We start from the raw sequence: 56,345 nt of genomic DNA on the forward strand, positions 1-56,345 counted from the left end.
TTATCGAGTAATCGATAACGGTCTTTTCCTATAGTCCAGCTCTTACATTTGTAAATAACAGACTATCCCGTGCTGGCTTGGGTGATACTATGCGACAGGCTGCTGTGATCCCATCCGAGGCGATCAGGGTAATGGCAGAGAAGGTCTAAACGTGGATAAGTCTCCATTTTATAGAAGAAAGTTAATGGTTTTGTCCACTATGGAGAGACAAGGCAACGCGCTGGATGGATACTTGTGACCTCCATAAAAAGGGCCAATTCAATCCTTGACAGCCTATGGGCCCTTTGCTAAGATGGCAATAATATATTTCTGAAAATACATTGAAAATGCCGTCCGGTCCCGCTCTGACAGTAGTTGTAGTCCGCAGGAAGACGACAAAAAGGAGGAATAACCCAGGTGTGGGAAGATAAGTTTAGCAAGGAAGGCTTCACTTTTGACGATGTATTGTTGGTTCCTAGAAAATCCGAGGTGCTTCCAAAAGAAGTGGATGTTAGCACAAAATTGAGCGAGCATGTGAGATTGAACATTCCCCTCATCAGTGCTGGAATGGATACCGTAACGGAAGCTCCTTTGGCAATTGCCATTGCTAGAGAAGGCGGAATCGGCATTATTCATAAAAATATGACCGTTGAACAACAGGCAGAAGAGGTAGATCGGGTTAAACGTTCGGAAAGCGGTGTTATCACGAATCCGTTCTCGCTTCATGCTGATCATCTTGTATCCGATGCAGAGAAACTCATGGGCAAATTCCGGATTTCCGGAGTGCCGATCGTGGATGAGAGCAATAAACTGATCGGGATTTTGACCAACCGTGATTTGCGTTTTGTGCATGACTACAGTACGGTAATCAGTGAAGTGATGACCAGTGAGAACCTGGTAACGGCTCCGGTAGGAACGACGCTTCAGGATGCCGAAATGATCCTGCAAAAGCATAAGATCGAGAAGCTGCCTCTAGTAGATGAAGATAATGTTCTTAAAGGGCTTATTACAATTAAAGACATTGAGAAAGCAATTCAGTTCCCTAGAGCGGCGAAGGATGCACAAGGACGTCTCCTGGTGGGTGCGGCAATCGGGATCTCCAAAGATACATTCGAAAGAGCAGAAGCGCTTGTAAAAGCCGGTGTAGACGTCATTACTGTTGACTCCGCTCACGGACATCACATTAACATCATTGATTCCGTTCGCAAGCTGCGTGAAATTTATCCGGATCTAACCATCATTGCGGGTAATGTAGCTACAGGTGAAGCTACAAGAGATCTTATCGAAGCCGGAGCATCTGTTGTTAAAGTCGGTATCGGACCGGGATCCATTTGTACGACCCGCGTCATTGCTGGTATTGGCGTACCGCAAATCACAGCAATTTATGACTGTGCGACCGTTGCTAAGGAGTACGGCGTGCCAATTATTGCCGATGGCGGTATTAAATACTCCGGAGAAATCACGAAAGCCATCGCAGCCGGAGCAAGTGCCGTCATGCTGGGCAGCATGTTTGCCGGTACGGAGGAAAGCCCGGGCGAAGCTGAGATCTACCAAGGACGTCGTTTCAAGGCGTATCGCGGGATGGGTTCCCTTGCTGCTATGAAACAAGGCAGTAAAGACCGTTACTTCCAGGATGACGACAAGAAATTGGTGCCGGAGGGCATCGAGGGTCGTGTTGCTTACAAAGGGCCTTTGGCCGATACCATTCATCAGTTGATTGGTGGGTTGCGTTCCGGCATGGGCTATTGCGGCACGCAAAACCTGGATGAGCTGCGTAATGACACTCAGTTTATCCGTATTTCAGGCGCAGGGCTTCGCGAGAGTCATCCGCATGATATCCAAATCACCAAAGAAGCACCTAACTATTCCTTGTAATACACTGAAGTGAAACAAGGATAGACAATATATGTCATTTATTTCCTGGACAAGCTGGATGAAATTCATCTAGCTTGTCTTTTTTTGATACCCCCCCTATGATAGAATAGAACAAGTTAATGACTTATTGAGAATTAGAGGGGAGTTATTCCATTGATAGACAAGTCTGTAAAGAAGAATAAACGACAACGAATTCAAAGAACGCTGGCATCCTTGATGCTGTTTAATATACTGTGTTTCTCCGCTGCACCGGCGGTTTCATTGGCAGCACCTCATATGCTGGCAACAGCGGATACGACCAATGCTACAGATGATAAAGCAGCAACCGACAAGGCTGCAACGGATAATGCCAAGCCGGATAAAGTTCCATCCATAGATCAGCTTGGATTGGACGTCAGCTCTGCCGTATTGATCGAGCCTTCTACAGGGCAGGTCCTGTTATCGGTTAATGCTGATGAAGCATTGCCGCCGGCCAGCATGACCAAGATGATGACGGAGTACATCGTTGCGGAGAAAGTTAAGCAAGGTGAGCTAGCTTGGGATGAAATGGTCTCGGTAAAAGAGAATGCAGAAAAAACGGTGGGCTCACGGATATTTTTGGCTGAGGGCGACCAACATACAGTCGAAGAGCTCTACATAGCTATGGCTGTAGGTTCAGCTAACGATGCTACGGTAGCACTGGCTGAGCATGTGGCTGGTTCCGAGGAAGAGTTTGTTACCCTGATGAACGACACGGCAAAAAAGATGGGGCTGAAAACGGCATTCTTCATTAACTCTACAGGTCTCAGCCGTGCGGACATGCCCGAGAAATATCGTCCTGCAGAGGACAAGGAAACGGTAATGTCAGCAATGGATACAGCGTTACTGGCCAAATTCATCGTTGAGGATCATCCTGATTTTGCAAGATTCACGGCCATTCAATCCCACAAATTTCGACCGCGCGACACGCATCCAATTATCAACTATAACTGGATGCTTGAAGCCAATAAAGATATCACCAACTTCAAGAAATATGCTTACGAAGGTCTGGACGGATTAAAGACAGGCCATACCAATGCAGCTAAGTATTGCTTCGCGGGTACCGCTGAGCGTGATGGCATGCGTCTGATTAGCGTGGTTATGGGCACAAAATCCGAAGGAGCTCGTTTTGTAGAATCCAAAAAAGTCCTGGATTACGGCTTTGACAACTTCGAAGTGAAGGAAGTTCAAGCTGCTGGGGCAACCGTTGAAGGCTTTGATAGCATTGAGGTGAAGAAGGGTAAAGGCAAGCAAACAGCAGTCGTAACCGATAAAGCAGTCACTTTTGTTGTACCCAAAGGATCGACTGGCAAGAATATTACGTTCGAAGCCAAGCTGGACTCCTCCAGCATGACAGCTCCTGTGGCTAAAGGTACGAAGGTGGGTACGGTGACCTACACCTATAAAATTGAAGGAATGAAGGATGCCCAGACCGAAACGGTGAACTTAATCACGGCGGATGAGGTTGAGAAGGCAGGCTGGTTCAGTTTGTTCCTGCGGGCAATCGGCGATTTTTTTGCGGATTTGTTTGATTCCATCAAAAATCTTTTTTAACAGCTATAAATTCCGAGTAAATGGGTTGTATATTTGATTTTGATGCGGTAAAATATCGAGTTAGATTCATTGCAAGTATGTACCTATATAGGCACAGACCATATCGCCAGGATTGCGTTATGGCGATGAGATACAACATATAATCGGGAGGCTAGGGGACATGGAAACAGGAACATCAACGGTAAAAAGAGGTATGGCGGAAATGCAAAAAGGCGGCGTCATTATGGACGTCATGAATGCGGAACAAGCGAAAATCGCTGAAGCTGCCGGTGCAACGGCAGTTATGGCGCTGGAGCGCGTTCCTTCCGATATTCGCGCTGCTGGGGGAGTGGCACGGATGGCTGACCCAACGATCGTTGAGGAAGTCATGAAGGTTGTATCCATTCCGGTTATGGCCAAAGCTCGTATCGGTCATTATGTCGAAGCGAAAGTGCTGGAGTCTCTTGGTGTGGATTACCTTGATGAGAGTGAAGTTCTGACACCGGCTGATGAAGTGTTCCATATCGATAAATGGGATTTCACGGTACCATTCGTATGCGGAGCGAAGGATCTTGGTGAAGCGCTGCGTCGTATTGGTGAAGGCGCGTCAATGCTTCGTACAAAGGGTGAGCCGGGAACAGGCAATATCGTGGAAGCTGTTCGCCATATGCGTTTGATCAACAGCCAAATCCGTAAAGTTCGTAACATGTCGAAGGACGAGCTTTATGCAGAAGCGAAAAACCTGGGTGTTTCCTATGACCTCCTGAAAGGCATCCATGAGACAGGCAAGCTTCCCGTGGTTAACTTTGCAGCTGGTGGTATAGCAACACCTGCAGATGCCGCATTGATGATGCATTTGGGCGCTGACGGGGTCTTCGTGGGATCCGGTATTTTCAAATCGGACAGCCCTGAGAAATTTGCACGGGCGATCGTAGAAGCGACTACACATTATGATGATTATAAATTGATTGCCGAAGTATCCAAGAATCTGGGTACTCCGATGAAAGGCATCGAGATATCCAAGCTTAGTCCAGCCGAGCGTATGCAGGATCGCGGCTGGTAAGAGAGAAGGGGTAACATGAAGGTCGGAGTACTGGCACTTCAGGGTGCCGTTGCAGAGCATATTCGAAGCATATCCCTTGCCGGTGCAGAGGGCGTTCCGATCAAGCGGAGAGAGCAGCTTCAGGACGTTGACGGTTTAATCATTCCTGGCGGAGAGAGCACCACCATTGGCAAGCTTATGCGTAAATACGGCTTTATGGATGCAATTACTCAATTCTCAACCCAAGGCAAACCGATATTCGGTACTTGTGCCGGACTGATTGTGCTTGCTGAGCGAATTCAAGGGGATGAAGAGGCGCATTTGAAGCTCATGGACATCACGGTAGCCCGTAACGCATTTGGACGTCAGCGCGAGAGCTTTGAGACTGATCTGGATGTCAAAGGAATCGATGAGAAGGTTCGCGCTGTCTTTATTCGAGCACCGCTGATTCTGGAAGTGGGCGCAGGCGTTGAGGTTCTGTCTACGTATAAGGATGAGATCGTTACAGCCAGACAGAGGCATCTGCTTGCGGCCTCGTATCATCCGGAGCTGACGGACGATTATCGTCTCCATCAATATTTTGTGGAGATGGTCCGCTCGCAGTCCGCAGCCGCACAGAAGTAATAGATACAGCAGAAGACATCTTGACTCTTAGGCAGTATACAGGAGTCAAGTTGTCTTTTTCGCTGAAATGCAATAAGATGTATCGTATGTAATAGAGGTCATGCAGCCTTGTCCCAAGGCTTTTTGTAGACATAGAGGGCAGCTGCTTCGATATACTGATGGATGTTTTACTTTAGGAGGGTTTCCCGTGTTAGACGTAAAAATATTGCGCAGCGAGTACAGTCGTGTAGAAGAAGCGCTGAAGAATCGTGGCAAATCGCTCGATTTAATTGCGGATTTTCCTAAGCTTGACGCCCGGCGCCGGGAGTTGCTGCAGGAAAGCGAAAGTTTGAAGAACCGCCGCAACACCGTGTCGGCTGAAGTAGCCAGGCTAAAGAAGAATCGTGAGAATGCAGATGAGCTGATTCTGGAGATGCGAGAAGTGTCAGACCGGATTAAAGCGATGGATGAGGAAGTGCGTGAGCTGGAAGCGAGTATTTCCGAGCTTACTTTGGCGATTCCGAATATTCCTCACGAGAGTGTGCCGGTAGGCGCCTCGGAGGAGGAGAACGTGGAGATCCGCCGGTGGGCGGAGCCTAATGCCTTCGATTTCGAGCCTAAGGCTCACTGGGAGCTTGCTCAGAATCTGGGCATACTGGATTTTGAAGCAGGTGCGAAGGTGACAGGTTCCCGCTTTACGTTCTATAAAGGTCTGGGTGCTCGCCTGGAGCGTGCCTTAATCAGTTTCATGATGGATCTGCACAGCGACAAACACGGCTATGAAGAAATGCTGCCTCCATATATCGTCAACCGGGACAGCCTGTACGGAACCGGACAGCTTCCTAAATTTGAAGAGGATTTATTCAAGATCAGCGATACGGATTACTATTTGATCCCAACGGCGGAGGTTCCCGTAACGAACTACCATCGTGAAGAAATCCTGAACATCGAGGATCTGCCAAAATACTATGTGGCCTACAGTTCCTGTTTCCGTTCCGAAGCCGGTGCGGCAGGGCGCGACACACGCGGACTCATTCGTCAGCATCAGTTCAATAAGGTGGAGATGGTGAAGATCGTAAATCCGGAAACATCCTTTGATGAGCTTGAGAAGATGACAACGGATGCAGAGCGTGTGCTTCAGCTGCTAAATCTTCCATATCGCGTGATGGCCCTTTGTACAGGGGACATGGGTTTTGGCTCCATGAAGACATATGATTTGGAAGTATGGCTCCCAGAGAGCGGCGTATACCGGGAAATTTCCTCCTGTTCGAATATAGGGGACTTCCAGGCTCGTCGTGCCAATATCCGCTTCCGTCCGGAGCCGAAGAGCAAACCGGAGTTTGTCCACACCTTAAACGGTTCCGGGCTCGCTGTGGGCCGTACAGTTGCTGCCATTCTGGAGAATTATCAACAGGCAGACGGTTCGGTGATCATTCCAGAAGTGCTTCGTCCTTATATGGGCAACGTCAGTATCATTGAGCAGAAAAAATAGTTGATAAATTATTTTGTCTTGTGGTATAATGATTTTTGCACGTGATTAATTTACGTGTAATCACTGCCACATGGAGAGGTACCGAAGCGGTCATAACGGGGCGGTCTTGAAAACCGTTAGGGGGCAACTCCACATGGGTTCGAATCCCATCCTCTCCGCCATACATAACAAGTACAAGCCGTTTCCTTAGGGAAACGGTTTTTTGTATCTTTTTTTAGCAAGGGCACATCGTTACGCGGCTTTTCCGTAAAGTTCGGCTATGTGGATGGACGCTGTATAAAACAAGGCCCATTATCGCAATTTATAGAGAAGGGGAGGTGTGAACATGAACTCAGAACTGAATGTAGATCAGGCAATGCTGGTCAATGCCTGGCAGGAAAGGCTATCAACGATTCTAAAGCCGGGGGATCGCGCCGAAGTGGCTGCGGACGAAGGGGATGCGAATGCCATCCGTATTCACATCGGTGCGGCAGGGCGCCAAGAGTATTCGTTTGATTTTCAATGCACCTATGTGGATTCAAGGGAAGTGAAGGTAGAGCTGGTCGATGTGGAGCGAGATGGCGCAACGACAGATGAGCGTAACGAGAATATTCAGGGTATGGTAGGCGACTATACACGCCATATTCATGAATGTGCTCAAGCGCTGCAGCAAATCACGCATCACTGATTATATGAATGACATATCCCAGTCCCTTCACTTTACGAAATCAGGACAGGATTGCCGAAACCATCGTTGTTATCCACGAAATGGAGGGCTATCAGATGAGCAAGCCAAAGTCGATTCCAGTACCTGAAGCACAAGAGCAGCCGAAAAAGCGCAAGGATCATGACCGTGGCGGTCAGGAGCCGCTGTCAGGCTCACACAGAGCGAAGATCCGTAAGCAGGACGGGCATTTCAACCCGGAAGGCTAAACGGCCCCAGGCGCTAATACAGAAGCGCTAGAAGCAAGAATCGTAAGAACTTCCTGTAATTCGACAGGAGGTTCTTTTTTTCGTTATGAAACCTTTTCATAAATCTTCCGTATTAGTGTGCAAGTGTAATATTCTGGGGCCCCACCTTATTCGCATGTTAAGAAGTTCAAATTTAAGACTCCTGGAAAAAGAAAGGAAATATAAATTTCAGCAAATATTCCAGAAAGTGTTTCTCATTTTAGGTAAATGGTTTATGATTAGAAGGTCTGTTATTTTTTTTGTATGTTAGAGGGGAGAGAAAATTTTAATGAACAAGAAGTTTGCAGCTATCATGCTGACACTGCTGCTCACAGTGACGGTTGTGCTATCCGGCTGCGCCAAAAAAGAAGAGCCTAAAGCGGCGATGACCAATGCTGCTACGAATGCCATGAAGATGACGTCGTACGAAATGAAGAGTAAATTTGTCATTGAAGACCTTCAAGTTAACATACCTGCAGTTGAAGGCGACCCAAGTGTAACCCAGGCGATGACAATGTTGAAAAATGCTGAAGTTACGCTGGATGGCATCTATCAAGCGGAGCCTATGCAAACCGAAATGAACATGGGGATCAATCTGAAGGGCGACATGGCCATGTCCATCAACATTGATATGGTAATGACCAATGAGAAGATCTACGTCAAGGTTCCAAGCATTCCGATGCTTCCGTTCCCAGAGGATGTTGTAGGTAAGTACCTCGTGATGGATATGAAAGAGCTTGCTGAGCAATCCGGCGAAACATTTAGTCCGGAGAGCCTGGATACCGAAAAGTCTCAGAAATTCGTGAATGAAATCCTTGAAGCGTTGCTTAGCGAATATGATCAAGCCAAATACTTCAAAGATATCAATGTAAAAGATGCTGCGCTTCCAGAGGGCGTGGATGCGAAACAAGTCGTTCAATTCTTTGTAACCAATGATACGCTTAATGAAGCATTAGACATCCTGGTAAACAAGGTTGCTCCGAAGGTAGTTGATATTGCAGCTAAAGACGAGTACCGTGAATTGCTGGGTCTGACGCAAGAAGATATTGACGCAGCTAAAGCGGAAGTATCTGCTGTGAACCAAGACGAATTCAAAGCGGGCTTGGACGAAATCCAGAAATACCTGAAGATCAATACTTTTAACATCAATACAGCGATCGATAAAAAAGATTTCCCTGCTTATCAAGATGTTGTGTTGAACGTGGATTTCAATGATCCAGAAACCAATGAGAACGTGAAGTTGGCTGTGAAGGGTAGTACCCAATACAACAACATCAACGGAAAACAAGAGTTCAAAATCGGTATTCCAAAAGACGCTGATGTCATCACGATGGAGCAATTTGAGGAATCGATGAGCCAAATGGGCACTTATTAATATCGATCATCATAGACAACAGAACCCGGCCGTCATGGCCGGGTTTTCTGTTTCTTTACATATGGTCATTTTCCACGCAAACGCCGGAAAAACTGAGTGAGCAGCGAAGCGCACTCTTCCTGGAGTACACCGTCTATGACAGTTGTGCGGTGATTGAAGCGCGGCTCCTGGAGCAAATTCATCAGAGTGCCTGCACAACCAGCTTTGGGGTCACCTGTGCCATAGATGAGCTGCGGAACCCGGGATTGCACGATGGCACCTGCGCACATGGGACAGGGCTCCAGCGTGACGTACAGACGACAGTCCAGCAGTCTCCACGCTCCAAGATGTTGACTTGCCTCACGGATGGCCACCATCTCTGCATGAGCCGTTCCATCATAAGTTGTTTCACGCAAATTGTATCCGCGACCAATAATCTCATCACCACGAACGATGACGGCGCCAATAGGAACTTCACCGAGCTCCTCGGCTTTACGTGCTTCTGCAATGGCTTCTCTCATCCAGTGTTCATGATTATGATTATCCACAGTCAGTGGGTCTATTGAATTCGGTATCAAACGAAAGTCTCCTTTCACATCCAGTCAAAACCCTGTATTTATACCCATTGTTCAACGAACATTTATTCGTTTGTTAACATGATGTGGACAGAATTGTGGATAAGTTAAATTTTATGCACAAAGTTATGCACATTGTCCACAGATGAGTTGTGTATTTGTGCGCAATCTGTGGATACGTTATTTTTTTCGCCTGGAATGACCTCTTTATTGTAAGGATTCCCTATTTCAATAGCAATGTGATTGTGTAAAAAAGCGTTGTTATGCCTGTCTTTTCAAACGTTCGTGATCAAGGTATCATGAGAATATAGATTCGCAAGTCGTCTATGTGATAGCAGAAAGGTGAAGATGCCACTTGTCGATCAAGACGAAATTATCGATGATCATGTCCATATCGGTATTATTTATTCTTCTGCTCAACATTACGCTGAACTATTACACAACCCAGGAAAATTTGCAGCAGGATAGTGAAACCAAGATGGTAATGGCAGCTACTCAGATTGCCATAACGGTCCAGCAAACCGGGTTTAGTTCTGGATATGTGGATGACATATTCGGCGATATGCTGAAGGTGGCCTCGGTCAATGCGGCCAGAGCATTGGATCCGGATATTAAAAATATAACCAATCGGCAGCTGGAAGAGCTCAGCAAGGAGATCGGCGTCACGCATATTTCATTGCTGGTCCGCACTCAAGATGATATCGTGGTTGCCCGTTCCTCCGCGGAAGAGGAAATCGGTCTTTCGACTAAGAAATGGGGCTATTGGTATACCGCGTTTCAGGAGCTGTTTCAGTATGGTAAAGTCGTATTCGGTTACGGAGGGGCAGCACGCCGAACACTTCTCGGTCGGGACCGTTTGAGTTCTCCACATCCAATCCGGAATTTATTGATAAATGGGGGTACTATTACGACGGCAAACGCAATTATATCATTGATCCCTACATACGGAATTCGAACATCAAGGATTTTGTGAAAATTACGAGTCCGGATACGGTCGTGGAAGAGACGCTGAAATCCAATCCGCGAATATTGGAAGTGACAGGCATCAACCCTGAAACGTTTGGCAATGAATATATGAGGGAGGATGGAACGGACGACGTACATTATAAGCTTCGCAATCGACCGATAACGTTCGGTACCTATGATTACGGCAGCCTGGATCAGGATATGGAGGCCGTACAGCAGGCTGTTGCTACCCGTGATAATGTCGTATTTGTCAGCACTATTCATGGTAAAAAGGTATTGAAAAGCTTTATCCCCATCGTATCTGAGGATAAACCGACAAGTATTATCAGTGTGGTCATGGATTATGAGGCCATCTCCTCTGTCATGAGGGAGCAGATGATCAGTCTTGTGGCCATCTCGCTGGTTTTACTGGAAATCGTGATTTTTGGAAGTTATATTGTAGCGGGTTATTTTACAAAGCCGATTCAAGCCATATTGGGGACGGTCAACGACGTATCCGACGGTCACTTTGATAGAAGGCTGGAGGTAAGCAGTCGGGATGAGCTGGGCCAGCTTGCAGGCCGAATCAATGCGATGACCCGCAATTTGGGTAACTATACGAGTCAATTGAAGCAGATGGTTGATGAGAATCAGTCCGTTAAGGAATATTTGGAATCCGTCATTAATCAAACGGCGGATGCGATTCATACCACAGATACCTATGAACGTGTGATTAGCGTGAACAAAGCGTTTGAACAATTATATGGTTGGAAGGCGCATGAGGTGGTCGGGCGGAAGCTTGCGTTAGTGCCTCCGGCCAAAGAGGAAGAAGAAAAGGAACGCATCCGGCGGCTGCGGGCCGGGGAACGGCTTTCCCCGGTTGAGACCGTTCGTCTGCGCAAGGATGGCAGTACGATTGAGGTCAGCATCAGCACCTCGCTGGTGCGGGATGAGAATGGTGAGGTTACCTCGATGATTAGTGTGTCCCGGGATGTAACAGAACGCAATCGGATTGAGGAGCTGCTGCGGCGTTCGGAGAAGTTGAATACGGTTGGACAGCTGGCGGCAGGGGTTGCACATGAAATACGGAACCCTCTGACGACCCTTCGCGGATTTCTGCAGCTCCAGCAGCAGACCCATAAAACCAATCCGGATCATATTGATCTGATGCTGTCGGAGCTGGATCGAATCAACCTGATTGTCAGTGAATTCCTGATATTAGCCAAGCCGCAGGCAATTCATTTTCAGGAGAGAGACGTTAGAATTATCATGGGCGATGTCATATCTTTTCTCGATAGCCAGGCCCATCTGTACGGGATCGAGTTCAAATTGACATTTGCTGTAGAACCGACCTTTGTCCACTGTGAGGAGAACCAGCTTAAGCAGGTATTTATCAATTTGCTCAAGAATGCGATTGAAGCGATGCCGGAAGGCGGCAATGTCTGGATCGATCTTAAACGACCTAACGCAGAGCTTGTGCAGATCGACATTCGGGATGAGGGTCAAGGCATCCCGGAAGAACTTATGCCACATCTAGGTGAACCGTTTATTACCAATAAGGAGACCGGTACCGGGCTTGGGTTGATGGTCAGCCAGCGTATCATTCAGGGTCATCGTGGCACGATGGAGATTGAGAGTGAAGTGGGCATAGGCACAAAGGTGAGTATTGTCCTGCCTGCAGTGCAGCGGACTGCAATTGAGGGCTGAGCGGGAAGCAGTTACAGATAAGGGGATGACATCTTGAGAATTAATAAATTTATCAGTGAAACAGGATATTGCTCGCGTCGTGAAGCGGATAAGCTGGTGGAGAGCGGGAAGGTAACCATTAATGGTGTGGTTGCTGTCTTGGGAAGCCAGGCTGAGGAAGGCGATGATGTCCGTATCCAGGGGCGGCCGCTTCAAGATAAGAAGAAGCATGTATATATTGCACTTTATAAGCCGGTAGGGATAACGAGTACAACCGAACTGCATATCAAGGGCAATATTGTGGATTTTGTGGGGCACAAAGAACGGATTTTTCCGATTGGACGCTTGGACAAGGACTCCGAGGGATTGATTCTGTTAACGAACGATGGGGATATCGTCAATAAAATCCTTCGCTCCGAAGGGAAACATGAGAAAGAATATATTGTCACGGTAGACCGCCCTCTTACAGATACATTCTTGAGAGGGATGTCCAGTGGCGTAAAAATTTTAGGTGAGATGACACTACCTTGCGAGGTCACGAGAATGTCCGAGCGTGTATTCCGAATTATTCTGACAGAGGGGAAAAATCGCCAAATCCGCAGAATGTGCAGCGCCTTTGGTTATGAGGTTCGAAAGCTGCAGCGAATCCGGATTATGAATATCCGTCTTGGAAGCCAGCGCGTCGGCTCGTGGCGCGATCTCAACGAGAAGGAGAGGGAGGAGCTCGGCCGGCTGTTGAACTACAAGCTGGAGTAGTGTGACGGAAGCCGTTTGGCGGTATGCCGCATCTACACAGAACAACCGATGCCCCTGGTGACCAGGTGCATCGGTTGTTTATTGTGTGTTATAGTCTGTAGTGACTAATTTCCGTCGGTTACATCTTCAACGTTGGTAAAGGTTGCACTATCCTGGTATTTACGTATAATGGATACCTCAACCCTGCGGTTCTTGGCTCGTCCGGCCTCGGTTTTGTTATCGGCGATCGGATGGTATTCGCCGTAGCCAATCGGCATGAACCGTTTCGGATCAAGCGCAGAGTTGGTCAGCAGTATTTTCATAAACTGCAAAGCTCGATCCGAGCTCAGATCCCAGTTGGAAGGATACCTGCTGTTGGCGATCGGGACATTATCCGTATGGCCGGATACGATGATTTCATAATCCGGGAACTTGTGCAGCATTTGTGAGATGGCTTTGGCCAGCTTACGGGCCTCAGGCTTCACAACGGCTTCGCCGGAAGGGAACAAGGCGTTGTCCCGTATCGTAATGACGAGCTGGGAGTGATTCAGCTTCGTGCTGAGCTCCGAAGTTAAACCGTTATTTTTAATATAGTTATCAAGCTGCTTCTTCAGTTTCTCCAGGTCCTCTTGTTCTTGGCGCATTAACTCAGCCCGTCTTTGGTCAGGGGTTGTAGCGGGAACGTTAGGGGACGATGCCTTATGATCATTAACGTTCGGCGGATCTTCGCTGGGCAGCGTTTTGCTGTAATCCAGCACGCCGGTACCCCCGGTGAGAGCAACGCTGAAGGCTTCGCTCATCTCTTGAAATTTGCGTGCATCGGTCGCGCTCATGGCGTAAAGCACCAGGAACAAGGCCAGAAGCAATGTCAAAAGGTCTGCATAAGGAAGGAGCCAGGATTCATCGGCATGCTCCTCATGCGGCTCGTGCCTAGTCTTTTTGCTCACTAGCACCAGCCTCCCTCTCACTGAGCTCAGCCCGTTCGGACGGTGTCAGGAACACGGAGAGCTTCTGATTAATTGCGATGGTGGACACACCGGATTGAATGGACAGCAGGCCTTCTACCATCATCAAGCGGATTTCAACTTCGCGTTTGGATAGACGCTTCAGCTTGTTCGCAATGGGATGACAGATGACATAACCGGTGAAGATACCAAGCAGGGTAGCAATAAATGCAGCTCCAATCGCATGGGCAAGTTCTCCCATATCTTCCATATGGGAAAGTGCAGCGATCAGGCCGATAACGGCTCCAAGTACCCCAAGGGATGGTGCATACATACCCGCCTGGGAGAAGATCAAGGCGCCAGAGCGATGGCGTTCCTCGGTGGCATTAATATCTTCCATTAATACATCGCGTACGAATTCCTGATCATTTCCATCGATGATCATACGCATACCGTTACGCAGGAAGGTGTCATCAATCTCATCGACCTTGGTCTCCAGCGCGAGCAGTCCTTCACGGCGTGTGATCGAAGCCCATTCCATAAACAGCTTGATCATGTCCGTTTTGTCCATCAGATTCTGTTTGAGAAAGGTCATCTTGACCAGCTTTGGAATCTTTTTCAGCTCGACTAGTGGAAACCCGATGAATAAGGTTGCTGCCGTGCCGCCAAGAATGATTAGATAGGCTGCCGGATTATACAGAGCGAGAAGGGAGGCGCCTTTCAGAAGCATGCCCACCACTACCGCGACGATACCGATGATTAAGCCTATAATTGTTGAAATTTCCATACCACACCTCATCCGTGAGAAATAAAATAACGAATCCATTCGTCAGAGCGGCTCTCATGGAGAACCGGGCGCCTTTTGTGGGGCGTTATCCTATTTATCGTCAGGTCGGGCTTTTTTTTTTAGTTGTTAATTTCCGGTATAATGGAAGGAAGGGAAACGAGGCTAAGTACGGCAAGGAAAGGAGTGATCGAGATGGGCGTTAAGCACGGAAGAGATTACGGCGAAATTCTGGCAGAATTAACGGAAGCAGTTGGGAGAATTTCCGACAGCTATGTCTTCTTTGAAATGGAAGCGGAGGAATGGAACAATCTGGGCGAGGCCGAGAAAACGGAGGTTCATGAGGCGCTGGCAGAGGATCTGTTCTACGCTTTGGGTACCGAACCGGTTATTAGCGTGGGCAGCGGCGTTGTCATGCATGACCAGACCAACCATCGAATACATATTTTGATTGGTGAAGAAGAACTGGCCTTTGTAGCTCTTGTATAATCACGTCAGTTATGAACAGATACTGGGCAGAATAGAATAGATGACAGAATGCCAATACAATGTGTCAGTCTGCTTTACGATAGGTTTTTTTCGGGGAGGAAGATAAAAGATGCTTTATACGCAGCAAGAAGTAGAGGCTCATCTGGAAAAGCTTGAGGGTTGGGAGTTTGAGCAAGGGAGATGGATTGTACGAAAGTATACCTTTTCCTCCTTCATGAAGGGAATCGCTTTTGTTGATGAAGTGGCAGCTATTTCGGAAGCTTTCGGACATCACCCCTACATCACCATAGATTATAAAGTTGTTACGCTGCGTCTTACTTCATGGGATGACGGCGGCATTACGGCTGTGGATATTAAGGAAGCGCAGCAATTTAACGAGGCCTACGAGAAGAGTCGTTCCAAGGACAGCAAGGCGGAGTAATAGAAGCGGGAGACAATGAGGATGTTAGAATCGCCATAGGCCCCAATTAATGTAAAAACACGCTTGCACCGGTAGGTTCTCCGGATATCAAGCGTGTTTTGCGTGTAAGCTGATTTTATTTTTTCTCAGCAAGGTACAGCGCGATGTTTGCGATTTCTTCAGGCTTCAGCTGATCTTTAAAGGAAGGCATTCCTTTACGACCTTTGGTTACAACGTTGAAGATGGCATCCGCATCCATATGTCCGCCTACCTGATTCAGAGCTGGTCCAGCGCCGCCTTGAAGCTGGTCACCGTGACAGCTAATGCAGCTTGCTTTCAGTGTGGCTTCCGCTGCGGCAGCATCGAGAGTCACTTCCGGCATGGTCGGCTTCTCTTCCTGGGCTACCTGTTCCTTACCCGGGAGCGTAAACATCAGCGCGATAGCCAACGCACATGCGACGAAGAACAATCCGCTCATGATCCATTTTTGCATCGTCATATCGTCCCTTCTATGTATACTGCACTTTTGCACTTGTCTCCATTATAAACCAACATCCCTAGACAGCATAGCCAGTTGTGACAAAAAAAGCAACGATCCAAAGAGGCTTCATAAAAAATACACAAATTTGTGCTTTTTCATATAGACAAGCTTACTATTCCTCATTTGCTGGAGGCTCATACACCATACAGTGGAAAATGCCTTTTCCCTGCGGAGTAAGCCGCTCATACGTATCGGTGATGCGAAATCCCGCCCCTTCATAAGCACGGATCGCACGCTCATTCCAGGTCATTACTTCCAGATCAATCTCATCCGTAGGCCTCCTGCGCCTGGCCTCCTGCGTTATGGTCTGCATAAATCGTTTACCCATTCCACGCCCGCACCAATCAGGCCGCATGCCAAGCCCGATCCGTGTCACTTCGTGTATGGGAAACAGCTGGGCAAACCCCCACAGAGAATCCTGGTCATCCAGAATCGAGATATATTGCTGCTGGCGTATGATCGGATCGCCAAATTCCACCTCGAGCCCTTTCATCTGCTCCCAAGGAAGGAAGCCATAGATATCGTAAGGAGGGGGGATAGGACCAGGTGCATATTTCTTCAGCGTGTTCCTCACGCATGATGACGGCGCGAAATGAAATAGGGGTAACATCCATTGGTAGTTTCCTCCATTCGTATATTATCCATGTACCCTTTATATAAGGGAGCGAGCTGCATGAAAAAGCCCGTCAAAGAGAGGCGGGCTCTCCTTTAACGGGCAGTAGGTCTGTGCACTGGATCGTCAGCCTCTATCATCTAAGATGATGTATCGGCCGATTGTTCATACTTATCATCACTCATGATGCGTTTGGCACCGACGTAACGCTGATCATAGTAATCCTCAGCAAGTCGGTTGATGACGACACCTCGATTCGACGAAGCATGGGCGAACTTGCCATCGCCTACATAAATGCCAACATGGGATATACCGCTCCCCGTTGTATTGAAGAACACCAAATCGCCAGCCCGCAGATCTTTGCGGGTTATGCTTGTCCCCATATCGAATTGAGAGCCGGATTGATGCGGGAGCTTCAGGCCGAGTTTGGCATACACATACATGGTAAAACCGGAGCAGTCAAATCCGCTCGTGGTTGTACCTCCATAACTATATCTTGTACCCAATACCTTATCAATTTCCTGGTCCAGCGCACTATCGGCAAACACGCTGCCAATGCCTGAAGTGAACAGTAACGTAATACTCAGGGCTGCCGCTGATAACGTCTTCTTCAGCATGAAGAGCTCCTTCCGCTGCCTGCGAGGTTAGCTTGAGGGTTCGGTTGAAGGTCCCCTATGATCCCTTGACAGCAAGATCAATTCACCCGTAAATGGTTCCCCCGCTTCCCATATCCATGGGAATTCGGCAATCGTAATCTATGTATTAAAGCACTTACATTAATGACAAAGTTGTTACTGTACCCATTCTATCAGACAGCAAACAAGCTTGGCAATTATTTCTTGATGACTTTCGCTATTATTCAATAGCATCAGCTGTCGAAGTGTCAGGTATAATCAATTATTTTCCAATATGCGTTTAATGAAGGCCGGGAAGGGTATATAAAAGGTAAGGATCTTTATGAAGGGCTGCCAATAATGCTGATGAAGTTGTTTCTGGATTAATAAAATTTATATTTTTTTTGAAAAGCGGGAACTTTTTCGTTGTCCCAAACGTTATAGAGGTATACACAGTGAACAAAAGAAAAAAGCCGCTGGGTGAGATCGGCACAATCTCAAAACTCCAGGGCTCTCTTATAAGGATAAATCAATAAAGTTCCAATTAGTTGTAGTTTACAGCTACAGATTTGTACGTGCTTTGACTCATCACTCGCTTAGCGCCCACATAGCGCTGTGCGTAATAGCTTTGGCTTAGCGGACTGACAATGACACCGCGAGAAGATGAGGAATGAGCGAACTTTCCACCCCCAACATAAATACCCACATGAGATACACCTTTACCGGATGTGTTAAAGAACACGAGATCGCCAGCTTTCAAATTGCTCTTGGATACTGCCGTACCTACCTTGTATTGAGCGGTAGATGTTCGTGGCAGGCTGAGACCAAGCTTCTTGTAAACATAGGTGGTGAAGCCGGAGCAGTCAAAACCATTTGTTGTGGTTCCACCTGTTTTATAAGATACACCAATGGCTGGTTTGATTGCGGTATTTAATTTGGAATCGGCGAAAGCGCTTCCGGTCCCTAATGTGAGCGCGAGGGCCAGGCCGAGAGAAACGGCCGTTAACTTCTTTTTCAAAACGAAATGCTCCTTCCAATGCCTGCGAGGTTAGCTTAAGGGTTCGGTTGAAGGTCCCCTATGATCCCTCTCTTGCGAGATCAATTCACCCAAAACGGATCCCCCGCTTCCCAATCGATATGGGAATTCGGCTCCTTAAAATGTTGATGAACCCATTCATTGACGTCTGACGTTCCAACATGATTAACGAAATAACATAGTTCCAGCAAAAGTTACAGTAAAGATGACAAAGTTGTTACTAACATATTCGTTATTTTAGCAGAGTATTAACATTTTGGCAAACGAGGAAAGTGTATATTTAAACAAAAAAACCTGTCCCAGTCATGCTGGAACGGTTTTTTTTGTAATTTCGCGCTCTGAAATTTGTAATATGGAGGATAAATGAAATCCTATTTTCTGTAAAAATGGCAGGGATTAAGATCCATGTCGCTTCCGGTTACAGTTTATTCGCGAGCCTGTCGATCATACTATTGTAACGAAATGTAACTTCTAGGAGTGCTGTGAGGATGATGATTTCCACAGATGATACTGGGAGGAAATTACCCAAATTTGGAAAAGTCCATTTAGAAAATAGGAGGCCTGCTGAATAATTAAACCGATCAGTCCTGCCCAGATGAGTGAGGCAGAGCTAAGGAGCAGAAGTATAACAACGGCGGCACCGCCCACGGTTATGGACAGGAGGACTGCCGTGCCCAGATTGTTGAAGAGAGTTAGAATAGAGCTGATCATACCGGAATCACCGATACGGCCAAACTGCATATAGAGCAGGGATATCCGAATCAGATAGGCGTACAGGAACCAGCCTGCCGCATAGGGCAGCGCGTGGAACAGCAGAGCGGGCTCCTGGATGCCGTTGAGCAGGATCGGGAGAATTTTGGGCACAATCCAGTAGCCGGGAGCAAAGGTGAGGATCAACTCGATCAGATAGAATATCGTCACGGGTTTCCACAGCTTCTGCATTCCCGTGAAGAAGAACAAGCCGCGTTCACCTTGGGCTTCCTGGTGGAGGTTATAGAAGATGCCTGCCCGTATGAGCGGGGTGAGCACCATCCGGATGAGCAGCAATCCAGCCAGAAGCCATCCGTAGGTATGGACCGTATTGCTTAACGTCAGGCTCATCTCTCCCTCGTAGAAGAACAATAGCCGGCTCAGTTCGTTAGGTGCAGAGTCTGGATACCGCATCAGAAGGGGAACGACGGCTGATTTTACAAGTCGGTACAGGCAATATCCCCACAGCAAACGGTATAAGAAGAGCAGAATAGAGACGTATAATTGGTCTTTAACACTGGTCCACCCTTGGCCTGCATAAGTTTTCATGTGCTCACCCCTCACCATGACAGGCTGCCGAACAGCGTCTCCACGAGTTTGGTAATGCTGAGATTCCAGCGTGTCACCACTTTCGGATCCATTCCTGCCTTCATATAATTATTGATATGTTTGTTCTCAAGAACCATAGAGTATTTCGGGTCAACCATCGCCCAGGATAGCGGCGAGGTGTAGTCCAGAGTGTAAGTGACTTTACCGTCCTTGCCACTCCAGGTTCGCTCCACGGTCTTGCCGTCCTCGAACGCAAATATGATCGGGACATCGGTAACATCTCCGTCTTTGCTTGTAATCTTGACCGTAGATTCATACTCTGGATTGTCCTGCGTCCCTTTATTTTTGGTTTTGATCAGATCGATTGCGACGTCCGCCATTTGGTTTCCATATACATACTGGTCAAAATAAGACTGCCAGGAGGTTTTGCTTACTTGTTCAACAACCTTCTGGAAGTCGGACGTGGTGGGGTGCTTGAAACGGTATTTCTGGGACATAGGTGTTCAGAATCTTCTCCATCATCCGCGGACCGACCTGCCGTTCTATGCCTTGCAGTACAAGTTTCCCTCTCGTGTAAACGTTCAGTGCATAGTTTTCGTGGGAGCTGTATTTCCAGGAATCCATTTTCAGCGGTGCAGGTGAGGTAATCGACGCTCCTTGAGCTGCGGTGTTGGAGGTAATACCGTATTCCTTCTCCATCACTCTCTCTTCAGCATAGGTCGCAAAGGCCTCGTCCAGCCAGGCTTCCTCAAACTCGTTATTCGCAATAATCCCGTAAAAATATTGATGGGCGATCTCATGGATGACGGTTCGTTCCAGCTCGTACCCCGGTGAATCATTTCTGGCACCGAAGGCAGTTACCAGCGTCGGATACTCCATGCCGCCGGCACCGTTGCCCGATTCAGGCGGCACCACGATGGACAACGTGGAGTATGGATAGGATCCATACCATTTACCAAACGAAGCAAGTGCGGATTTGGCAGCATCGAAGTATCGGTCCTTTAAGTCTTTATGCACAGGATCGAGATACAGCTTGATGCGGACACCCGGTACACCTGGCGCAGAGAAGGCTTCTTCTGCCGTGACAAAGTTCGGTGATGCTGACCAGGCAAAATCATGGACATCGTCCGCATAGAATTGATAAACCTTCTCGCCATTCGTCTTCTGTGCGGGCTTCGTCGGGAATCCGGTAGCGGCAACAATATAATTTTCGGGAACCCGGATTCGAACGCTGTAGATGCCGAAGTTGGAATAGAACTCGGAGTTGCCGTGATATTGATGGAGGTTCCATCCCTCATCCGTTCTTCCACGAAGACCTGCCGGCTCATAGACTGAAATTTTAGGGAACCATTGGCCAGCCATAATAAAATTCTCGGTGGTGCCCATGCGCGCAAATATTTTGGGAAGCTCGACTTCAAACTCCATATGGATGGTGATGCTTTCCCCACTTTTTATGGGTTTTGGCAATCTTAGTTTGACAAGGCTGTGATCCTTGATATTGCCGTCATCCGGTTGAACGAATTGAAGGCGATGCGTCAATGCCAGGCCTTCGGTTGTTTTCACGCTGGTAATGGTCATGGAGCCGTATCCGTCATCAGGCATAGGATCGGAACGCAATCTGCCGCCCGATTCCTTCATGAACGTTGTTTCGTTGGATGAAAATGCATTGGGATACAAATGAAAGTACAGCTCGTTTACGCTTTTTTTGCCTGGATGGGTCCAAGTGAGTGTCTGTTTGCCCTTAAGCTTGTTCTCTTCAGGCTCGTACCGAACATCCATGTGATATTCCACTAAACGGTCGCTCAGCGCCGGAGCGGGAACATCAGGCTGCACCTTAGGCGGCGAGAGAGGGGACTTCTCCACGGCGGAGACCGAGGGCTTGCCCGCATTTGGGGCAAGGGCGGACGCTGAGGACCCTGGATTCAGAAATATCGGCATCGATCCTGCAAGCAATCCAAGGGCGAGCAAGGATGATAGAAAGACTTTGGCACGTGGTGGGACCATATCGAACAACCTCCCGTTGACAAGCATCTAGTGCATGTATATGTTTGCTTTTGGGGGATTATTAGTTAAAATAAAATTATTGGGACATGGTTATCAAATTTGGCAGCCGTCACGTAAGGATCGGCTCTGAATATAGGAGGTCGGCAGCAGTGGAGAATGAAGATCAGAAGCAGGGTGCCAAGAAGCAGATTGCTTTGAATATTATTAATAGCAAGAGTAAGCATAAGGGGTTTGGATCAGGCTCCATCGATCTGAATAGTTTGTCTCCTGTCATCATCGACAATGGTGAGGCTCGAGTGGATATTGGAGCGATGCATGCCAAGAGCAAGGTGGAGAAGGGAATTCGTTTCAGCATGAATCGCGATGACGTTCCCAATGGACGCCAGGTGTGGATCGTGTGGGTGGCTGTAGACCGTACTGTGGAAGGTCAGCATTATGCAGGCATGACTGCCTGCGAGATGTGGATAGACCATGAGGCCCGCCGAGGCTGGAAGATCCTCGCGGATCATGTCAATAAAATGGATGCGGCCATGAAACGCAAAATCAATCTGGATGGCCTGGGTGATGTAGAGAAGAAGGCGCTGCGTGAACTGTTGATCTCACGCAACGAAGAATGGTGGAATGCTTCACCGGACGTAGTTCAAGGATGCTCTTCAGACAACGGAATCATGAAATCGGCAAGTTATATGATAAGCCTGACATAATAAAGAACCGGCAGGATTCATAACGAATCCTGCCGGTTTTCTGTTTTTTTTAAAAAGGCAGTGTGTAGGTGTGCTTCGCGGTTTTCCCCAAGAAAGGGTTTTTGAAATCGAAACTCAGCTTACCATTGGCATATCCTTTATAAGTCAGCCCGTCACCGAAATAGCCGACTTCATTGGATGGATACTCTTCAATCATGTCCTTGCTATCGGCATCCAGAAGTTCAGGATAGACCAGCTCCGCTGTGCTGCCGGCAGGATGTACGACGTACAGTGTAGCTTGTTTATACGGACGGACGAGCAGGAAGTCTCCCTCAATGACCTCGATTATAAATTGGTCATCCACGCCTGTAAGCTCAGCGAGATTGTAGGTCTTGACCGTTTTGCCCGTTGGATGTACCAGCTCCAGCTTACTGCCATTCATCATCGCGATGTTGCCTTTGTAGCTGAGTTGGTCTCTGCTGTAATTGATCCCGGCAAAATTGGAGTGGCTGGTTTTGGAATGCTTGAGAATTTTGTTGTCTTGAATAAGCACACGGTATCTCTCTTGATGAATGTGCGGCTCGCCGTAATCGTTCGTAATATCGGCAACGTAGGTGCTGCTGTTGATTCGATGTGCGCTTATGCTCAGAAGTTCAAGATTCTCAGCCGGTAAACGGCCGACTTGGACAGGCGTGGTTCCGGCTTTACCCATCAACAGTGTCCCATAATCGCGGTTGGCCCAGAACAGGACATTGCCAACAGCAGTATAGGCATAGCCTCCCTGTGAGCCAAAGGTCGTCGTTAGCCCGGATTTACTGTCATACTTGAGGGGAATGCTGAAACCCTTGGTAATGAGACTGGCTGGAACGTAGGTCACGCCTTTTTTTACCACTGGTGCAGCTTCAAGCTTCAGAACGGTGCCCTTGGCATTGACTGCGCGTGACTGTCCAACTGTAATGCGAACAGATTGTTTCGGACTGTTGATATACAGCTCGTTTTTCCCTGGAATCGTAAGCTGCAGATGCAACTGTTCAGAAACTTCCTTCAGCGGTATAAACAATACGCCCTTATTTGTATATGGTTTATGCTTCACATCCAGAGCGCCCCAGGCTTTGCTCTGTGATGTTGAGGCTTCTGCTGCATGGGCAGGTACGGTTATGAGGGATGAAGACGTGAACATTAATGAAAGTGCTAAGGATGCGGTGCCTGCTAATTTAATGAATTGAACGGTTTTCATGAAATTCCTCCTTGGTGGTTATCACTCCCATCTATTTAAACGTCTGGCTAATGGAAAATGTTTCTCTAAATCACGAGTTCATGTAAAAAATGAGAGATAGAAAAAACAAAAACCGGAGCTGCTCCACAAGGGATACAGCTCCGGTATTATTAATATCCTGACTTTAACTCCTTATCCTTGCCCAGCAGGATGGTGAGACCCAGCAAGGTAACGATAATGGTTGCTCCCATGTCCGAGATAATCGCAATCCAAAGTGTCAGCCATCCCGGGATCGTGAGCAGCAGTGCGATGGCTTTCAGCGACAGGGAGAGCCCGATATTCCACTTAATAATCTGATTAACCCGTCTAGCCGTTTTGATGGCCCCGGGCAGCTTCCCAAGGTGATCCTGCATCAGCACCACGTCGGCGGTTTCAATGGCACTGTCGGTTCCTTTGCCCATCGCGATGCCAAGATCGGCCGCCGCCAGCGCAGGGGCATCGTTAATGCCATCACCGACCATGCCGGTTTTTTTACGGGAAGAAAGCTCCCTGACCTTGGCAACCTTTTGTTCAGGCAGCAGGCTTGCGAATACACGGGTAACCCCGGACTGCTTCGCAATGGTTTGTGCGGACTGCTCATGGTCGCCTGTCAGCATGACCGTATCGGTGATACCGGCCTCGTGAAGCTTGCGAACGACAGTCGCAGTCTCCGGCCTGATCTCATCGGCGAGTCCGAATTGACCTAATACGCGCTCCTCGCTTACGGCTGCAACGATGGTGTAGCCTTGGCTCTTCAATCGGCGGATGTCTTCCTCCACGGCGCGGATATGTTCTTGCTGTCCCTGAACATGTCTCAGCACGTCCTCGCTGCCAACCCAGAATAAGTTGCCGCCGATTTCAGCCCGAATCCCTTCGCCCGGCAAAATTGTAATCTGCTGAGGTTCATTAAACATGCACTGCGGCTGCTTGATCTCCAGATGTTTCATGACGGCCTTGGCTAGCGGATGGAGAGAGGACTGCTCCAGTGCGCCGATAACACCATAGAATTTATTCTCATCGTATACCGTTTCCGCATAGACCGCCGGCTCACCCTTGGTCAGCGTTCCTGTCTTGTCAAAAGCGATGGCTTCCAGCCGGCCAAGCTGCTCAAGATGGACCCCGCCTTTGATCAGGATACCGTTGCGTGCTGCACGGGTCATACCGCTGACAAGTGCAATGGGTGAGGAAAGCACGAGTGAACAAGGACACCCCACGATCAGAATGGACAGACCCTGGTAGATCCAGGTCATCCAGGGCTGATTCAGCAATAAGGGTGGAATCAGCGTCACGGCCAACGCAATCAACATGATGGCGGGCGTATAATATTTAGCGAATTTATCAATAAAAAGCTCCGTTGGTGTCTTGCTGTCCTGCGCTTCCTGTACCAGATGCATGATCTTGGCAAGGGAAGAATCCTCGTAGGCCTTCGAAATCGCGATGTAAAGCACACCATCGGTGCTTACACTGCCACCGTAGACAGCATCGCCTTCCCGTTTCGTTACAGGCACGGATTCTCCCGTAATGGCAGCCTCGTTGACAGCGCCGGTTCCTTGGGATATGGCACCGTCGGAAGGAATTTTCTCGCCTGGTCTTACCCGGACCACATCACCGGGAGAGAGGCTTGTGATCGGTACCAGCTTGGCCTGACCGTCTTTCCACAGCTCGGCTTCCTTCGGTGCCGCGGCCAGCAGCGCCTCCATCGATTGCCGGGCCCGATTCATGCCGTAGCCTTCCAGTAGCTCGTTAAGGCCGAACAGAATGGCAACCAGCGTGGCTTCCCGCCATTCCCCAATAATGACAGCACCAATGAGTGCAACGGTCATCAGGGTGTCCATATTGAATTTGAAGCGGGTCAGGTTGCGCAGCCCGCGCAAGAACGTTGTATATCCGCTCAGAATCATGGCACCTGCATACAATGCGATTACAACCGGCTCGGCAACGTTACCTTCCAATATAAAGGTCAGCAGATAAAAAACAGCCGAGATGGTTAGCAGCCACTTCATTTTTCCATCGCCGCCATGACTTTGCACATGAGCATGACCGTGGTCATGCTCATGTGACGGTTGATGCTGATGGGATGAAGGGTCATGAGTGTCCGCATCAGCATCCGAAGAGGCTGACAGGGGGGCATGAACGATACGGGCGCCGTCACTTTTCAGAATCGTCTCTACCTGGTATAGATCCACATGGGGGGAGAGGATCAGCTTCCCGCTGTTGTAACTCAGGCGGGCGTTGTCCCCGTGGTCCAGCTTCTGGATCTCTTCCTGCATCTCACGTGTGCAGTTGGGACAAGAGAGGCCTTGAACCCGATATTCAATAAGTGGGCTGTTACTTGCGCCAGGAGATGATTTGGAAAGCTGAGGATGGTTCGCGCTCATCTACATCTTCTCCTTCTGATGCTCCAGCGTCATATGAAGCAATGTCCGGATATGATCGTCTTTAAGGGAATAGTATACATTTTTCCCGGCTTTGCGGGACTTGGCGATATCTTTGTTCTTCAGCGTGCGCAGATGATGGGAGGCTGTTGCCGTAGAGCTTCCAAGCACCTCAGCCACATCGCAGACACATAGCTCGCCACCTCGATCCAGCATATAGGCCACTTTAACTCGTGTGGGGTCTGCCAAGGCCTTGAAGATCTCCGCCATGCCGCTCATGTCATCGTCAGAGATCGTGTCTTTTAACAAGGCAACCCTTTCAGTGGAAGGACATTCTATTTCGCACAGCTCAAGAGAGACTTCTTCGTTCATGGTTCGGGCATTCATAAAAAACAACCTCCTTGAATGAGGAGCAATAAGTGCTCTTTACTTTATATATTCAAACGTTTATTTGATTGTTAATCATAATATACCCGATTTCCACACTATATTCAAACAAATGTTTGATTGTTCACGAGTGCTTCACAGTCTAAGAATAAATCTGCAAGCTCTATAGTATGAACAACTGCAGCAGTTAGGTACATCACCTCTTTTCAGAAAATCCTTCCATTTCATTACAGGCCAACTTATACTATTAGCAAAAAGATGTAAATTCACACAAGAAGTTAACCTGCGGCCCAGCGCTACATAAACTCATCACATCTTACACGGGCCGGGCCATCGTTTCGACTCGAATGCGTACATAATCGAATACCTATCCTTCTATTTGCGGATGTGTATAAACAGGGGAGGCAGGAGTATGACTTGTCCAATATGTCGATATGAAACGGGAGAGGGGAAGTATTGCAAGAAGTGTGGGGCAAGGCTGATTATCGAGGAGTCACCCGTTTTTGTTGCCATGAAAGAGCAAGCGGCGGCATCGGAAGTATACAGTATCAATAGAACAAGCGTAAGCAGCAAAGGGGATAGACCTCAGACGAACCAAGGAGAGCCCGCACTGCCGGTGTATACCCCGCCCGATATTCCATTTCAAACGGCAGGTCGGCAGCATGGGGAAGAGGCAGAAGTAGGAACCGAATCCTTATTGGACCAGCTTGAAATTGTATGGACAGCTCTATGGGGAATACTTTCTCAAGGGGATCAAACATCCGTTCAGCGCGGCTGTCGCCACAGACAGTAGTCAGTTCTTAAACGCGATGGTATCCATGCTGCTGTATGTTCTGCTGCTTCCGCTCACGATATATGCAACGCTTCACCATGAACTGCAGGGTTTGCCTGCGGGGGCATTTGCCGAGCTTGTCGTTAAGCCTGTCATTTGGATCGCATTATTTATGTTCCTGTTGAATGTTTTTACTTACGCTGCGGTCAAGCTGTCGTTTAACCCGGCCGTGAAGCTCAAGGAAGTGATGGCCAGGTTCGGCACTTTGCTGACACTATTCCTTATGCTCTATGTTGTCAGCCTACTGTTCCTGTTCCTGAATGGAGATATATCGAAGGTGATCATCCTTCTTTCCTTCATTAGCACCCTGATGACCGTACCGCTATTGGTCATGACTAGCTATAAGAGAAGAATGGTTGGCGGTTTGGATCCACTGTACGCGATTCTGCTGGTTTATGTCGCAGTGATGCTCGTGATCGTCATACTGGGCAACTCCATGATCGGATATATCACGGGCTTTTAACGGGTTGTATTTACATATGCAATAAATGAAAAACAGCAGGCTTTTCTCTCGGGATTACCGGGATAGAGCCTGCTGTTTTTTTGGGGCATGGCGTTGTTTCTGGTGTTACTCAACCCACCATCGTTTAAAATCCTGCCACCAGGAACGTTCCTCCTGTTTCTCGGCAGCATCTGCAGGGTTGGCTTTCTTCGGGGCCTCTCCACTGCCGTGCTCTCCACAATATTCGGTAGGCTCCGTACCCTTCACGAATACCTCCAGAATTTTATCGGGACAATCAGAGCCTGCAAGCTTGCCTGTCGTCGGATCGATATACGCGCTGATGACGTCATCCGGGATCGGAAAAATCTTGGGCGGCACGTTCTCCAGTGCGGTCTCCGTATACTGCGCAAAAATAGGGGCTGCCCGCCGTCCGTCAATTTTGCTGATTTCCCGTCCCTTGTCATATCCAACCCATACCGCGGTAGACAGCTCCGGGGTATACCCGACAAGCCAGGCATCGGAGTCGGTTGTACCCGTCTTCCCGGCGACCGGTCGCTTCATTAGAGTAGAGACGCGGTTACCCGTTCCTCCGGTCTCGAATACGCCCTCCATCATGCGTGTCATCACATAAGCTGCCGAGGGCTCAACAATTTGTTCCCCCGCAGCTTCCGGAGCTGTATATAAGCTGCGGCCAGCCGCATCGGTAATGCTCAGTACGGCGACCGGTGAGACCCGAGTACCGTTATTAGCCATGACAGCGTAGGCGGAGGCCATCTCCAAAGGGCTGACAGGCGAGGTGCCCAGAGCAAGGGAAGGGACAGGCTCCAGCGGGCTTGTGATGCCCATTTTTTTCGCCATGTCAGCGACTTTGTCCGGTCCAATCTGCATGATGGTGTTCACAGCATATATATTGTCCGAAGCGGCGATGGCTTCCCGCATCGGAATTTCCCCTAGATACTTATCGCCAAAGTTGCTGGGCTGGTAGGTTTTGCGATTGTTATCATAATGAAATAGGGTCGGCTGGCTGTTAAACACGCTGGTGCTTGTCATCTCTTTGGATGCAATGGCGGTTAAATACATGATTGGCTTAAAAGCCGATCCAGGCTGCCTTGTTTTAGCCAGCGCATGGTTGTATTGATTCTCGCGATAGTTCTTGCCGCCAACCATGGCTTTGATATGGCCGGTCCGCGGGTCGATGGATACGAGTGCCGTCTCCAGCTCGCTCTTGCTGTCCATGCCCTCCGCTACGGCCTCCTCCGCAGCCTTTTGTGCCTGAGGATCCAGGGTCGTATAAATGTTAAGACCGCCTTGTTCGAGCTGCTTCTCCGTCATGTTGAGCTGCTTGGTGACAAGACCGCGGACGTAGTCGCGAAAGTAGGAAGCAATCACCTTGTTCTCCTGTCGGTCCTGGGGCAGCAAGGCGAGCTTGGCTGTGGCTGATTTATCGGCTTCGGTCTCCGTAATAAATCCGGTCTCCGCCATGGCGTTCAGGACGATATGCTGTCTTTTGACTGCATTGTCCATATGATTGTAGGGTGAGTAATACGTGGGCCCTTTTGGAATACCGGCAAGCAGGGCGCTTTCGGCCAAGGTCAGTTTTTTTGCAGATTTGCCAAAGTACAGCTGTGACGCCGACTCGATCCCATAAGCACCGTGGCCGTAATAAATCTCGTTCAGGTACATTTCGAGTATCTCATCTTTGGTATATTTCATCTCAAGCTGGGCGGTGAATTTGGCCTCCTTGAGTTTGCGTGTCCATGTTTTCTCATGAGATAGGTATAAGTTTCGTGCGAGCTGTTGGGTTAATGTGCTTGCTCCCTGTTTGCGATCCATATGCTGCAGGTTCACCAGGACGGCCCGGGCCATGCCTTTAACATCAAACCCCGGATGATTGTAGAACTTCCGGTCCTCTACCGCCAAAGTTGCCTGGACCAGAAGGGGAGATATATCAGCCAGGTTTACCTGCTCGGATGTGTGTCCCGTAGTAGAGAAGGTGGCGATCAAATCTCCCTGACTGTCGAGCAGACGCGAGTAGCGGGATGTTTCCGCGACGGGCAGCGGCGTTATAAATAAATAGGCGAGCAGAATGCCGCCGGCGATGATGGATAGGCCAAGGAGCACAAACAGAAATGTAGCAAGCCGGACGAAACGACGTTTGCGCTTGGGTGATTTTTTTGGTCCCGGCATGGGGGGTCGTCCTTCCAGTCCTTTTTGTAAGGTTTGAGAGCAGAGGATGCCAAGGTTGAAAAGATGAGTTTACATTCTCCTTGGCCGTCTTCCTTTTCTATACAGTATGGGACTGGAAAGGGCAGGATATTCATGTGACACGACCAGGATATGGTCTTGATTTTAATGCTCAGGAACTTTTGGTTGCAATTTGGGCTTGATTTAATATAATCTAATTTGTTTGGTACAATAGAAAGAGTGTGAAACTGTAAGCAAAAGGCATCTGCCCCGAATAAAGTTTTACGGCTTGGATCTGGACGGCTGAACATTATTCTAGCGGAAAGAAGGTAGAGACGATGGAATTATGGTACACGGAGAAACAAACGCCGACTTTCGGCATTACGGCGAAAATACGGGAAACGTTTGTACATGAGAAGACGGAGTTTCAACAACTGGATATGATCGATACCGAGGAATTTGGACGCATGCTCGTCCTGGACGGCATGGTCATGACTACGATCAAGGACGAATTCGTCTATCATGAGATGGTCGCTCACCCCGCACTGAACACGCATCCAAATCCGAAGAAGGTTCTTGTTGTCGGCGGCGGAGACGGCGGTGTCATTCGCGAAGTGATCAAGCACCCGGGCGTAGAGAAAGCTGTACTTGTTGAAATCGATGGAAAAGTCATTGAATACTCGAAGCAGTACCTCCCCGAGATTGCCGGCAAGCTGGACGATCCGAAGGTTGAAGTGCTGGTTAACGATGGATATATGCACATTATTGAGCATAAGAACGAATATGACGTTATTATGGTAGATTCCACAGAGCCTGTGGGCCCGGCTGCTCCGTTGTTTGAGCGCGGATTCTATCAAGGAATCTACGAGGCGCTGAAGGAAGACGGTATTTTCGTAGCGCAAACGGACAACCCTTGGTTCAAGGCGGACCTGATTCAGCAGGTTAACCGAGACGTGAAGGAAATCTTCCCGATCGTGCGCGTGTATGGAGCGAACATTCCAACCTATCCGAGCGGTCTGTGGACCTTTACGATGGGCAGACAAAACGTACGATCCGCTTGAAGTGGACGAGTCCACCATTGATGAGATGGATACGAAATACTATTCCCCTCGTCTGCACAAAGCTGCATTCGTGCTGCCGAAATTCGTTGAAGACTTGGTGAAATAAGGAGGCCGTATAAACTGATGAAACTGGATCAAGGTTACTCCGGCAACGTGTTTATTCTGAGCTCCGAGGATTATGAAGGGTCCAAGGCCGTTATTTACGGTATGCCGATGGATTTTACGGTTAGCTACCGTCCCGGCTCCCGTTTTGGTCCTGCCCGTATTCGCCAGGCGTCCGTTGGTCTGGAGGAATACAGCCCTTACTTGGATAAAAGCATTGAAGATATGACCTATTTCGATGCAGGCGACCTGATGCTGCCTTTCGGCAACGCAGGCCGCAGCCTTGAAGTGATTGGCGACTATGTAGGCAAACTGCTGGATGACGGGAAGTTCCCGATCGGACTCGGCGGGGAGCATCTCGTATCTTGGCCGATCATTCAGAAGGTGTACGAGAAGTACCCTGATCTCATTCTGATTCATATCGATGCGCATGCCGACCTTCGTGAGCATTATGAGGGAGAGCCACTGTCCCACTCCACACCGGTCCGCAAGGCGGCAGGCATCATGGGCGGGAAGAACATCTATCAGTTCGGCATCCGTTCCGGCTCCCGTGAGGAGTTCCAATACGGACGCGAGAACATCAACTTCTACCCGTTCGAGGTGGCTGCGCCCCTTAAGGAAGCTTTGCCTTCCATGGGCAACCGTCCGGTCTACGTGACCATCGATATCGATGTGCTGGATCCATCGGCCGCACCGGGCACCGGAACGGCAGAGGCGGGCGGCATCACATCGAAAGAGCTGTTGGAAGCCGTGCATCTGATTGCAAACTCCGGCGTGAACGTTGTCGGCTGCGATCTCGTGGAAGTGGCACCCATCTATGATCCGTCCGAGCAGACCCAGATCGTAGCTGCGAAGCTGATCCGTGAGATGCTGCTGGGGTTTGTTAAGTAGGGGGGGGATTCCACCCACCCAAACCCTCCCTGCCAGGGAGGGTCCCAAGGGCGCTGCCCTCTGGACACCCGGAACTTTGGTGTTCGGTGCTGATGTGAGGATCTGAGAGGGGCTCGAGCTTGGGCCCGGCCAATCTCGGGCTCCCCTAGCGGGGACGCCCTCGTGGCCTTAACAGCGCCCGTTGGTGGCCGAGGCTTCGCCCCTCGGCTGGAGCAGAAAAAGCAAGCCTCCCCTATCTAAGCCTACGGCTATCGGGGTTCGGCTTGCTTTTTCGTACGGGCGTGGCCCCCTCGGAAGGCACCCCTGCGGGGACGCCTGGTGGGCCAGCCCTGTGTGTGAGCAGCCGAGGCTTCGCCCCTCGGCCGGAAGAGAAAAAGCAAGCCTCCCCTATCTAAGCCTGCGGCTATCGGGTTCGGCTTGCTTTTTCGTATGGGCGTAAGGCCCCCCCGGAAGGCACCCCTGCGGGGACGCCTGGTGGGCCAGCCCTGTGTGTGAGCAGCCGAGGCTTCGCCCCTCGGCTGGAGAAGAAAAAGCAAGCCTCCCCTATCTAAGCCTGCGGCTATCGGGGTTCGGCTTGCTTTTTCGTGTGGGCGTAGGCCGCACTTTGAGCAAATGAGAAGAAATGGACCGGGGTCAGATGTTATAAACTTAATGGAGATGAGATGTGAAGACGCTAATAAGGAGGTTAACCTCATGACCGATTCGTCTATCAAGAAGAGAACGGATTCTGCTTCAAGGTTGATTAAAGCATCGCCCGAAACCATTTATCAGGCGTTCACGGACCCCAGGGCTTGGGTATCGTGGCTTCCGCCGGAGGGGATGTCAGGTCAGATTGACAGCTTTGATGCACGTGAAGGCGGGAGTTATCGAATGGTACTCAACTATATCGGATCGGACCACGTGAACCTTGGCAAATCATCGGAAGGCACGGATATCGTCCAAGGTACTTTCCTGGCGCTGGTGCCCAATAAAAAAATACGTGCAGTGTTTTGAATTCGAGTCGGATGACCCCGCTTACGGGGGCTCGATGACTATGACATGGACGTTGACCGCACTCGCGGAAGGCACGGAGGTGACGATTGTTTGCGAGAACGTTCCTGAGGGCATACGGCAGGAAGATCACGAAGAGGGCTTGAATTCTTCGCTTCACAATCTCGCTGTCTTTACTGAAAGATAATGGACAGGCTGTGAGGTTCACTGCGCCCCATGACAGTAAAAAAGCAAGCAACCCTATGTAAGCCTATCGGCTGATCGGGTTGCTTGCTTTTGTGTTTATTTCAGGGTGATACCGAACGCCGAGCCCGGGGTACCGGCAAATACGACGGTTCCATTGGCAGGGAGCTTCACTTCGTTAGAACCGCTGGCAACGGTGTAGTTCACAACGGCACCTTGCTCGTCATATACGGCGAATGCGCCTTGTGCCGGCAGCGTCACTGTCATCGTTTTGCCTGCAACGGCATCAGAGACGGTGTACCATTTGGCATATCCATCGGCTTGCAGGGTAACGGTTGATTTTTTTCCTTTGTAAAGGGGCTTAACGTCTTTCTCGCTCACAAAGAGCGATCCGGCAGCTTCGAGATACTCCACGCCTTTTTCCTTATAGAAACGGAATTCAGACGTATCCCGGCTTCCAATAGCCGGAACTCGATGCTCGCTTACTGCGGTATCCGGGTCGATGATTTTCTTATCGATCATATAACCTTCCAAACCACTCTTGCTGCTGATCTCTACGGACGGCTTCATAATGAAGTACATCAGCGACGTGAATTTCTCATTTAACGGATAGAAGGTTTGACCTTCCCGCTTAGCCCAAGCGGCAGCGGTTTCCTTGGACAGCGGGTTCGCTTCCATCTTCTCGGCGGAATACTGCGAGATGGCAAGCTGTCCGAGTCCAGGAATGGATACATATTGCCTTACCCATAAGTAGATCCCGTCATTTTTCTCGGTTACGAAGCTGACCTTCGTACTGCCATCCGCGCTGACAAATGTTCCATCCGCAGTGTACACATATTTCTCTGCCGGATAATCCGGAACCATAGGTACGGAGATCGACAGTTCGCCATCCTTGATGTCGGCTTTCATCTGTTGATTAGTCACGCCATAGTATCCGGCGTATTTGGTGATGTCGTCAGGCATATCCGCCTTGACGGGTTTGCCGAATGATTTTTCCGGCTTGAATTCCTTAATGGTGCCCTTCTCCTTCAGTGCGTGCAGCAACATTTCGCTCGCCATCAGTTGGTTTGTGGAGCTGGAACCGCCCGAGGATAACACAGCAGCAGCCATGTTTTGCTCTGGAAGGACAACGAGAGAGGCGTGATACAGAATGGTGTCCCCACCTTTGGTCACGGCTTTCATATCATATTGGTTGAACGGGAACAGTCTGACGCTGTCCCAGCCCAGTCCGTAATCAAACGAATTGTCGGCGTCGGCCGGCCACAGGCCTTTTTTATACTCTTCTTGTTCCATGGCCTTGATGGACTTGTCGGTGAGAATGCCTTCCGCTTCGCCCGTGAAGATCTGTGCGAATTGAACGAGATCCTCAGCCGTGGAATAGATGCCGCCGGTACCTATGACGTTAATTGTTTCGTTAGGAAGCTGTCCCTGATGAGTAGGATAATAAAGTCCAGCCATTTGTTTCAAATTCAATTCATCCTGGGATGTCTTGGTATGATCCAAATCCAAAGGCTCGGTGAAATTTTCGTGAATGAATGAGGTAAAGCTTTTGCCGCTGATTTTTTCCACCAGAATTTCAGCCAGCGTAAAACCGTCATTACAATAAACGGAGTATGCGCCCGGATCTGCTTTCAGGTTTTGGGTGGATAATTGCTTCAATAATATGTCATGCGCATGAGCATCGTTATCCTCGAACAGAAATGCATTGTTCAGGCTCGAGCCCTGCAGTCCGGAGGAATGGTTAAGTAGCATGCGCGGCGTAATTTTTTTGTAGCGCTCGTCTTTCATTGTGAATTCGGGTATGTACTGAACGAGAGGCGTATCCAGATTGATTTTCCCGTCATCCACCAATTTCATCACCGAAGCGGCGGTAAACATTTTACTCGTGGAGCCGATGCCATACATCGTATCCTGGGTCAGCGGAATCTTTCCTTCGATATCGTTCACGCCTGCTTGCCCGGACACGGTAATATTGCCGTTATCGATAAGGGCATATTGGACGCTTGTGGTTCCATAAGTCTCTGTGAGCAGCTTTGCTTTTTCTGCGGCGGTTTTCTCCAGGCCCTGGACAGCGGCGGTAACCTGGCTGTTATCTGCTGCCATGACCCCGGCTGGAAGAACCAGTGTGACGGCGAATAGGGTAACGAGCATCCGTGATAGTCTTTTCTTCAATGAATAAATACCTCCTTATTATGATGTATTAGTTAGTACGATTTACCAGCTGGAATGGTTCAATTTATTTTAGAGTTTCTAAGGATTTGTAGTGAAAGCGCATGGGAAGCGAGCGATAAGTTCTGCCTTGGAGTCTTAGAATGATGGGGACGAGGAATGCTTACTTGATAACGGGTACTGCCTATGGACAACACAAAAAAACCACGCCTTCCATCATGGGCCGCCGCAGTGGCCAGTTGGGAATGCATGGTTTCTTTTAACTGAGTACGATGAGCAGAGCCGAAGTGGTTCCGACAAAACAGCCGGCAAGGCAATCCGAAGGATAATGAAAGCCGAGATAAATGCGTGACAGGCTGACCGTAAGCGCCAGCAGGATCAAGAGTAATGACAGCCACGGTGTTATGAATAGAAAAGGGGTAACAATAGAAAATATGGCCGTGGAGTGTCCCGAAGGAAACGAATGATCCTTCATCGGTTTTTTCTCAAACCGTACTTGCTCTAAAGCCAGGTAAGGCCTGATGCGCCGCATCTTTCTTTTGATGAGGGCCGTAACCAGAAAGCTGAGGGACAGTGCAATAAAGCTCTGCCATCCCATCGTATTCCACGGCTCCGGTGCAAAAAACGCTATCGAAAGTGTTAGCACAATGGTAAAGATAGCACCCCCCATATGGGTGACCAGCGCGAGCATCGAATCCACCGTTTTGTTGCTGATCTTGCGGTTTAACCAGCGGAAGATAAGGTGGTCATGTTGCTGAAGCCAATCCATCGAACGAGTAATCATTGTGAACAGAACACCTCACATTATAATTTTGTAAGCTGGCAGCTTGCCATAGGGCCAGTTCATGACTGCCGTGTATGCTTGTAAGGGCTGAGATTCATAGTGTGACCAAGGGCTTACATACGACAGTATACAGGACAATTGTTAAGTGTGGGTATGAATGATGCGTATTTTTTCATAAAATCGAACTTTATTTGATACAGGTGACGCCTTGGATAACCGTTTCGGCGTGTTTTCGGACGTTCCCGTCATAACTAGGGTTTCCAGAAGGGGCCGACTTGATGTTCTCATGTTCTCGGAGCCCGGAATCCGATATAATGAAGGCATCTAACCATTTATAAGGAGGAAAAGCATGAAATTTCGCGTTTCTGCCGTGCAATATCATCTGCACACCATTCAATCCTTTGACGATTTTGCCCATCAGTCGGAGCATTACATTCGGACGGCGGAGGAATTTGAAGCCGATTTTGTGCTGTTTCCGGAATTTTTCACAACACAGCTGATGTCCATCGGGGACGATCAGGGCAAAGCATTAACGATCCATGATCTTCCGGATTTCACAGACCGATACCGTGAGCTGTTCCAAGGCTTTGCGAAGCAATATAACATTCATATCATTGGGGGAACCCACGCCATTCGTCGTGAAGGGAAGCTGTACAATGTGGCGCATCTGTTTTATCCGGACGGCCGCATCGCGGAGCAGGCCAAGATCCATATTACGCCTTCGGAGATCTCCGGATGGAATATGGGGGCAGGCGAGGGGCTTGAAGTGTTTGAGACAGACAAAGGCACCATTGCGATGCTGACCTGTTATGACATTGAATTCCCTGAGATTGTACGGATGGCCAAGGCCAAAGGGGCTGACGTCATTTTCTGTCCATCCTGCACGGATGACCGACATGGGTTCCATCGTGTGCGGTACACGAGCCATGCTCGCGCCATTGAGAATCAAGTCTACGTGGTGCTGACCGGTACGGTAGGCTCGCTGCCCACCGTGGATCTGATGCGCGCGAACTTCGGACAGGCGGCTATCATTACGCCGAACGACATTCCGTTCCCGCCCCAAGGTCTGCTGGCTGAGGGCGAGCTGAACCATGATATGCTCATTACCGCGGATCTCGATCTGGATTTACTGTATCAAGTGCGGGAGAAAGGCTCTGTAACGACTTGGCGTGACCGCCGCACCGATCTGTATCCAGATTGGGAGTGAAGCCCGGTTTCTCATAGCTTGAAAAATAGGACAGAGGCGGTGCAGAGGAAATGGCCCGGTTTCAGCAATGGTTATATGTATTTGACGACAACCGGCCGGTGCCGGTTGTCGTTCGAAGTTACACGGAAGCAGACTTTGACGAGCTGATCGTTATCCAATCCGAGACGTTCCCGCCCCCGTATCCGCCGGAGCAATGGTGGAACAAGGAACAGCTAATGCAGCATGTCACTTTGTTTCCAGAAGGTGCGCTATGTGTTGAAGTAGACGGCGTGCTCGCCGGGTCGATCACTTCGCTCATCGTGGATTACGATCCGCTGCAGCCCGCTCATTCTTGGGCGGACACAACGGATAACGGATATATTCGGACGCATAAGCCGGAGGGAAATACGCTTTACATCGCCGATATTTGCGTCAGGCCACGCTTCCGTAAGCTTGGCCTTGGCAAGTGGCTGATCCAGTCGCTGTATCATGTGACGGTCGAACAGGGACTGGACCGGCTGCTTGGCGGTGGACGGATGCCGGGATATCATCGGCATGCCGATGAGATGTCAGCTGCGGAGTGTCTGGACGCGGTAGTCCAGGGGGATCTGAAAGATCCGGTGATTACGTTCCTGCTGCGCTGCGGCAGAACGCCTATCGGAGTGGCTGCCGAATATCTGGAGGATGCGGAGTCCTGCAATTACGGTGCTCTGATGGAATGGAAGAACCCGTTTAGAGGATGATGACGTGTCAATTGCACCATCATTCTCCCGAACGTTAAATAAACAACTTCATATATAAGGAGGTTTTACGAAGTGGAATATATTCGCATAACGAGTATTAATGATCCCTTGTTTCGCAAAATGCACAATCTGATGAAGGAAGTCTTTCCTCCGGAAGAAGTGCTGGAGTTCAGTCTATGGAAGGAACCGCTGGAAGATCCGGGTATTCGGGTATTTGTTGCCCTGCATGAAGAAGAGGTGGTCGGTACGACGGAGTATCGTTATTACGAGGACTGGAATGTGGCGATGACTGATTTCACCATCATCGGACGCGAAGGGCTTGGCATCGGCCGATTTCTGGCGCTGCATCGCCTGAAGGATCTGAACCAACTGGCAGCAGCGAACGGTAAAGAGCTGTTCGGCATGTTTGCCGAGATTTACGATCCCTACCAGGTGCTGGACTATGCATTTGGCGGGGTGAAGCCGATGGATCCGTTTGTTCGTCGTGAGGTGCTGTCGCATCTTGGCTATAAACGCACGGATCTCACGTATGTCCATCCATCCTGGAACAACGATGGCGAAGCGGTGAGCGGGCTCGATTTCTGCTTTATGCCGGGTGATGACACTGTGGATGAACTGCCTGCAGATCTGATTGTGAACTTCCTGAAGCGATATTATGCCGTCCTGCCTGAGAAGCCACAGGCATGGAACGACATGATTGCCAAGCTGGAAGCACAGGAGAGGGTAGCGCTGCTGCCGCTGTAAACCAAGTCGATAGGGAGTGCCTGATTCTTCATGAATCAGGCCTATTCTGTTATCGAAGCACTAGTGGAATTGACGTGTTGAATTCCAGTGAATGGCCCGAGTGATGGGCAGGGAAATTGGAGATAGAGGCTCATATATTTGACTTTTGCTAAAATCCTCATTTGAATTGCAAGGCCATACTGGATATAGTAATACAATAGGTAAGGAAAAGAGGAACGTACATGAACGACCGAAAACAAGTGAGCATCCGTCTTCACAGCCTTCACGAAGGGGAGAATACGGTACAGGAGCTGCCCGCAGAGGCTTTTATCAAAGGGAGTGCTCTGTATGTTCGTTATACAGAACCCGCACTCGGGCCGCATCAAGGGGAAACCCGGGCGATGCTCAAGCTGACGGAGGACGGGCTTAAGCTGATTCGGCACGGCGAGGTGGAATCCGAGCAGTCGTTTCAGCTGGGTCAGCGGTTACCGGGTTACTACCGCTCTCCGTTCACTTCATTTAATCTGTCTACGCATACCCAGCGTCTGGAGCTGGCGCTTGAGGGCATGTCCGGACGCGCGGCTTGGGCGTATGATTTATATGTGTCGGGCGAGTTTTCGGGACACTTTTCTATTAGTTTGACTATTCAGGAGGCACAAGAATCATGACTATGAATCCATTAGATCACATTAACGGGCTGGTTGCCGAAGCGGTAGCGGACGCTGCCGTGGCTGCAGGGCTGGTTTCCCGTGAGGAGCTGCCGGCCATTACGCTGGAAGTGCCGAAGGATAAATCGCACGGTGATTTGGCGACGAATGCTGCGATGCAGCTGACGCGTATCGCCAAGAAGAATCCCCGGCAAATTGCCGAGGCTATTCTGGAGCATTTGGACACGGCAAAAGCTTCCATTGAGAAAGCGGAGATTGCCGGACCGGGTTTTATTAATTTTACCCTGGACAAGGGTTACCTCTATCCCATCGTAGCTTTGGTACAAGAGCAGGGCGACAACTACGGACGGATTACCATCGGCGAGGGACAGAAGGTTCAGATGGAGTTTGTCAGTGCCAATCCGACAGGAAGCCTGCACCTGGGCCATGCCCGCGGCGCAGCCGTAGGCGATGCGCTCTGCAATGTGCTCGACTATGCAGGATACGAAGTAACGCGCGAGTATTACATTAATGATGCAGGCAATCAGGTCGTGAACCTGATTAAATCCCTGGAAGCTCGGTATTTGCAAGAGCTGGGTCAAGATGCCGAAATGCCGGAAGACGGCTACCATGGCGAAGATATCAAAGGTTTTGCCAAAGAGCTTGTGGCTGAGAAAGGCGATTCCTTGTTGTCCATGAGCCCTGGAGAGAGAACAGCCTTTTTCCGTGAGTTCGGGCTCGAGAAGGAACTGGGCAAAATCAAACGCGATTTGAATCGATTCCGCGTTCATTTTGACGAATGGTTTAGCGAAACGTCCCTTTACGAGGACGGTCTTGTCGAGAAGTCTCTGGAAGAGCTGAGATCAAAAGGCGAGGCCTACGAGAAGGATGGAGCAACCTGGCTTCGTACAACCGACTATGGGGATGATAAGGACCGCGTCCTCGTTAAGAATGACGGAACCTATACTTACCTGACACCGGATATTGCGTACCACCGCAACAAATACGAGCGCGGATACGACAAGATCCTCAATATTTGGGGAGCGGACCACCACGGTTATGTCCCGCGTATGAAGGCTGCCATGGAGGCGCTTGGCAATGATCCGGACAAACTGATTGTATTGATCGCCCAGATGGTCAGCTTGTTCCAGGATGGCGAGAAAGTGAAAATGTCCAAGCGTACCGGCAAAGCGGTAACGATGGAAGACCTGATGGATGAAGTAGGTGTGGACGCGATTCGTTACTTCTTCACGATGCGCAGCATGGATTCCCATCTGGATTTCGATATGGATTTGGCAGTTTCTACGTCCAACGAAAACCCGGTGTTCTATGTACAATACGCACACGCACGTATTTGCAGCGTATTCCGCCAAGCCGAGGAGCAAGGGATCAACCTGCTGCCGCTAGCTGAAGTGAACCTGAGCGTGCTCACCGCCGAGCATGAATACGACATTTTGCGCAAAATCGGGGAACTCCCGCAGGAAGTGTCGCTTGCTGCGGATAACTACGCTCCGCACAGACTCATCCGTTATGTATATGAGCTGGCTTCTTCGTTCCACAGCTACTATAGAGCCGAGCGTGTTATTACAGAGGATGCGGATCAGACACAGGCACGTCTTGCTCTCCTTGGAGCTGTTCGTACCGTAATCGCTAACGTGCTTCGCCTGATGGGCGTATCGGCGCCAGAACGTATGTAATGGAGTTTTGGTTCAACTTTCCTTGATATAGGTGACAACAGCCGTCTTTCCGTGGGGGAAGGCGGCTGTTTTTTTGTAAGCGAATTTCATTTTTGGGGTCCATTCTTAAGTGCAAGATTATAATTTCATGCCCTCGCGCAAAAATTTGAAAGCATTAACCTCTCCGTCGGAGACGCTGTATCCTTTTTTGAGACTTAGAGTGGAGAGGAGGTACGCCGCAGCAGGGCTTTTGAGTGGTTGCCGTTTTCAGATCAGGTTTTTGCGCAAGCAGCAGGGCGATGGTTCCGCTGACATGAGAAGTGGCCATGGAGGTACCGCTCATCTCGTGGTATTTTCCCTGCAGCCAGGCCGACACGATTTTGTCTCCAGGTGCATAAATATCTACAAATTGCCCGCGATTGCTGAAGGCTGGAATTTTTCGGTGGCGATCGGTAGCTCCGACAGATATGGTTTGGGGATAGCGGGCGGGATAGTCAGCTGTACGGCGTTTGCCGTCATTGCCGGAGGATGCAACAATAATGACGCCTGCTTGGTTGGCCTTGCCTACGATATCCAGCAGTGCGCGGCTTCGGGTCTGCATACCGAAACTCATATTGATGATATCGATCTCGGCGCGTACGCACCAATCGATTGCCAGAATAATATCCGATACGAAGGCGGACCCGTTATGATCAAAGGCCTTAACAGGATATACCACAGATCGGGGGGCAACGCCGATCATGCCTTGCGTGCTGTTCGCGGCAGCGATCGTGCCCGAAATATGCGTTCCGTGCCCATTGTCATCGTACGGCGGCATGTTTCGATGAACCAGATTGATCCCCCTGGTCAGCGAGTATTTCAGATCCGGATGAGAAAAATCCACACCTGTGTCAATAACGGCAATCTTCATGCGGTGTCCTGTCGAGATAGACCAGGCATGAGGGGCTTTGATTTGCTTGATACCCCATGGGATCCCGGTTAACGTTCCAATTGTTCCCTGTATGGCCTGGATATGAACCTGTTCATCCTCCTCGACCATCAGCTCATGTCGAAACTCCGCTTCAAACTTCGCTGTCTGGGGAGCCGGAGCGATGATGGTGTGGGTAAGCGGCGAGTAGCTGATCGATTCCGGGAAACGCGCTTTCCCGGCGAGCCGATTCCATTCGCTGATGCATTCCTGGTACAGCTGAGGGTCATGAAACGTGAGGAGCCGCCGGTTCTTGTCCCGGACGTTCCGCATAGGGTTCGTCTCTGTCAGTAGTGATTGCATGATCCGGGTGTAATCCATGTGTGGCAATCTCCCTTCTCGATGAACCGTTGCTTCAGTATTGTATGAGTCGGGGTGAGAGCCCGAATGGGATGTTGCCCTTTTTCCGGGAAATAGGCCCTGATTCGCGTGTCAAAGACAGAAGGGCGAACATAAGATACATGGAGAGAATATCAAGGTTCTCTTATCTATCCCGTAAGGAGTCGATCCTTGGGGCGGGTACAGTCAGAAGACGGAGAGGAAGAGTCTCCGTCTTTTTCCTTTTTGGTATCGGACGGGCCGTGGCGCATAAAAACTTGATTTTTATTTCCAAATAGGTTTTACTTAGTTTTGATAATGGATATGTTGAGGGTATAACGTGAAGATTTGTGTGAGAGGAAGTGTGCGTTAGTGAGTAATCCGCTCAATTTAAAGATCGATCCGGAGAAGATTCAGGAAATCCCAATGGTTGACCTGGCTTTTATGGTTCTGAAGGCGGCCAACACGCCGTATTATTACCGTGACCTTATGAATGAGGTGGCCAAGCTTCGCGGCTTTACGGAAAAGGAAATTAACGAAACGATTGCCCAGTTATATACCGAGATCAATATAGACGGACGTTTCGCATGTGTAGGAACGAATCTGTGGGGACTGAAGCGTTGGTACCCGCTTGAGAAGTCCGAAGATCCGATTGCGAACGCGAAGCGTCCGCGGATCATTAATGATGAAGACGACGATGATGACGACTTCACGGATGAAGAGGAAACTTACAGTGCCGACGAAACCGAGGATGATTTTGACAGCATCGACGATGACGATGATGATCACGATGATCTCTTCTCGGATGAGGACGATGCCGAAGATGAAGTAGATGAAGACGTTGTTCTGGATGATGACGAATTGGATGATGAAGATTCAGAATCCGAGGAAGAAGAGGATCTGGAAGAGGAAGAATTTGAGGAAAAGGATAAGGATTAATCCGTCTCTCAGCAGCGGCTTATGGGCCCGTCTGCTTTGTTTATGACTTTGTTTTACGGTGTCAGGTGATTGGGGAATTTTGAGCTTTGTTCTTCTCTTGACAAGCAGATAAGGCACAGAGTAAACTATTGCTTGGGCTTATGATTGTGGATTAAATATGTTTAATATAAAAGTGCCCCGTTATTTATTCGGGGTCACTTTTTTTGTTTTTAAGGTATTAGAAAGTGCAGACGACGCTAGCTTCTGGACCTGAAATCGCAAGAAAACTTACCATAAAAAATTGGGTCTGTCTTCTATGGAGTATGTCGATAGGCGTTTTTCTTGTGGGCTAGAAAGTATCCTGCTTGTAGGGAAGTACTGATCTCTGCAGTGAATAATCCGCTTTGGCGGATGTCTCTTGCCAAGCTTCGTGCCGATTAAGATTTAGGTGCTTGGATGAGATGTGATGAGATTTCGGAATCGCTCGGCGCCGGTATGATGCCGTGCAGGCAGCTCTATACGAGGATCATTGAAGCGTCAAGTATATGCGGTTTGTAATAGGTCGGAGGTCAGCTCGCTCACCATTTTTGGAAGCGAGCCATGCTTTTTGTTGGTCCCTCTGATGAATCAGGGGAAAACGGGTTAGGATAAACATCATATGTCGCCTGAAGTTATGGAGATTATATAGGAGGGTTTTTAACAGTGACAAAGTATATTTTTGTAACAGGCGGAGTCGTGTCATCTCTTGGTAAGGGAATTACCGCCGCTTCGCTCGGTAGATTGCTTAAGAACAGAGGGCTCAAGGTAACGATTCAGAAATTCGATCCGTACATTAATATAGATCCGGGCACCATGAGTCCATACCAGCATGGCGAAGTGTTCGTTACTGACGATGGTGCGGAAACCGACCTGGACCTGGGACACTATGAGCGCTTCATCGATATTAACCTATCGAAGAACAGCAATGTGACAACAGGTAAAGTATACTCATCTGTCATCAGCAAGGAGCGTCGGGGAGAATATTTGGGCGGCACCGTGCAGGTTATCCCTCATATTACGAATGAAATTAAAGAGCGCGTATTCCGTGCAGGCCGTGAAGCGGGTTCGGATGTAGTCATTACCGAAATCGGCGGCACGGTTGGTGATATCGAAAGCCTTCCTTTCCTTGAGGCCATCCGTCAAATCAAGAGCGACGTTGGCCGTGAGAACGTCATGTATATTCATGTAACCCTCATTCCATATATTAAGGCAGCTGGTGAAGTGAAAACGAAGCCGACCCAGCACAGTGTAAAAGAACTTCGCAGTATCGGCATTCAGCCAAATGTCATTGTCTGCCGTACAGAACATGAGCTTTCAACCGAGATGAAAGCGAAAATCGCGCTCTTCTGCGACATTGATCCTAACGCGGTCGTAGAATGCCGCGATGCGTCCTCACTCTATGAGGTACCGCTGAATTTGCGTGATGAAGGTCTTGATGAAATTGTAGTCAATCATTTGAAATTAACGACACCGGCACCGGATATGAGCGAGTGGGAAGATCTCGTAGAACGCGTATCCAAGCTGGAGAAGACCGTTGAGATCGCAATTGTTGGTAAATATGTCGCGCTCCATGATGCGTACCTTAGTGTTGTTGAGTCATTATCCCACGCCGGATTTGATGCGAATGCCGAAGTGAAGGTCCGCTGGGTAAATGCCGAAGAAATTACGGCAGACAACGTCGAAGATATGCTGAATGGCATAGGCGGCATCCTCGTACCGGGCGGATTTGGTGACCGGGGTATCGAGGGTAAGATCAGTGCAATTCGTTATGCTCGCGAGCGCAATATTCCATTCTTCGGTATCTGCCTTGGCATGCAGGTGTCGGTTATCGAATATGCCCGCTCCATTCTGGGACTGAGTGGTGCGAACAGCTCTGAGATCGATCCGGCTACTGAATATCCGGTCATCGATCTTCTGCCGGAGCAGAAAGACATTGAGGATCTCGGCGGTACGATGCGTCTTGGATTGTATCCATGCAAGCTGGTTCCGGGATCACTTGCGGAGTCCTGCTATCAGGATGAGCTGGTTTATGAAAGACATCGCCACCGGTATGAATTCAACAACCAATACCGTGAAGATATCGAGAAAGCAGGCTTGCGTATTTCCGGTACATCTCCGGATGGACGCTTGGTTGAAATTGTGGAACTGCCAGGACATCCATGGTTCCTTGCTGTGCAATTCCATCCGGAGTTCACTTCTCGTCCAAACCGTCCCCAGCCGCTGTTCCGTGAATTTGTAAAAGCTTCGATTCAGCACAATGCATAATATGGGAAGAGCCTCTTTTGAAGAGGCTCTTTTTTGACTTTATTTTATATTTTCGGTGCGTTTGTAAAGTTTTTGGACAGGGTTCGAAGTAAACATCCTTGCTGTCGACTTTGTTTACAGCTATCCATTTATCTTTTTTTCGTACTTTTTTCGAGATAGGAAGGAATTCGACATCTACAGGCGAATACAAATAATGGTCGGTTTATGGGAAAGTTAGGAACTTTCGAGTTTGCATATACTCATTGCACGATTTAAGTATCGGGAGGTTGGAAGGATGAGCAAACAAAGCAAACACAAAGTGTTGATTGTGGATGACCAGAACGGTATCCGCATCCTGCTTGTGGAAGTGTTCAGCAGTGAAGGGTACGAGACGTTTCAAGCGGCGAACGGAAAGGCAGCGCTTGAAATTGTAAAGCTGCACACGCCGGATCTGGTGCTGCTGGATATGAAAATTCCTGGAATGGACGGGCTTGAGATTTTGAAGCATATTAAACAGATGAATCCGGACATCAAGGTGATCATGATGACAGCTTACGGGGAACTCGACATGATCAAGGAAGCAACCGATCTTGGCGCACTGATGCATTTCACCAAACCTTTTGATATTGATGAGATGCGGCAAGCCGTCAATATGCAGTTAAAAGGGACCGCCAACAATATCGGTTGAACTATGAATTCTGCTCAAAGGGCGGAATTCTTTTTTTTGCCAGAATGTGAGGTCCGTCGCAGCATTTTAGGAAATGCTTGTTTAGTATTTATGACGCGATGTGGTATAATAAGGCCGTATGTTATATCGGCTAAAAACCATAGACAAACTAAGCATCTTTAGGAGGATGAAACCATGCCATTAGTATCAATGACAGACATGCTGAACAAAGCACTTGAAGGTAAATATGCTGTTGGTCAATACAACATCAATAACCTGGAGTGGACATATGCAATTCTTGAAGCAGCTGAGCAAGAGAAATCTCCAGTCATTCTGGGTGTTTCTGAAGGCGCAGCTCGTTATATGGGTGGATTCAGCACCGTTGTACACATGGTAAAAGGTCTGATGGAGGATCTGAAAGTAACAGTTCCTGTCGCCATTCACCTTGACCACGGTTCAAGTGTTGAGAAGTGTAAAGAAGCAATCGACGCAGGATTCACTTCGGTTATGATCGATGATTCCCACAGCCCGATTGACACGAATATCGAAACAACGAAGCAAGTGGTTGAATACGCTCATTCCAAAGGTGTTTCCGTTGAGGCTGAAGTAGGCATGGTCGGCGGACAAGAAGATGACGTAATCGGTGACGTAATGTACGCGAAGCTGGACGACTGTGTACGCATCGTGAATGAGACAGGCATCGATACACTGGCACCTGCGCTTGGTTCTGTTCACGGTCCTTACAAAGGCGAGCCAAACCTTGGTTTCAAAGAGATGGAAGAAATCCGCAATGCAGTGAAGCTTCCATTGGTGCTTCATGGTGGTACGGGGATTCCGACTCATGATATCAAGAAAGCCATCTCTCTGGGTACTTCCAAAATTAACGTGAACACCGAGAACCAAATCTCGTTCTCCAAAGTTGTTCGTGAAGTGCTTGCTGCTAAACCAGAAGCTTACGATCCTCGTACATTCCTGAAACCAGGTCGTGAAGCGATCAAAGAAACCGTTGTTGGCAAAATCCGTGAGTTTGGTTCCAACAATCAAGCTTAATTCATAGTTATTCGAGTCGCTTGTAGCCCTAGGGGCCATAACAGGACGATTGGAATCACCTGAGATATTTAGGCTGTCTTATGCTGCATACAATGAAATGGAAAGCACACCGCATAGCCGGTGTTTTTCCATTTCATTTACTATAATGACGGCTATCAGAACCATTTCCGGCTGCGAAGTGATGTAGGGGGACCCGAAAGCTTATGGAAAAATTGATGATCAGCGGTGGACGCCCACTGCGAGGTACTGTAACAATCAGTGGTGCCAAGAACAGTGCAATTGCGTTAATTCCCGCCGCAATCCTGGCGGAATCGGAAGTCGTACTTGATAATTTGCCGCTTCTCAGCGATGTAGCTGTTTATGCTGAGATACTGGAAGAGTTAGGCGGTCAAGTTTCATGGGAAGGCAATCAGATGAGAATTGACCCTTCTGATATCAAATCTATTCCGATGCCTAACGGACCCGTGAAGAAACTGCGCGCGTCCTACTATATGATGGGCGCCATGCTTGGAAGATTTAAAGAAGCCGTGATCGGACTGCCGGGCGGCTGTAATTTTGAACCTCGTCCCATTGACCAGCACATTAAGGGCTTTGAAGCCCTGGGTGCGACCGTGACCAATGAACACGGTTCGATTCATCTGCACGCCAAAGAGCTGCGGGGCGCTAAGATATATCTGGATGTAAGCAGTGTTGGTGCAACCATTAACATTATGCTGGCGGCTGCCAAGGCCAAAGGCTCCACAATTATCGAAAATGCGGCGAAAGAGCCTGAAATTATAGATGTTGCTACACTATTAAATTCCATGGGAGCTGTCATCAAGGGCGCCGGGACGGAGACCATCCGGATTGAAGGCGTAACCGAGATGCATGGCTGCCGTCATTCCATTATTCCAGACCGGATTCAGGCCGGTACATATATGATTGCTGCTGCCGCTACACGCGGTGATGTTCTGATCGACAACGTCATTCCGAAGCATCTTGAAGCCCTTACGGCCAAGCTGATCGAGATGGGCGTTGGCATCGAAGAACTGGACGAAAGCATTCGCGTTACCGGTAAGGACCGGTATCAGCATGCCGACGTGAAGGCTCTTATATATCCTGGATTTGCAACGGATTTGCAATCACCGATGACCAGCCTGCTCACCCAAGCAGAAGGCGTCAGTGTCCTCAGTGATTTTGTATATAGCAACCGGTTTAAACATGTACCAGAGTTAGTTCGCATGGGGGCCAGAATCCGTGTGGAGGGACGCTCAGCCATTATTGAAGGCGGGCCGCTGAACGCAGCCAAAGTCAAGGCGACGGACCTTCGCGCAGGTGCCGCATTAGTCATTGCGGGTCTAACCGTACCCGAAGGGGTAACCGAAGTCAGTGGCGTGGAATTCATTGATCGCGGTTATGATCATCTGGTATCCAATCTGCGAATGCTGGGTGCTGACGTATGGCGTGAGACCGAGGAAGAGTGATTTTTTCCAAAATGAGGGAAATATGTGGACCGAACTGCATATCTCCCTCTGATTTGGGTAATGCTCCTAGTAAAGCTCTCATAGAATAATAGACTACATGACAGCAGGTTCTGCTGCGACAGAAACAAATAATTGAATAGGTGGTTATTGAATGGATTTACAAATATCCGATTTGGAAGGCATGAAGCTGACGGATCTGTATAAGCTGGCCAAGAAATATCAGATTCCTTATTATGGCCAGTTGAAGAAAAAAGAACTGATATTTGCGATTCTCCGAGCCCAGGCGGAACAGAGCGGCTTGATGTTTATGGAGGGCGTACTTGAGATTTTGCCGGAAGGATACGGCTTCCTTAGACCGATTAACTATTTGCCAAGCACGGAGGACATATACATCTCGGCATCCCAAATTCGCAAATTTGATTTACGGACCGGAGATTTGGTCTCAGGCAAATGTCGAACACCTAAAGAGAACGAACGTTACTTCGGACTGCTGCAGGTTAACGCCGTAAATGGAGAGAATCCAGCCGTTGCAGCGGAACGCTTGCACTTCCCAGCCTTGACTCCTCTTTATCCGCAAGAAAAGCTTGTTCTTGAAACATCCCCTAATCAGTTGTCAACCCGAATTATGGATTTGCTTGCACCTGTAGGTTTAGGACAACGCGGTTTGATCGTGGCGCCGCCAAAAGCAGGGAAAACGCTCCTCTTGAAAGAAATCGCCAACAGCATCTCAACCAACAATCCAGAGATTGAACTGTTTGTTTTACTCATCGATGAACGGCCAGAAGAAGTAACGGATATGCAGCGTTCCGTAAAGGGCGAGGTGGTTGCTTCAACGTTCGACGAGCTTCCGGAGAACCATATCAAGGTTGCGGAACTGGTATTGTCGCGTGCATTGAGGCTGGTGGAGCATAAGAAGGACGTTGTTATTTTGCTGGACAGCATTACCCGTCTTGCCCGTGCATACAACCTGGTCATTCCTCCTTCCGGCAGAACGCTAAGCGGCGGTATTGATCCTGCGGCATTCCATCGTCCGAAGCGTTTCTTCGGGTCTGCGCGTAACGTGGAAGAAGGCGGAAGTCTGACCATACTCGCTACTGCCTTGGTTGAAACAGGGTCCCGGATGGATGACATCATTTATGAGGAATTTAAAGGAACAGGCAATATGGAGCTGCATTTGGACCGCCGTTTCGCGGAACGTCGTATTTTCCCGGCAATCGACATTCGTCGCTCGGGTACACGGCGTGAAGAGGTGCTGCTGAACAAGGATGAACTGGACACCATTTGGGCAATCCGTAAAAATATGAACGATTCCGCTGACTTTGTGGAAGGGTTCCTCAAAAAAATGCGTGACAGCAAGAACAATGCGGAATTCTTGGCTTCATTTGATGTTAATGCCAACAGCAGCAGCGGTAACCGGGACTCAGGGCCGAGTCGGCCAGACGTCCATCGCGTGCATCTGCAGCGACGGCACCTCAGACGTAAGCCCTGAACAACCGGAGAATAGGAGATCAACATGTATTTGGTTTATGCAGATGAACAAGGGAACGTATACGACCATTCTGAGCTGTACGGGCTTGCCCGCAGTGGGGATATGATCGTTGAAATATTGGATGATGAATTGATACCTCTGCCAGATGGGGCTACGCTGGTCGGCCTTCCGAGTACCCGAGCCATCGGGATGGATCCTGAGACCGGTGAAATGATGCCGCTTGAAGACGGGTATACAGCTGTCGGAGCGCTTTTGCCGCAAGGCTATACCCGATTGTGCTTGCCAGGCTATGTGAAGTCAGACAAGGAATACAAGCTGCCGCTCTTCGGTTATTCGGCTGTCGTGTGGAAGGATGGCGCATTTTACACAACTGCGCGCTTGTCCGATGACCCTGAGAAGTGGAATCCAATGAATTGCGATTTGAATGATCTTGAGCTTGGGGTTAAGACTCTGAAGGAGAAATATCCGGAGAACCGGCTCTATGAGCATCTGTCCAACTGTGCATTGGGATACGAATGCCTCACGGCATCGAACACGTTCCTGAATCGCTGGGAGGGTGCGGTTCCCGTATCCTATTCCTGTAATGCAGGCTGTTTCGGGTGTATCTCGGAACAGCCGGATGACAGCGGCTTTGTCGCCCCTCAGACCCGGATGAATTTCCGCCCGAGGGTAGATGAGCTGGTGCAGGTGATGCTGGAACATCTGAAAACACCGGAGTCCATCATCAGCTTTGGCCAAGGTTGTGAGGGTGAGCCTTCCACACAAGCGAAGATCATTATCGAAGCGATGAGAGAAGTTCGGTCACAGACGGATATGGGATATATCAATATTAATACCAATGCGGGTTTGACCGATTTCATCCGCGGCATCGTGGATGCGGGCCTTGACTTGATGCGAGTGAGCACCATCAGTGCATTGGATGGCCATTATAACGCATACTACAAACCAAGAGGATATACGCTCGCTAATGTGGAGAAGTCCCTTCGCTATGCAACCGACCAAGGTGTGTATACTTCCATCAACTATCTGATCTTCCCCGGCGTAACCGATCGCGAGGAAGAGCTGGAAGCCATGATTGAGTTTGCCCGGCGTACTGGGCTTAAATTAATCCAGCTTCGTAATCTTAATATCGACCCTGAAAGCTATCTCCAGCTCATTCCGCCTGCACAAGGCGAGATTCTCGGGATGAAGCAGGCCATTGAGATTATGCAAGAGGAATTACCTGATGTGGTCATTGGATCCTACACTCATGTACCTCCTGCCGGACAGGCAAGACCGAAGAAGAGAACGTCTCTGATTTAACCGGTACACGGCCCGTTGTTTATCTGCTAAAAACAGGGTGAAATTCCATTTGTGAACTTGTCTGATGTTTTGTGTATGGGCTATTGCGCAATCAATATGCTCGTGATATACTCGGTTTATGTGTCCATATAACTCTGGGTCCGCATGAGGCTCAGGGCGGAAAGAGGTGAAAGCTACAATGAAACAAGATATTCAACCGAAATATCACGTTACTACAGTTACTTGTGCTTGCGGTAATACGTTTGAAACAGGTTCTGTAAAACCAGATCTTCGTGTAGAGATTTGCTCGAACTGTCATCCGTTCTTCACAGGTAAACAGAAATTCCTGGATGCTGGCGGTCGTGTTGATAGATTCAAAAAGAAATACGGTATCTAATAAACAAACCCTTCGCCCCTATGGCCGAAGGGTTTTTGTCTGTCTATAGGCGTGATATGCCTTGTAACTTCTTCCGTCGGTTGCTTTTTTGATAGCCATGCGATATACTAAAGTTCGCCGTGCTAGACGGGGAGGTAGCGGTGCCCTGTAACTCGCAATCCGCTGTAGCGAGGTTGAATTCCTGTTAGAGGTATTGTCGATGTGAGGCTGGTCCCTGCACTCAATGTTGACGGTTGGGTCCTCCGCAATGAGCACTTGTGAACCTGGTCAGGTCCGGAAGGAAGCAGCCATAAGCAAGATCGCTTTTGTGCCGGAGGGGTGCCTAGCCCGAGTTGTTGTTCAGGATTGCCGCTCGGATCGCAATTATCAATAACAGGTGCACGGTATACATAACTGCACATAACACCTTTGCCATTGGCAAGGGTGTTTTTTGTCGAGGCTGCCTGCTATCGAGGGAAATCCTTCATGCTAACTTGGATAAAGATTTCCAAGTAAACGTTTTGCTAAGGCAGGGGAAAGTAGTATAGAATGTAGTATAATATAACCGTTAACTCACGCTTTTTCAGGTTGAGATTGACCATGAAAGTAAGAGCAATGCACACGGAGATGGGGCTGCAGTCTATACCGATTAGTTATTAATCTTCGTGAAGTGGAAGTTGAAAGAGGGTAAAGCACAGTGGAACATATCGCGTTATATCGTGCTTGGCGACCGCAGTCATTCGGTGACATGGTGGGCCAGCAGCATATTATCCAGACCCTGCAGAATGCCATTCGCGAGCAGCGGGTTTCCCATGCCTACCTGTTCAGCGGTCCACGGGGTACGGGCAAGACCAGTGCCGCTAAAATTTTGGCCAAAGCCGTGAACTGCGAGCATGGTCCGGCTGAGGAACCCTGCAACGAATGCGAAGCCTGCCGGCGGATAACGTCCGGAGCCGTTATGGATGTTCAGGAGATCGACGCTGCATCCAACCGCGGTGTCGAGGAGATCCGTGATTTGCGGGAGAAGGTCAAATACGCACCGACCGAGGTCCGGCGCAAAGTTTATATTATCGATGAAGTGCACATGTTGACGACGGAAGCATTCAATGCCTTATTGAAAACGCTGGAGGAGCCGCCGGCACACGTGATGTTTATACTAGCGACAACAGAGCCCCATAGACTTCCTGCAACGATTATTTCACGCTGTCAGCGGTTTGATTTTCGGAGGGTCTCCCTTGATGAGCAAACCGGTCGATTGCAGCAGATTTGCGGGGAAGAGGGAATTACGGCAGATCATGAAGCGCTGCAGTATATTGCCCGCCTATCGGATGGCGGTATGCGTGATGCACTGAGTATTCTGGATCAGATCGCTTCGTTTACCGGTGGCACGGTGTCTTATCAACAGGTCATGGACATGACGGGTGGTATTGCCTCGGAGCAGTTTGGGCGTCTTGCCAGCGCCGTGAAACAGGGGGATGCCGGGCTCGTGCTGCAAATCGTGGAGCAGTTTATGCAGGAGGGAAAAAGTGCCGACAAGTGCATGGAGAATCTCCTGTATTATTTCCGTGATTTGCTTATGATCAAGATGGTGCCCGATGCCGACAAACTGACCGACCGGGTTCTGAATCCGGCAGAATTTCAGGAAATGGCCAATGCCTTCAGCCGCGATGAATTATTTCAGATGATTGATACGCTGAGCCGCTATCAGAGTGAGATGAAGTACGCCTCGCAGCCGCAAACCTTGTTTGAGGTAGCCCTGCTTAAGCTTTCCGGTATTCCTCAATCCGCGGGTGGGGCAACAAGTGCCCATGGTACAGCCGACGCCGGGGAGCTGGCTCAGTTGAAGCAGCATGTAGCCGCGCTCGAGAAGAAGCTGGAACGCCTGATGCAGAACGGTGTTCCAGCGTCGAACCAACGGGAAGCTGCCAAGTCTACCCGTACACCAGCGCCGAAAGCAGCATCATCAGCCAAGATTCCGCAGCATATGGATCAGTATGTAGCTTCCCGAACCGGGGAAGAGTACACCGCAGTTCAGCGGCAGTGGGCTCAAATACTCCAGAATGTAAAAGAGGAGAAGGTTACGGTCCACGCGTGGCTGATGGATGGAGAGCCGGTGTCCGTATGGGAGGACAAGGTGCTTGTCGCTTTCAAAAACAACATCCACCGCGAAACGACCGAGAAACCTGCGAATAAGCAGGTGATTGAAGGGGTGCTTGATTCTACGCTCGGCAAGCCGTATCATCTGGTGACGATGATGCTTCGTGACTGGAGCGACGCGGTTGAAGGAGCAGGCAAGCCTCAGGCAGAAGAGCTTAAGCTGGAGCACGAGGTGGCTGATGCTGAAGCCGGTGGAGAAAAACCATGGATTGATGAGGCGATCCAGTTATTTGGGGAAGACCTCGTTGTCATAAAAGACTAGCACGTGACTGCGTGCACCCTATTATAAGGAGAGATGAACCATGAATAATATGAACCAAATGATGAAGCAAGTGAAAAAGATGCAGGAGCAAATGCTGAAAGCTCAGGAAGAGCTGGCTACCAAAACCGTTGAAGGCACTTCCGGCGGAGGCGTGGTTACCGTAGAAGTGAGTGGGCACAAGCAAATTCTGTCCATCAACATCAAGCCGGAGGCAGTTGATCCGGATGACGTGGAAATGCTGCAGGACTTGGTGCTCACAGCGGTTAATGACGCACTTGCCAAGGCAGAAGAAATCGCAAATGCCGATATGGGCAAATTTACAGGCGGCATGAAAATCCCGGGCTTGTTCTAATCTAACCTAGAAGGAGTAGTTACATTTGTACTATCCTGAACCGATCGCGAAGCTCATTGACGCCTTTACGCGACTGCCGGGTGTGGGGCCGAAAACGGCCGCCCGCCTGGCTTTTCATGTTCTGAACATGAAGGAAGATGATGTTATTGATTTTGCCAAAGCGTTAGTCAGCGTCAAAAGGAATCTGCATTACTGCTCTGTCTGCTGTAATATCACCGATACGGATCCGTGCCGGGTATGTCAGGACAAGACCCGGGATCCCTCCACCATCTGCGTAGTACAGGATGCAAAAGATCTCGTGGCGATGGAGCGTACGAAGGAATTTGACGGCTACTATCACGTTCTTCATGGAGCGATATCTCCCATGGAGGGTATTGGACCGGACGAAATTCGTCTCAAGGAGCTGCTTACGCGCCTTAGCGACGAGAGAGTGAAAGAATTGATTTTGGCCACGAATGCGAATATTGAAGGTGAGGCGACGGCGATGTACATATCGCGGCTTGTCCGTCCATTTGATATTAAAGTGACCCGAATTGCTCATGGACTTCCTGTGGGCGGCGACTTGGAGTATGCGGATGAAGTAACCTTGTCCAAGGCGCTCGAAGGACGGCGTGAATTGAACTAATATGTTCTCACCATCCCTGCGCAGCTTAATTTAAATGAATCCTTGCTTACATTAGGGAGGGACATTAGGCGTTGCTGCAGCAGTGTTTTTTTCAAAAGAATAATGGTATAGGGATAGGCGGTCTTAAATCCCTGAACACGAACGAGCATTAGAAGGTATTCTGATGGCTCGTTTTTTCTTTGTCTTTTTGCTGTGCAGAAAGTAGAGTAGGGAAGATTTGTTTTGGTTCTAAGTTTGTCCTCCTCTCGATATGAATGTTACAGACGGTCATAATGGCAGTGCCAAACATTCATATTCATAGGAGAGTGAGCAGAATGAAGATATGGTGGAAGCAGTCGAAGAAGCGAGAGGAAGAAACCTACATCACGATTGAGGATCAAGAGCGGATGTGGCATGTATTCATGGATGTTCGGAGATCCCAGATGGAGTGGGAACGTGCTCATCTGCTATTTCAAGAGGCTACGGGTCAGGATCAGATTGATTATGCCATCTACATGCTGGAGGCAGCGGAACGTAAATACCAGATGAATCTCAAACAGGCCAAGCAGCTCAACCTGGATGGGGCGCAGATGCAGTATATCGAGCAGAAGAGAGAGAATGGCTAAAAGAGGCCGCTGTTGCGGTTCTTATACCATATGAAGGAGGAGTATCTATGAAACTGGTTGTTCTAGGGGTTCTAAGCATATCGCTATTATTGCTCATCTATATCATCTTCAGAAAGAAACTCGGGCTGGGTTGGTTAACTGTATTTGGCGCTCATCTTGCTCTCTCTGCGGTGGCGATTTATATTGTGAATTTCACTGGTTTAGCGGCGGAGACTTACATTCCCCTGAATCCAATGACCATTGGAACTGTAATGGTATTGGGTCTGCCTGGCGTAGCTCTCTTGGTCGGTTTAAAAATAACTTTATTAGGGTAGTTGACGCATGCTTATAATCTATGATACATTAATGTTCGCCCGTTTGATTTGGGGTGTAAAAGATTGACCGGTTAGGCAGAAGATTGATTGGAAAAAATACAAAAAAACTTCTTGACCAACAGCAAGCTAGTATGATATATTATAAAAGTCGCCGCTGAGATGCGGATGACAAACAAAAAACGATTGATCTTTGAAAACTGAACAACGAGTGAGTAAGGATTTTACTTGTAAAATCCATTGCGAAATCATCATGTACAAGCCTTTGGTTTGTTGGGTGATGGAGCATAAATAGAGAATTGAACAAATTCTCGTCAGTTTCTAAATGAGCAAGTCAAACCTTTTTGGAGAGTTTGATCCTGGCTCAGGACGAACGCTGGCGGCGTGCCTAATACATGCAAGTCGAGCGGACTTGAT

At 49.1% G+C, this 56,345-nt stretch carries 51 protein-coding genes, 1 tRNA gene, 1 rRNA gene, 1 other RNA gene, 3 pseudogenes and 2 riboswitches; of the genes and pseudogenes, 41 read left to right on the forward strand and 16 right to left on the reverse strand.

Translation table 11 applies throughout. The features are described 5' to 3' along the window. The first annotated feature begins 396 nt into the window (after positions 1 to 396). The 9 genes from guaB to PVOR_RS02330 all read left to right on the forward strand — a co-directional run bounded on the left by guaB (position 397) and on the right by PVOR_RS02330 (position 8,847). A complete protein-coding gene (guaB, locus tag PVOR_RS02285; RefSeq protein ID WP_006207461.1) occupies positions 397 to 1,854 on the forward strand; it encodes an IMP dehydrogenase in 1,458 nt (485 codons plus the stop codon). 153 nt (positions 1,855 to 2,007) lie between these two features. Further along, a complete protein-coding gene (locus PVOR_RS02290) occupies positions 2,008 to 3,426 on the forward strand; it encodes a D-alanyl-D-alanine carboxypeptidase family protein (RefSeq protein WP_006207462.1) in 1,419 nt (472 codons plus the stop codon). Between the two features lie 160 nt (positions 3,427 to 3,586). Continuing rightward, positions 3,587 to 4,468, forward strand: coding sequence for a pyridoxal 5'-phosphate synthase lyase subunit PdxS (gene pdxS, locus PVOR_RS02295; RefSeq protein ID WP_006207463.1), 882 nt, complete (start codon positions 3,587 to 3,589; stop codon positions 4,466 to 4,468). Between the two features lie 15 nt (positions 4,469 to 4,483). Continuing rightward, positions 4,484 to 5,071 (forward strand): pyridoxal 5'-phosphate synthase glutaminase subunit PdxT, encoded by a 588-nt coding sequence (gene pdxT, locus PVOR_RS02300; RefSeq protein WP_006207464.1) that lies wholly within the window; start codon positions 4,484 to 4,486, stop codon positions 5,069 to 5,071. A gap of 187 nt (positions 5,072 to 5,258) precedes the next feature. Then, positions 5,259 to 6,542 carry a serine--tRNA ligase gene (serS, locus tag PVOR_RS02305; RefSeq protein WP_006207465.1) on the forward strand — a complete coding sequence of 428 codons (1,284 nt, stop codon included), beginning with the start codon at positions 5,259 to 5,261 and terminating at the stop codon, positions 6,540 to 6,542. A gap of 72 nt (positions 6,543 to 6,614) precedes the next feature. Further along, positions 6,615 to 6,703, forward strand: a tRNA-Ser gene (locus PVOR_RS02310). Positions 6,704 to 6,867: 164 nt separating this feature from the next. After that, positions 6,868 to 7,209 carry a hypothetical protein gene (locus tag PVOR_RS02315; protein WP_006207466.1) on the forward strand — a complete coding sequence of 114 codons (342 nt, stop codon included), beginning with the start codon at positions 6,868 to 6,870 and terminating at the stop codon, positions 7,207 to 7,209. A gap of 95 nt (positions 7,210 to 7,304) precedes the next feature. After that, positions 7,305 to 7,454, forward strand: coding sequence for a hypothetical protein (locus PVOR_RS02320; protein ID WP_006207467.1), 150 nt, complete (start codon positions 7,305 to 7,307; stop codon positions 7,452 to 7,454). A 307-nt stretch (positions 7,455 to 7,761) separates the two neighbouring features. Then, entirely contained in the window at positions 7,762 to 8,847 is a 1,086-nt protein-coding gene (locus PVOR_RS02330; RefSeq protein WP_006207469.1) for a hypothetical protein, read from the forward strand. A 65-nt stretch (positions 8,848 to 8,912) separates the two neighbouring features. Here the strand turns inward: PVOR_RS02330 and tadA are convergent, their stop codons facing one another. Next, entirely contained in the window at positions 8,913 to 9,404 is a 492-nt protein-coding gene (gene tadA, locus PVOR_RS02335; RefSeq protein ID WP_006207470.1) for a tRNA adenosine(34) deaminase TadA, read from the reverse strand. A 352-nt stretch (positions 9,405 to 9,756) separates the two neighbouring features. On the opposite strand from tadA, the gene PVOR_RS31255 reads away from it, so the two are divergent. The 3 genes from PVOR_RS31255 to rluF are packed head-to-tail and all read left to right on the forward strand — an operon-like array spanning position 9,757 to position 12,788. Then, positions 9,757 to 10,374: a hypothetical protein gene (locus PVOR_RS31255; protein WP_234972747.1), complete on the forward strand. Its 618-nt coding sequence runs from the start codon at positions 9,757 to 9,759 to the stop codon at positions 10,372 to 10,374. Continuing rightward, positions 10,371 to 12,053 carry an ATP-binding protein gene (locus tag PVOR_RS02340; RefSeq protein ID WP_234972748.1) on the forward strand — a complete coding sequence of 561 codons (1,683 nt, stop codon included), beginning with the start codon at positions 10,371 to 10,373 and terminating at the stop codon, positions 12,051 to 12,053. The genes PVOR_RS31255 and PVOR_RS02340 overlap by 4 nt, the downstream gene beginning before the upstream one ends. A 33-nt stretch (positions 12,054 to 12,086) precedes the next feature. Further along, the gene (gene rluF / locus PVOR_RS02345; RefSeq protein WP_006207471.1) at positions 12,087 to 12,788 is read left to right on the forward strand and encodes a 23S rRNA pseudouridine(2604) synthase RluF; all 702 of its coding nucleotides are present in this window, start codon (positions 12,087 to 12,089) and stop codon (positions 12,786 to 12,788) included. 104 nt (positions 12,789 to 12,892) lie between these two features. Here rluF and motB read toward each other — a convergent pair whose 3' ends face one another. Together motB and motA are read right to left on the reverse strand one after the other, a co-directional pair. Beyond that, a complete protein-coding gene (gene motB / locus PVOR_RS02350; protein WP_006207472.1) occupies positions 12,893 to 13,714 on the reverse strand; it encodes a flagellar motor protein MotB in 822 nt (273 codons plus the stop codon). Then, positions 13,698 to 14,498, reverse strand: a complete 801-nt coding sequence (motA, locus tag PVOR_RS02355) for a flagellar motor stator protein MotA (RefSeq protein WP_006207473.1) — start codon at positions 14,496 to 14,498, stop codon at positions 13,698 to 13,700. The genes motB and motA overlap by 17 nt, the downstream gene beginning before the upstream one ends. A gap of 192 nt (positions 14,499 to 14,690) precedes the next feature. Here motA and PVOR_RS02360 point away from each other — a divergent pair, with 192 nt between their 5' ends. Both PVOR_RS02360 and PVOR_RS02365 read left to right on the forward strand, forming a co-directional pair. Continuing rightward, positions 14,691 to 14,984 carry a hypothetical protein gene (locus tag PVOR_RS02360; RefSeq protein WP_006207474.1) on the forward strand — a complete coding sequence of 98 codons (294 nt, stop codon included), beginning with the start codon at positions 14,691 to 14,693 and terminating at the stop codon, positions 14,982 to 14,984. Positions 14,985 to 15,093: 109 nt separating this feature from the next. Beyond that, on the forward strand, positions 15,094 to 15,405 hold the full coding sequence (locus PVOR_RS02365; protein ID WP_006207475.1) for a 4a-hydroxytetrahydrobiopterin dehydratase: 312 nt from the start codon (positions 15,094 to 15,096) through the stop codon (positions 15,403 to 15,405). Positions 15,406 to 15,520: 115 nt separating this feature from the next. Here the strand turns inward: PVOR_RS02365 and PVOR_RS02370 are convergent, their stop codons facing one another. From PVOR_RS02370 to PVOR_RS02395, 6 genes and pseudogenes are all read right to left on the reverse strand, one after another. Further along, complete coding sequence (locus PVOR_RS02370; protein WP_006207476.1) at positions 15,521 to 15,877, reverse strand: c-type cytochrome; 357 nt, start codon at positions 15,875 to 15,877, stop codon at positions 15,521 to 15,523. A 160-nt stretch (positions 15,878 to 16,037) separates the two neighbouring features. Then, positions 16,038 to 16,539, reverse strand: a pseudogene (locus PVOR_RS02375) (GNAT family N-acetyltransferase). A gap of 139 nt (positions 16,540 to 16,678) precedes the next feature. Further along, entirely contained in the window at positions 16,679 to 17,152 is a 474-nt protein-coding gene (locus PVOR_RS02380; RefSeq protein WP_036642931.1) for a C40 family peptidase, read from the reverse strand. A 4-nt stretch (positions 17,153 to 17,156) separates the two neighbouring features. After that, positions 17,157 to 17,295: riboswitch (cyclic di-AMP (ydaO/yuaA leader) on the reverse strand. 401 nt (positions 17,296 to 17,696) lie between these two features. After that, positions 17,697 to 18,170 carry a C40 family peptidase gene (locus tag PVOR_RS02385; RefSeq protein WP_006207479.1) on the reverse strand — a complete coding sequence of 158 codons (474 nt, stop codon included), beginning with the start codon at positions 18,168 to 18,170 and terminating at the stop codon, positions 17,697 to 17,699. 4 nt (positions 18,171 to 18,174) lie between these two features. Beyond that, positions 18,175 to 18,313: riboswitch (cyclic di-AMP (ydaO/yuaA leader) on the reverse strand. 346 nt (positions 18,314 to 18,659) lie between these two features. Further along, the gene (locus PVOR_RS02390) at positions 18,660 to 19,487 is read right to left on the reverse strand and encodes a hypothetical protein (protein ID WP_006207480.1); all 828 of its coding nucleotides are present in this window, start codon (positions 19,485 to 19,487) and stop codon (positions 18,660 to 18,662) included. Between the two features lie 11 nt (positions 19,488 to 19,498). Next, positions 19,499 to 21,491, reverse strand: a pseudogene (locus PVOR_RS02395) (M1 family metallopeptidase). 149 nt (positions 21,492 to 21,640) lie between these two features. On the opposite strand from PVOR_RS02395, the gene PVOR_RS02400 reads away from it, so the two are divergent. Next, positions 21,641 to 22,195, forward strand: a complete 555-nt coding sequence (locus PVOR_RS02400) for a YwhD family protein (RefSeq protein ID WP_006207481.1) — start codon at positions 21,641 to 21,643, stop codon at positions 22,193 to 22,195. Positions 22,196 to 22,244: 49 nt separating this feature from the next. Here the strand turns inward: PVOR_RS02400 and PVOR_RS02405 are convergent, their stop codons facing one another. The 3 genes from PVOR_RS02405 to PVOR_RS02415 form a co-directional block, all read right to left on the reverse strand. Further along, positions 22,245 to 23,411: a copper amine oxidase N-terminal domain-containing protein gene (locus PVOR_RS02405; protein ID WP_006207482.1), complete on the reverse strand. Its 1,167-nt coding sequence runs from the start codon at positions 23,409 to 23,411 to the stop codon at positions 22,245 to 22,247. A 149-nt stretch (positions 23,412 to 23,560) separates the two neighbouring features. Further along, positions 23,561 to 25,807, reverse strand: coding sequence for a heavy metal translocating P-type ATPase (locus tag PVOR_RS02410; protein ID WP_006207483.1), 2,247 nt, complete (start codon positions 25,805 to 25,807; stop codon positions 23,561 to 23,563). Continuing rightward, positions 25,808 to 26,191, reverse strand: a complete 384-nt coding sequence (locus tag PVOR_RS02415; protein WP_006207484.1) for an ArsR/SmtB family transcription factor — start codon at positions 26,189 to 26,191, stop codon at positions 25,808 to 25,810. It lies immediately after the preceding gene. A gap of 412 nt (positions 26,192 to 26,603) precedes the next feature. On the opposite strand from PVOR_RS02415, the gene PVOR_RS31260 reads away from it, so the two are divergent. Together PVOR_RS31260 and PVOR_RS02420 are read left to right on the forward strand one after the other, a co-directional pair. Beyond that, entirely contained in the window at positions 26,604 to 26,984 is a 381-nt protein-coding gene (locus PVOR_RS31260; RefSeq protein ID WP_234972749.1) for a hypothetical protein, read from the forward strand. Continuing rightward, positions 26,899 to 27,486, forward strand: coding sequence for a hypothetical protein (locus PVOR_RS02420; protein ID WP_234972750.1), 588 nt, complete (start codon positions 26,899 to 26,901; stop codon positions 27,484 to 27,486). The genes PVOR_RS31260 and PVOR_RS02420 overlap by 86 nt, the downstream gene beginning before the upstream one ends. A 105-nt stretch (positions 27,487 to 27,591) precedes the next feature. Here the strand turns inward: PVOR_RS02420 and PVOR_RS02425 are convergent, their stop codons facing one another. Further along, positions 27,592 to 29,652: a transglycosylase domain-containing protein gene (locus tag PVOR_RS02425; protein ID WP_006207487.1), complete on the reverse strand. Its 2,061-nt coding sequence runs from the start codon at positions 29,650 to 29,652 to the stop codon at positions 27,592 to 27,594. Between the two features lie 335 nt (positions 29,653 to 29,987). On the opposite strand from PVOR_RS02425, the pseudogene speE reads away from it, so the two are divergent. The 4 genes and pseudogenes from speE (at position 29,988) to PVOR_RS32440 (ending at position 32,880) form a co-directional block, all read left to right on the forward strand. Further along, positions 29,988 to 30,816, forward strand: a pseudogene (gene speE / locus PVOR_RS02430) (polyamine aminopropyltransferase). A gap of 17 nt (positions 30,817 to 30,833) precedes the next feature. Beyond that, positions 30,834 to 31,703 carry an agmatinase gene (gene speB, locus PVOR_RS02435; RefSeq protein ID WP_006207488.1) on the forward strand — a complete coding sequence of 290 codons (870 nt, stop codon included), beginning with the start codon at positions 30,834 to 30,836 and terminating at the stop codon, positions 31,701 to 31,703. 693 nt (positions 31,704 to 32,396) lie between these two features. Then, positions 32,397 to 32,696, forward strand: a complete 300-nt coding sequence (locus PVOR_RS32435; protein WP_268741774.1) for an SRPBCC domain-containing protein — start codon at positions 32,397 to 32,399, stop codon at positions 32,694 to 32,696. A gap of 34 nt (positions 32,697 to 32,730) precedes the next feature. After that, positions 32,731 to 32,880, forward strand: a complete 150-nt coding sequence (locus tag PVOR_RS32440) for an SRPBCC domain-containing protein (protein ID WP_268741775.1) — start codon at positions 32,731 to 32,733, stop codon at positions 32,878 to 32,880. A 95-nt stretch (positions 32,881 to 32,975) separates the two neighbouring features. On the opposite strand, the gene PVOR_RS02445 is transcribed toward PVOR_RS32440, so the two are convergent. Next, entirely contained in the window at positions 32,976 to 35,048 is a 2,073-nt protein-coding gene (locus PVOR_RS02445; protein WP_006207490.1) for a serine hydrolase domain-containing protein, read from the reverse strand. A gap of 256 nt (positions 35,049 to 35,304) precedes the next feature. Then, complete coding sequence (locus PVOR_RS02450; protein WP_006207491.1) at positions 35,305 to 35,829, reverse strand: phosphatase PAP2 family protein; 525 nt, start codon at positions 35,827 to 35,829, stop codon at positions 35,305 to 35,307. Between the two features lie 349 nt (positions 35,830 to 36,178). Here PVOR_RS02450 and PVOR_RS02455 point away from each other — a divergent pair, with 349 nt between their 5' ends. The 5 genes from PVOR_RS02455 (at position 36,179) to argS (ending at position 40,825) form a co-directional block, all read left to right on the forward strand. Next, positions 36,179 to 37,036 (forward strand): carbon-nitrogen hydrolase family protein, encoded by an 858-nt coding sequence (locus PVOR_RS02455; RefSeq protein ID WP_006207492.1) that lies wholly within the window; start codon positions 36,179 to 36,181, stop codon positions 37,034 to 37,036. Between the two features lie 50 nt (positions 37,037 to 37,086). Further along, positions 37,087 to 37,758, forward strand: coding sequence for a GNAT family N-acetyltransferase (locus PVOR_RS02460; protein ID WP_006207493.1), 672 nt, complete (start codon positions 37,087 to 37,089; stop codon positions 37,756 to 37,758). Positions 37,759 to 37,830: 72 nt separating this feature from the next. Beyond that, entirely contained in the window at positions 37,831 to 38,502 is a 672-nt protein-coding gene (locus PVOR_RS02465) for a hypothetical protein (protein ID WP_006207494.1), read from the forward strand. A gap of 221 nt (positions 38,503 to 38,723) precedes the next feature. Next, on the forward strand, positions 38,724 to 39,149 hold the full coding sequence (locus PVOR_RS02470; protein WP_006207495.1) for a DUF1934 domain-containing protein: 426 nt from the start codon (positions 38,724 to 38,726) through the stop codon (positions 39,147 to 39,149). Then, complete coding sequence (argS, locus tag PVOR_RS02475; protein WP_006207496.1) at positions 39,146 to 40,825, forward strand: arginine--tRNA ligase; 1,680 nt, start codon at positions 39,146 to 39,148, stop codon at positions 40,823 to 40,825. Before PVOR_RS02470 ends, argS begins: the two co-directional genes overlap by 4 nt. Positions 40,826 to 40,979: 154 nt before the next feature. On the opposite strand, the gene PVOR_RS02480 is transcribed toward argS, so the two are convergent. Further along, positions 40,980 to 42,092, reverse strand: a complete 1,113-nt coding sequence (locus tag PVOR_RS02480) for a S8 family peptidase (RefSeq protein WP_006207497.1) — start codon at positions 42,090 to 42,092, stop codon at positions 40,980 to 40,982. Positions 42,093 to 42,461: 369 nt separating this feature from the next. On the opposite strand from PVOR_RS02480, the gene rpoE reads away from it, so the two are divergent. From rpoE to PVOR_RS02550, 15 genes are all read left to right on the forward strand, one after another. Then, positions 42,462 to 43,028, forward strand: coding sequence for a DNA-directed RNA polymerase subunit delta (gene rpoE / locus PVOR_RS02485; RefSeq protein WP_006207498.1), 567 nt, complete (start codon positions 42,462 to 42,464; stop codon positions 43,026 to 43,028). 681 nt (positions 43,029 to 43,709) lie between these two features. After that, on the forward strand, positions 43,710 to 45,311 hold the full coding sequence (locus PVOR_RS02490) for a CTP synthase (protein ID WP_006207499.1): 1,602 nt from the start codon (positions 43,710 to 43,712) through the stop codon (positions 45,309 to 45,311). Positions 45,312 to 45,585: 274 nt separating this feature from the next. After that, on the forward strand, positions 45,586 to 45,978 hold the full coding sequence (locus PVOR_RS02495; protein WP_006207500.1) for a response regulator: 393 nt from the start codon (positions 45,586 to 45,588) through the stop codon (positions 45,976 to 45,978). 174 nt (positions 45,979 to 46,152) lie between these two features. Further along, a complete protein-coding gene (gene fba / locus PVOR_RS02500; protein WP_006207501.1) occupies positions 46,153 to 47,007 on the forward strand; it encodes a class II fructose-1,6-bisphosphate aldolase in 855 nt (284 codons plus the stop codon). Between the two features lie 203 nt (positions 47,008 to 47,210). After that, positions 47,211 to 48,470 carry a UDP-N-acetylglucosamine 1-carboxyvinyltransferase gene (locus PVOR_RS02505; protein WP_006207502.1) on the forward strand — a complete coding sequence of 420 codons (1,260 nt, stop codon included), beginning with the start codon at positions 47,211 to 47,213 and terminating at the stop codon, positions 48,468 to 48,470. Between the two features lie 151 nt (positions 48,471 to 48,621). Beyond that, entirely contained in the window at positions 48,622 to 49,959 is a 1,338-nt protein-coding gene (gene rho / locus PVOR_RS02510) for a transcription termination factor Rho (RefSeq protein WP_006207503.1), read from the forward strand. 24 nt (positions 49,960 to 49,983) lie between these two features. Beyond that, positions 49,984 to 51,261: a radical SAM protein gene (locus tag PVOR_RS02515; protein ID WP_006207504.1), complete on the forward strand. Its 1,278-nt coding sequence runs from the start codon at positions 49,984 to 49,986 to the stop codon at positions 51,259 to 51,261. A 178-nt stretch (positions 51,262 to 51,439) separates the two neighbouring features. Then, the gene (gene rpmE / locus PVOR_RS02520; RefSeq protein WP_006207505.1) at positions 51,440 to 51,637 is read left to right on the forward strand and encodes a 50S ribosomal protein L31; all 198 of its coding nucleotides are present in this window, start codon (positions 51,440 to 51,442) and stop codon (positions 51,635 to 51,637) included. 117 nt (positions 51,638 to 51,754) lie between these two features. Next, positions 51,755 to 52,021: signal recognition particle sRNA large type (gene ffs / locus PVOR_RS29470), an RNA gene on the forward strand. Positions 52,022 to 52,313: 292 nt separating this feature from the next. Continuing rightward, the gene (gene dnaX, locus PVOR_RS02525; RefSeq protein ID WP_006207507.1) at positions 52,314 to 54,035 is read left to right on the forward strand and encodes a DNA polymerase III subunit gamma/tau; all 1,722 of its coding nucleotides are present in this window, start codon (positions 52,314 to 52,316) and stop codon (positions 54,033 to 54,035) included. Between the two features lie 40 nt (positions 54,036 to 54,075). Next, positions 54,076 to 54,387 (forward strand): YbaB/EbfC family nucleoid-associated protein, encoded by a 312-nt coding sequence (locus PVOR_RS02530; RefSeq protein ID WP_006207508.1) that lies wholly within the window; start codon positions 54,076 to 54,078, stop codon positions 54,385 to 54,387. 25 nt (positions 54,388 to 54,412) lie between these two features. After that, entirely contained in the window at positions 54,413 to 55,012 is a 600-nt protein-coding gene (gene recR / locus PVOR_RS02535; protein WP_006207509.1) for a recombination mediator RecR, read from the forward strand. 314 nt (positions 55,013 to 55,326) lie between these two features. Next, entirely contained in the window at positions 55,327 to 55,617 is a 291-nt protein-coding gene (locus PVOR_RS02540; RefSeq protein ID WP_006207510.1) for a hypothetical protein, read from the forward strand. Between the two features lie 47 nt (positions 55,618 to 55,664). Then, positions 55,665 to 55,931 carry a pro-sigmaK processing inhibitor BofA family protein gene (locus PVOR_RS02545; protein ID WP_006207511.1) on the forward strand — a complete coding sequence of 89 codons (267 nt, stop codon included), beginning with the start codon at positions 55,665 to 55,667 and terminating at the stop codon, positions 55,929 to 55,931. Positions 55,932 to 56,269: 338 nt separating this feature from the next. After that, positions 56,270 to 56,345 (forward strand): 16S ribosomal RNA (locus tag PVOR_RS02550); the annotation flags it as partial.

The sequence above is a fragment of the Paenibacillus vortex V453 genome (assembly GCF_000193415.1).
Classification (GTDB): Bacteria; Bacillota; Bacilli; order Paenibacillales; family Paenibacillaceae; genus Paenibacillus_AQ; species Paenibacillus_AQ glucanolyticus.

Excerpts from the sequence above, each read along its gene's own strand:
- pdxS (WP_006207463.1), top strand. The coding sequence starts at position 3,587 with ATGGAAACAGGAACATCAACGGTAAAAAGAGGTATGGCGGAAATGCAA.
- pdxT (WP_006207464.1), top strand. The coding sequence starts at position 4,484 with ATGAAGGTCGGAGTACTGGCACTTCAGGGTGCCGTTGCAGAGCATATT.
- PVOR_RS02315 (WP_006207466.1), top strand. The coding sequence starts at position 6,868 with ATGAACTCAGAACTGAATGTAGATCAGGCAATGCTGGTCAATGCCTGG.
- PVOR_RS02320 (WP_006207467.1), top strand. The coding sequence starts at position 7,305 with ATGAGCAAGCCAAAGTCGATTCCAGTACCTGAAGCACAAGAGCAGCCG.
- PVOR_RS02330 (WP_006207469.1), top strand. The coding sequence starts at position 7,762 with ATGAACAAGAAGTTTGCAGCTATCATGCTGACACTGCTGCTCACAGTG.
- motA (WP_006207473.1), bottom strand. The coding sequence starts at position 14,498 with ATGGAAATTTCAACAATTATAGGCTTAATCATCGGTATCGTCGCGGTA.
- PVOR_RS02360 (WP_006207474.1), top strand. The coding sequence starts at position 14,691 with ATGGGCGTTAAGCACGGAAGAGATTACGGCGAAATTCTGGCAGAATTA.
- PVOR_RS02365 (WP_006207475.1), top strand. The coding sequence starts at position 15,094 with ATGCTTTATACGCAGCAAGAAGTAGAGGCTCATCTGGAAAAGCTTGAG.
- PVOR_RS02370 (WP_006207476.1), bottom strand. The coding sequence starts at position 15,877 with ATGCAAAAATGGATCATGAGCGGATTGTTCTTCGTCGCATGTGCGTTG.
- PVOR_RS02390 (WP_006207480.1), bottom strand. The coding sequence starts at position 19,487 with ATGAAAACTTATGCAGGCCAAGGGTGGACCAGTGTTAAAGACCAATTA.
- PVOR_RS02405 (WP_006207482.1), bottom strand. The coding sequence starts at position 23,411 with ATGAAAACCGTTCAATTCATTAAATTAGCAGGCACCGCATCCTTAGCA.
- PVOR_RS02410 (WP_006207483.1), bottom strand. The coding sequence starts at position 25,807 with ATGAGCGCGAACCATCCTCAGCTTTCCAAATCATCTCCTGGCGCAAGT.
- PVOR_RS02415 (WP_006207484.1), bottom strand. The coding sequence starts at position 26,191 with ATGAATGCCCGAACCATGAACGAAGAAGTCTCTCTTGAGCTGTGCGAA.
- PVOR_RS31260 (WP_234972749.1), top strand. The coding sequence starts at position 26,604 with ATGACTTGTCCAATATGTCGATATGAAACGGGAGAGGGGAAGTATTGC.
- PVOR_RS02425 (WP_006207487.1), bottom strand. The coding sequence starts at position 29,652 with ATGCCGGGACCAAAAAAATCACCCAAGCGCAAACGTCGTTTCGTCCGG.
- speB (WP_006207488.1), top strand. The coding sequence starts at position 30,834 with ATGAAACTGGATCAAGGTTACTCCGGCAACGTGTTTATTCTGAGCTCC.
- PVOR_RS32435 (WP_268741774.1), top strand. The coding sequence starts at position 32,397 with ATGACCGATTCGTCTATCAAGAAGAGAACGGATTCTGCTTCAAGGTTG.
- PVOR_RS32440 (WP_268741775.1), top strand. The coding sequence starts at position 32,731 with ATGACTATGACATGGACGTTGACCGCACTCGCGGAAGGCACGGAGGTG.
- PVOR_RS02450 (WP_006207491.1), bottom strand. The coding sequence starts at position 35,829 with ATGATTACTCGTTCGATGGATTGGCTTCAGCAACATGACCACCTTATC.
- PVOR_RS02455 (WP_006207492.1), top strand. The coding sequence starts at position 36,179 with ATGAAATTTCGCGTTTCTGCCGTGCAATATCATCTGCACACCATTCAA.
- PVOR_RS02460 (WP_006207493.1), top strand. The coding sequence starts at position 37,087 with ATGGCCCGGTTTCAGCAATGGTTATATGTATTTGACGACAACCGGCCG.
- PVOR_RS02470 (WP_006207495.1), top strand. The coding sequence starts at position 38,724 with ATGAACGACCGAAAACAAGTGAGCATCCGTCTTCACAGCCTTCACGAA.
- argS (WP_006207496.1), top strand. The coding sequence starts at position 39,146 with ATGACTATGAATCCATTAGATCACATTAACGGGCTGGTTGCCGAAGCG.
- PVOR_RS02480 (WP_006207497.1), bottom strand. The coding sequence starts at position 42,092 with ATGGATTACACCCGGATCATGCAATCACTACTGACAGAGACGAACCCT.
- PVOR_RS02495 (WP_006207500.1), top strand. The coding sequence starts at position 45,586 with ATGAGCAAACAAAGCAAACACAAAGTGTTGATTGTGGATGACCAGAAC.
- fba (WP_006207501.1), top strand. The coding sequence starts at position 46,153 with ATGCCATTAGTATCAATGACAGACATGCTGAACAAAGCACTTGAAGGT.
- PVOR_RS02505 (WP_006207502.1), top strand. The coding sequence starts at position 47,211 with ATGGAAAAATTGATGATCAGCGGTGGACGCCCACTGCGAGGTACTGTA.
- rho (WP_006207503.1), top strand. The coding sequence starts at position 48,622 with ATGGATTTACAAATATCCGATTTGGAAGGCATGAAGCTGACGGATCTG.
- PVOR_RS02515 (WP_006207504.1), top strand. The coding sequence starts at position 49,984 with ATGTATTTGGTTTATGCAGATGAACAAGGGAACGTATACGACCATTCT.
- rpmE (WP_006207505.1), top strand. The coding sequence starts at position 51,440 with ATGAAACAAGATATTCAACCGAAATATCACGTTACTACAGTTACTTGT.
- PVOR_RS02530 (WP_006207508.1), top strand. The coding sequence starts at position 54,076 with ATGAATAATATGAACCAAATGATGAAGCAAGTGAAAAAGATGCAGGAG.
- PVOR_RS02540 (WP_006207510.1), top strand. The coding sequence starts at position 55,327 with ATGAAGATATGGTGGAAGCAGTCGAAGAAGCGAGAGGAAGAAACCTAC.
- PVOR_RS02545 (WP_006207511.1), top strand. The coding sequence starts at position 55,665 with ATGAAACTGGTTGTTCTAGGGGTTCTAAGCATATCGCTATTATTGCTC.